At 62.5% G+C, this 56731-nt stretch carries 55 protein-coding genes (2 of these 55 only partly in view); 25 read left to right on the forward strand and 30 right to left on the reverse strand.

The window, feature by feature from the left end; genetic code table 11:
• Positions 1–376, forward strand: partial view of a sensor histidine kinase gene (locus A7X77_RS01910; protein ID WP_064681324.1) — the end only. The gene continues 701 nt to the left of window position 1, outside the view; 376 of the gene's 1077 nt are visible here — the last part of the coding sequence; its start codon lies beyond the left edge, outside the window; its stop codon occupies positions 374–376.
• A gap of 109 nt (positions 377–485) precedes the next feature.
• Here the strand turns inward: A7X77_RS01910 and A7X77_RS01915 are convergent, their stop codons facing one another.
• The 3 genes from A7X77_RS01915 to A7X77_RS01925 form a co-directional block, all read right to left on the reverse strand.
• Positions 486–1040: a fasciclin domain-containing protein gene (locus tag A7X77_RS01915; RefSeq protein WP_064681325.1), complete on the reverse strand. Its 555-nt coding sequence runs from the start codon at positions 1038–1040 to the stop codon at positions 486–488.
• 127 nt (positions 1041–1167) lie between these two features.
• Positions 1168–1887 carry an anti-sigma factor gene (locus A7X77_RS01920; protein WP_064681326.1) on the reverse strand — a complete coding sequence of 240 codons (720 nt, stop codon included), beginning with the start codon at positions 1885–1887 and terminating at the stop codon, positions 1168–1170.
• Entirely contained in the window at positions 1884–2423 is a 540-nt protein-coding gene (locus A7X77_RS01925; protein ID WP_064681327.1) for a sigma-70 family RNA polymerase sigma factor, read from the reverse strand. Before A7X77_RS01925 ends, A7X77_RS01920 begins: the two co-directional genes overlap by 4 nt.
• A 147-nt stretch (positions 2424–2570) precedes the next feature.
• Here A7X77_RS01925 and argB point away from each other — a divergent pair, with 147 nt between their 5' ends.
• Complete coding sequence (gene argB, locus A7X77_RS01930) at positions 2571–3458, forward strand: acetylglutamate kinase (protein ID WP_064681328.1); 888 nt, start codon at positions 2571–2573, stop codon at positions 3456–3458.
• A 56-nt stretch (positions 3459–3514) separates the two neighbouring features.
• On the opposite strand, the gene A7X77_RS01935 is transcribed toward argB, so the two are convergent.
• Positions 3515–3880 carry a metalloregulator ArsR/SmtB family transcription factor gene (locus A7X77_RS01935; RefSeq protein WP_064681329.1) on the reverse strand — a complete coding sequence of 122 codons (366 nt, stop codon included), beginning with the start codon at positions 3878–3880 and terminating at the stop codon, positions 3515–3517.
• Between the two features lie 164 nt (positions 3881–4044).
• On the opposite strand from A7X77_RS01935, the gene A7X77_RS01940 reads away from it, so the two are divergent.
• Complete coding sequence (locus A7X77_RS01940) at positions 4045–4983, forward strand: fatty acid desaturase (RefSeq protein WP_064681330.1); 939 nt, start codon at positions 4045–4047, stop codon at positions 4981–4983.
• Between the two features lie 376 nt (positions 4984–5359).
• Positions 5360–6508: an alpha-hydroxy acid oxidase gene (locus A7X77_RS01945; protein WP_038686558.1), complete on the forward strand. Its 1149-nt coding sequence runs from the start codon at positions 5360–5362 to the stop codon at positions 6506–6508.
• 59 nt (positions 6509–6567) lie between these two features.
• Here A7X77_RS01945 and A7X77_RS01950 read toward each other — a convergent pair whose 3' ends face one another.
• The 4 genes from A7X77_RS01950 to A7X77_RS33355 are packed head-to-tail and all read right to left on the reverse strand — an operon-like array spanning position 6568 to position 10171.
• Positions 6568–7338 (reverse strand): isocitrate lyase/PEP mutase family protein, encoded by a 771-nt coding sequence (locus tag A7X77_RS01950; protein ID WP_064681331.1) that lies wholly within the window; start codon positions 7336–7338, stop codon positions 6568–6570.
• A complete protein-coding gene (locus tag A7X77_RS01955; protein WP_064681332.1) occupies positions 7335–8408 on the reverse strand; it encodes a bifunctional transcriptional activator/DNA repair enzyme AdaA in 1074 nt (357 codons plus the stop codon). Before A7X77_RS01955 ends, A7X77_RS01950 begins: the two co-directional genes overlap by 4 nt.
• A 55-nt stretch (positions 8409–8463) precedes the next feature.
• The gene (gene bchE, locus A7X77_RS01960) at positions 8464–9993 is read right to left on the reverse strand and encodes a magnesium-protoporphyrin IX monomethyl ester anaerobic oxidative cyclase (RefSeq protein ID WP_064681333.1); all 1530 of its coding nucleotides are present in this window, start codon (positions 9991–9993) and stop codon (positions 8464–8466) included.
• A complete protein-coding gene (locus A7X77_RS33355; protein WP_197486773.1) occupies positions 9935–10171 on the reverse strand; it encodes a hypothetical protein in 237 nt (78 codons plus the stop codon). The genes bchE and A7X77_RS33355 overlap by 59 nt, the downstream gene beginning before the upstream one ends.
• A 9-nt stretch (positions 10172–10180) precedes the next feature.
• On the opposite strand from A7X77_RS33355, the gene A7X77_RS01965 reads away from it, so the two are divergent.
• Positions 10181–10897 carry a pyrimidine 5'-nucleotidase gene (locus A7X77_RS01965; RefSeq protein WP_064681334.1) on the forward strand — a complete coding sequence of 239 codons (717 nt, stop codon included), beginning with the start codon at positions 10181–10183 and terminating at the stop codon, positions 10895–10897.
• Positions 10898–11013: 116 nt separating this feature from the next.
• Positions 11014–11631, forward strand: coding sequence for an EF-hand domain-containing protein (locus tag A7X77_RS01970; protein WP_064681335.1), 618 nt, complete (start codon positions 11014–11016; stop codon positions 11629–11631).
• A 51-nt stretch (positions 11632–11682) separates the two neighbouring features.
• Here the strand turns inward: A7X77_RS01970 and A7X77_RS01975 are convergent, their stop codons facing one another.
• Entirely contained in the window at positions 11683–12543 is an 861-nt protein-coding gene (locus tag A7X77_RS01975) for an LOG family protein (protein ID WP_010031366.1), read from the reverse strand.
• A 193-nt stretch (positions 12544–12736) separates the two neighbouring features.
• On the opposite strand from A7X77_RS01975, the gene dapD reads away from it, so the two are divergent.
• The 3 genes from dapD to A7X77_RS01990 all read left to right on the forward strand — a co-directional run bounded on the left by dapD (position 12737) and on the right by A7X77_RS01990 (position 15474).
• A complete protein-coding gene (gene dapD, locus A7X77_RS01980; protein WP_064681336.1) occupies positions 12737–13597 on the forward strand; it encodes a 2,3,4,5-tetrahydropyridine-2,6-dicarboxylate N-succinyltransferase in 861 nt (286 codons plus the stop codon).
• A gap of 100 nt (positions 13598–13697) precedes the next feature.
• Positions 13698–14891, forward strand: a complete 1194-nt coding sequence (gene dapE / locus A7X77_RS01985; RefSeq protein WP_064681337.1) for a succinyl-diaminopimelate desuccinylase — start codon at positions 13698–13700, stop codon at positions 14889–14891.
• The gene (locus A7X77_RS01990; protein WP_064681338.1) at positions 14878–15474 is read left to right on the forward strand and encodes a hypothetical protein; all 597 of its coding nucleotides are present in this window, start codon (positions 14878–14880) and stop codon (positions 15472–15474) included. Before dapE ends, A7X77_RS01990 begins: the two co-directional genes overlap by 14 nt.
• Positions 15475–15492: 18 nt before the next feature.
• On the opposite strand, the gene truA is transcribed toward A7X77_RS01990, so the two are convergent.
• From truA to A7X77_RS02020, 6 genes are all read right to left on the reverse strand, one after another.
• Positions 15493–16299, reverse strand: coding sequence for a tRNA pseudouridine(38-40) synthase TruA (gene truA / locus A7X77_RS01995; protein WP_064681339.1), 807 nt, complete (start codon positions 16297–16299; stop codon positions 15493–15495).
• Positions 16299–17234 (reverse strand): methionyl-tRNA formyltransferase, encoded by a 936-nt coding sequence (gene fmt, locus A7X77_RS02000; protein WP_064681340.1) that lies wholly within the window; start codon positions 17232–17234, stop codon positions 16299–16301. The genes truA and fmt overlap by 1 nt, the downstream gene beginning before the upstream one ends.
• A 20-nt stretch (positions 17235–17254) precedes the next feature.
• The gene (locus tag A7X77_RS02005) at positions 17255–17674 is read right to left on the reverse strand and encodes a type II toxin-antitoxin system VapC family toxin (RefSeq protein WP_064681341.1); all 420 of its coding nucleotides are present in this window, start codon (positions 17672–17674) and stop codon (positions 17255–17257) included.
• Positions 17671–17931, reverse strand: a complete 261-nt coding sequence (locus A7X77_RS02010; protein ID WP_064681342.1) for a FitA-like ribbon-helix-helix domain-containing protein — start codon at positions 17929–17931, stop codon at positions 17671–17673. The genes A7X77_RS02005 and A7X77_RS02010 overlap by 4 nt, the downstream gene beginning before the upstream one ends.
• A 65-nt stretch (positions 17932–17996) precedes the next feature.
• Complete coding sequence (gene def / locus A7X77_RS02015) at positions 17997–18512, reverse strand: peptide deformylase (RefSeq protein WP_064681684.1); 516 nt, start codon at positions 18510–18512, stop codon at positions 17997–17999.
• A 98-nt stretch (positions 18513–18610) separates the two neighbouring features.
• Positions 18611–20107, reverse strand: coding sequence for a globin-coupled sensor protein (locus A7X77_RS02020; protein WP_064681685.1), 1497 nt, complete (start codon positions 20105–20107; stop codon positions 18611–18613).
• Positions 20108–20310: 203 nt separating this feature from the next.
• On the opposite strand from A7X77_RS02020, the gene A7X77_RS02025 reads away from it, so the two are divergent.
• Together A7X77_RS02025 and A7X77_RS02030 are read left to right on the forward strand one after the other, a co-directional pair.
• On the forward strand, positions 20311–21534 hold the full coding sequence (locus A7X77_RS02025; protein ID WP_064681343.1) for a DNA recombination protein RmuC: 1224 nt from the start codon (positions 20311–20313) through the stop codon (positions 21532–21534).
• A gap of 84 nt (positions 21535–21618) precedes the next feature.
• On the forward strand, positions 21619–22518 hold the full coding sequence (locus tag A7X77_RS02030; RefSeq protein ID WP_064681686.1) for a ribokinase: 900 nt from the start codon (positions 21619–21621) through the stop codon (positions 22516–22518).
• A gap of 165 nt (positions 22519–22683) precedes the next feature.
• On the opposite strand, the gene A7X77_RS02035 is transcribed toward A7X77_RS02030, so the two are convergent.
• Complete coding sequence (locus A7X77_RS02035; RefSeq protein ID WP_156668070.1) at positions 22684–23607, reverse strand: SMP-30/gluconolactonase/LRE family protein; 924 nt, start codon at positions 23605–23607, stop codon at positions 22684–22686.
• A 128-nt stretch (positions 23608–23735) separates the two neighbouring features.
• Here A7X77_RS02035 and A7X77_RS02040 point away from each other — a divergent pair, with 128 nt between their 5' ends.
• Entirely contained in the window at positions 23736–24629 is an 894-nt protein-coding gene (locus A7X77_RS02040) for a helix-turn-helix transcriptional regulator (protein WP_082928746.1), read from the forward strand.
• A gap of 414 nt (positions 24630–25043) precedes the next feature.
• The gene (locus A7X77_RS02045) at positions 25044–27383 is read left to right on the forward strand and encodes a methyl-accepting chemotaxis protein (RefSeq protein WP_064681345.1); all 2340 of its coding nucleotides are present in this window, start codon (positions 25044–25046) and stop codon (positions 27381–27383) included.
• A gap of 75 nt (positions 27384–27458) precedes the next feature.
• Here the strand turns inward: A7X77_RS02045 and ptsN are convergent, their stop codons facing one another.
• The 6 genes from ptsN to lptC form a co-directional block, all read right to left on the reverse strand.
• Positions 27459–27923, reverse strand: a complete 465-nt coding sequence (gene ptsN, locus A7X77_RS02050; RefSeq protein ID WP_003570770.1) for a PTS IIA-like nitrogen regulatory protein PtsN — start codon at positions 27921–27923, stop codon at positions 27459–27461.
• Between the two features lie 74 nt (positions 27924–27997).
• Positions 27998–28573: a ribosome hibernation-promoting factor, HPF/YfiA family gene (gene hpf, locus A7X77_RS02055; protein ID WP_003570772.1), complete on the reverse strand. Its 576-nt coding sequence runs from the start codon at positions 28571–28573 to the stop codon at positions 27998–28000.
• A gap of 598 nt (positions 28574–29171) precedes the next feature.
• Complete coding sequence (rpoN, locus tag A7X77_RS02065) at positions 29172–30731, reverse strand: RNA polymerase factor sigma-54 (protein ID WP_064681347.1); 1560 nt, start codon at positions 30729–30731, stop codon at positions 29172–29174.
• A 194-nt stretch (positions 30732–30925) separates the two neighbouring features.
• Positions 30926–31702 carry an LPS export ABC transporter ATP-binding protein gene (gene lptB, locus A7X77_RS02070; protein ID WP_064681348.1) on the reverse strand — a complete coding sequence of 259 codons (777 nt, stop codon included), beginning with the start codon at positions 31700–31702 and terminating at the stop codon, positions 30926–30928.
• Between the two features lie 40 nt (positions 31703–31742).
• Positions 31743–32378: an LptA/OstA family protein gene (locus A7X77_RS02075; protein ID WP_064681349.1), complete on the reverse strand. Its 636-nt coding sequence runs from the start codon at positions 32376–32378 to the stop codon at positions 31743–31745.
• Positions 32379–32393: 15 nt separating this feature from the next.
• Complete coding sequence (gene lptC / locus A7X77_RS02080; RefSeq protein ID WP_064681350.1) at positions 32394–33059, reverse strand: LPS export ABC transporter periplasmic protein LptC; 666 nt, start codon at positions 33057–33059, stop codon at positions 32394–32396.
• Between the two features lie 223 nt (positions 33060–33282).
• Between lptC and sppA the strand changes: the two genes are divergently transcribed.
• From sppA to A7X77_RS02095, 3 genes are all read left to right on the forward strand, one after another.
• On the forward strand, positions 33283–34233 hold the full coding sequence (gene sppA, locus A7X77_RS02085) for a signal peptide peptidase SppA (RefSeq protein ID WP_064681351.1): 951 nt from the start codon (positions 33283–33285) through the stop codon (positions 34231–34233).
• 29 nt (positions 34234–34262) lie between these two features.
• On the forward strand, positions 34263–34562 hold the full coding sequence (locus tag A7X77_RS02090) for an integration host factor subunit beta (RefSeq protein WP_003544934.1): 300 nt from the start codon (positions 34263–34265) through the stop codon (positions 34560–34562).
• 161 nt (positions 34563–34723) lie between these two features.
• On the forward strand, positions 34724–35056 hold the full coding sequence (locus A7X77_RS02095) for a lipopolysaccharide assembly protein LapA domain-containing protein (protein WP_064681352.1): 333 nt from the start codon (positions 34724–34726) through the stop codon (positions 35054–35056).
• Between the two features lie 16 nt (positions 35057–35072).
• On the opposite strand, the gene A7X77_RS02100 is transcribed toward A7X77_RS02095, so the two are convergent.
• Both A7X77_RS02100 and A7X77_RS02105 read right to left on the reverse strand, forming a co-directional pair.
• Entirely contained in the window at positions 35073–35507 is a 435-nt protein-coding gene (locus tag A7X77_RS02100) for a GNAT family N-acetyltransferase (protein WP_064681353.1), read from the reverse strand.
• A gap of 59 nt (positions 35508–35566) precedes the next feature.
• Positions 35567–36022, reverse strand: coding sequence for an SRPBCC family protein (locus A7X77_RS02105; protein WP_064681354.1), 456 nt, complete (start codon positions 36020–36022; stop codon positions 35567–35569).
• Positions 36023–36477: 455 nt separating this feature from the next.
• On the opposite strand from A7X77_RS02105, the gene A7X77_RS02110 reads away from it, so the two are divergent.
• From A7X77_RS02110 to A7X77_RS02130, 5 genes are all read left to right on the forward strand, one after another.
• Positions 36478–37575 carry a class I SAM-dependent rRNA methyltransferase gene (locus A7X77_RS02110; RefSeq protein ID WP_064681355.1) on the forward strand — a complete coding sequence of 366 codons (1098 nt, stop codon included), beginning with the start codon at positions 36478–36480 and terminating at the stop codon, positions 37573–37575.
• Positions 37572–38432, forward strand: coding sequence for a TrmH family RNA methyltransferase (locus A7X77_RS02115; RefSeq protein WP_064681356.1), 861 nt, complete (start codon positions 37572–37574; stop codon positions 38430–38432). Before A7X77_RS02110 ends, A7X77_RS02115 begins: the two co-directional genes overlap by 4 nt.
• Positions 38429–38932 carry a signal peptidase II gene (gene lspA / locus A7X77_RS02120; RefSeq protein WP_064681357.1) on the forward strand — a complete coding sequence of 168 codons (504 nt, stop codon included), beginning with the start codon at positions 38429–38431 and terminating at the stop codon, positions 38930–38932. Before A7X77_RS02115 ends, lspA begins: the two co-directional genes overlap by 4 nt.
• A 55-nt stretch (positions 38933–38987) precedes the next feature.
• Entirely contained in the window at positions 38988–41264 is a 2277-nt protein-coding gene (locus A7X77_RS02125; protein WP_064681358.1) for a PAS domain-containing hybrid sensor histidine kinase/response regulator, read from the forward strand.
• A gap of 108 nt (positions 41265–41372) precedes the next feature.
• Positions 41373–42251 (forward strand): GNAT family N-acetyltransferase, encoded by an 879-nt coding sequence (locus tag A7X77_RS02130; RefSeq protein ID WP_064681359.1) that lies wholly within the window; start codon positions 41373–41375, stop codon positions 42249–42251.
• A gap of 234 nt (positions 42252–42485) precedes the next feature.
• On the opposite strand, the gene A7X77_RS02135 is transcribed toward A7X77_RS02130, so the two are convergent.
• Positions 42486–44771: an NADP-dependent malic enzyme gene (locus A7X77_RS02135; protein ID WP_064681360.1), complete on the reverse strand. Its 2286-nt coding sequence runs from the start codon at positions 44769–44771 to the stop codon at positions 42486–42488.
• Positions 44772–44884: 113 nt separating this feature from the next.
• Between A7X77_RS02135 and mutS the strand changes: the two genes are divergently transcribed.
• From mutS to murJ, 4 genes are all read left to right on the forward strand, one after another.
• Positions 44885–47611, forward strand: a complete 2727-nt coding sequence (gene mutS, locus A7X77_RS02140) for a DNA mismatch repair protein MutS (RefSeq protein WP_064681361.1) — start codon at positions 44885–44887, stop codon at positions 47609–47611.
• Between the two features lie 11 nt (positions 47612–47622).
• Positions 47623–47898, forward strand: a complete 276-nt coding sequence (locus tag A7X77_RS02145) for a hypothetical protein (RefSeq protein WP_064681362.1) — start codon at positions 47623–47625, stop codon at positions 47896–47898.
• Positions 47899–48025: 127 nt separating this feature from the next.
• Complete coding sequence (locus A7X77_RS02150; RefSeq protein WP_064681363.1) at positions 48026–50932, forward strand: [protein-PII] uridylyltransferase; 2907 nt, start codon at positions 48026–48028, stop codon at positions 50930–50932.
• Positions 50929–52515, forward strand: a complete 1587-nt coding sequence (murJ, locus tag A7X77_RS02155; RefSeq protein WP_064681364.1) for a murein biosynthesis integral membrane protein MurJ — start codon at positions 50929–50931, stop codon at positions 52513–52515. Before A7X77_RS02150 ends, murJ begins: the two co-directional genes overlap by 4 nt.
• A 400-nt stretch (positions 52516–52915) precedes the next feature.
• Here the strand turns inward: murJ and A7X77_RS31870 are convergent, their stop codons facing one another.
• From A7X77_RS31870 to A7X77_RS02175, 5 genes are all read right to left on the reverse strand, one after another.
• Entirely contained in the window at positions 52916–53386 is a 471-nt protein-coding gene (locus A7X77_RS31870) for a hypothetical protein (protein ID WP_082928747.1), read from the reverse strand.
• A 316-nt stretch (positions 53387–53702) separates the two neighbouring features.
• On the reverse strand, positions 53703–53840 hold the full coding sequence (locus tag A7X77_RS32915; RefSeq protein ID WP_156668071.1) for a hypothetical protein: 138 nt from the start codon (positions 53838–53840) through the stop codon (positions 53703–53705).
• 316 nt (positions 53841–54156) lie between these two features.
• Positions 54157–55671, reverse strand: a complete 1515-nt coding sequence (locus tag A7X77_RS02165; protein ID WP_064681366.1) for an ATP-binding protein — start codon at positions 55669–55671, stop codon at positions 54157–54159.
• Entirely contained in the window at positions 55668–56387 is a 720-nt protein-coding gene (locus A7X77_RS02170; RefSeq protein WP_064681367.1) for a response regulator, read from the reverse strand. The genes A7X77_RS02165 and A7X77_RS02170 overlap by 4 nt, the downstream gene beginning before the upstream one ends.
• Before the next feature lie 285 nt (positions 56388–56672).
• A protein-coding gene (locus A7X77_RS02175; protein WP_064681368.1) for an efflux RND transporter permease subunit crosses the window boundary here: on the reverse strand, positions 56673–56731 show its final stretch. The gene runs 3085 nt beyond the window's last position; 59 of the gene's 3144 nt are visible here — the last part of the coding sequence; its start codon lies off the right edge, out of view; it ends in the stop codon at positions 56673–56675.

The raw sequence follows: 56731 nt of genomic DNA on the forward strand, positions 1-56731 counted from the left end.
GGCCGCCCACGCTGTGGAAGGCATCCGGCTCGACATGAAGGTGGACACCTGGCCGGTTTCTGTGAACGTGGCGATGCCTGCCGGTCTCGTTATCAACGAGTTGCTGACCAATACATTCAAGCATGCCTTCGTAGGGCGGGATGGCGGAGAGATCACGCTGCGCTGTGTCGTCAGTGACACCGGATGCAGGATCACCGTCGCCGATAATGGGGTCGGTCTTCCTCAGGATGCAGCCTGGCCGAACCCCGGAAAACTGAGCGCCATGATCATCCAGTCCCTGAAGCAGAACGCGCACGCCGAGGTCGAAGTCAGCTCTTCCCCCGGCACCGGCATGAGTGTCTCGCTCGTTTTCCCAAGGATCGAAGCGGCCCAATAACCGTGTCAGTGGCGCCGGCGCCCCATTCACGGAAACGCTAGACGCCGGGCACCGTTCGCAGTTGGTTTGGGGCGCGCCCGAAGAGCGCGCCCTCTGCCGATACACACAGTTACATCTTCGGCAGCAACACCTTGTCAACGACGTGGATGACGCCGTTCGACTGTTTAACGTCGGCGATCGTCACATGCGCGACATCGCCGTTTTCGTCGGTCAGGGTGATCTTGCCCATATCTTCCCGGGCTTTGATCACGCAGCCGCCGACTGTTTTGATGTCGTGTTCGCCGCCATCCGCCTTGATCATCTTTGCGACGGTCTTGGCCATCGCTTCGGCAGCCACGACATGGCAGGTCAGGACCTTGGTCAGCGTCCCCCTGTTCTCCGGCTTCAACAGCGTCTCGACCGTACCTTTCGGCAGCGCCGCGAAAGCTTCATTGGTCGGCGCAAAGACGGTGAAGGGGCCTTTGCCCTCGAGTGTGCCGACGAGGCCGGCGGCCTTGACGGCAGCAACCAGCGTCGTGTGATCCTCGGAATTCATGGCGTTTTCGATGATGTTCTTGCTGTCGAACATCGCCGCGCCGCCAACGATCGGGTTCTTGGCGGCGGCAAAGGCGGCAGCGGAAAGGACGGCGGCGATCGCGAAACCGCGCACTAGGGACTTGATCATGATTTTCTCCTCACCGGACACCATCCGCGGGGCTTTATGCCCGAGCGTCGTCCGGATATGTCGAACTACGGAGGTCCGCGCCGAAGAGTTTCAGACAGGAGAAAATGATTTTGCGGCCGGCGCCTGTTTATGGCCGGTGCACCGTGCCGCTTGCAACGATCGGGCCGGTTGCCTGTCCGGTCGGCGAGCCGCCGAAGGGTTCGAGGCTGACGGCAAGCGTTGCGCCATCCGTGACATGGTTGCGCAGTTCGGCGGGAATGACGAGCTCACCGCTTTCACCGGGCTGGAAGACGCCGAGCGACCTCGGTAGGCCGCTGCCCGGCACGAGCCAAAGCTCCAGCGATTTCTCCTCCGGCTTGCCGGCAGCAACCGGCACGATCTTCAGCCGACCGCTCTGGATCTCGTAGGAGGCGCGGAGATTGACCGCGTTGTTTTCACCCGAAAGCTCGGCCACCAGTGGTGCCGGCCCCTCGGGCTGCGGCACAACGCCGGAGGCGAAGATGACGGCGCTGACGGCGACGACGATGCAGGCGAAGGCAAGCGAGCGCCAAAAAACCGCAGAATTCCACAGTCCTTGCGAGAAGGATGCGGGCTTGCCAGAATCGCCGAACAGCCGAGACTCGATCTGCTTGAAGGTTTCGCGGTTCGGCGCAACGCCGTCATATTCGTCGTTGAAGGCGGAGAGATTGGCTTCCCAACGGCTGACGATCGCCGCAAATGGGCGATCGTGGCGCATGCGCTCTTCCACCACCCGGCGATCCTGCAGCGACAGGACGCCTAACACGTACTCGCCGGCGAGAACTTCGTCTCGGGAGCGGTCTCCCTTGCTTTTGTCGGGCGATGTCATCGTTCCATGCACTCTCTCAGTTTCAAGAGGCTTCGCCTGAGCCAGGTCCGCATCGTGTTCAGCGGAACTCCGAACTGATCGGACAGTTCCTGATAGCTCAGCCCTTCGACATAAGCCCGTTTCACCGCGACCGCACGATCAGCTTCCAACTCTTCCATGCAGGTGTCAATCCGCCTTCCTTCATCCTTCGTCACTGTCTGCCTTTCCGGGTCGGGGGCGGAATCGGCAAGATCGTAAGCGCTATCGAGTTCGTCGGTGATGGGCTTGCGCGCGCGCAGCAGATCGATCGACCGGTTGCGGGCAATTGCCGAAAGCCACGCCGAGGATGAGCCCGAGGTCGCCTGGAAGCTGCGGGCGCGTTGCCAGATGCTGATATAGACGTCCTGCAGCGCTTCCTCGGCTTCCCCGCGGTCCTTCAAGATACGCAGGCAGATTGCCAAAAGTTTCGGTGCGGTCTGGTTGTAGAGGGCAGCGAATGCCGTGCGGTCGCCGAGCGCGACGCGGCCGATCAGGTCCTTGATCTCATCGCCTTGCATGCCGTTCCTCATATCGTGCTTGGGCCGTACGGCCGGGCCGAACTCTCGACCTTGGTGCCACATACGAAAAACTATTGCGTTCTGGATTATTCCCTCTGTCGGAAAGTTACGATAAAAGGCCGCGATCAATTCCTGCGGGGGACCCCCATGAACGAGTCCGAAAGCGAAATCCAGGCACGTCTTCTCGCCCAGGCGCTGCCCTTCATGCAGCGTTATGAAAACAAGACGATCGTCGTGAAATATGGCGGTCACGCCATGGGCAATCCCGAACTCGGCAAGGCCTTTGCCAGTGATATCGCGCTTCTGAAGCAGTCGGGCGTCAACCCGATCGTCGTTCACGGCGGCGGTCCGCAGATCGGCGCCATGCTGAACAAGATGGGCATTGAATCGAAGTTCGAAGGCGGGCTGCGCGTCACCGACCAGAAGACGGTCGAGATCGTCGAGATGGTGCTCGCCGGCTCGATCAACAAGGAAATCGTCGCGCTCATCAACCAGACCGGCGAATGGGCGATCGGCCTTTGCGGCAAGGACGGCAACATGGTCTTCGCCGAAAAGGCGCGCAAGACCATCAAGGATCCGGATTCCAACATCGAGCGCGTGCTCGATCTCGGTTTCGTCGGCGAGGTGGTCGAGGTCGACCGCACCCTGCTCGATCTGCTTGCCCGCTCGGAAATGATCCCGGTCATCGCCCCGGTCGCCCCCGGCCGCGACGGCGCGACCTATAATATCAACGCCGACACGTTCGCCGGCGCCATTGCCGGGGCGCTGAACGCCACCCGCCTGCTGTTCCTGACCGACGTGCCCGGCGTTCTCGACAAGAATGGCCAGATGATCAAGGAGCTTTCCGTCGCCGAAGCGCATGCGCTGATCGCCGACGGCACGATTTCCGGCGGCATGATCCCGAAGGTCGAGACCTGCATCGACGCGATCAAGGCCGGCGTCCAGGGCGTCGTCATCCTGAACGGCAAGACCGCCCATTCCGTCCTGCTCGAGATCTTCACCGAGCACGGCATTGGAACGCTGATCGTTCCCTGATCGAGGCTGCGCTCTTCACCGCGATTTCCCGGTTTCCTCGGCCGGGAAATTCGTAGTCAGGGCAGTTCTTTCCGGCGCGCACGCGCCTGGCTTTCCTTCTTGATCGGCCGGCCGACCGGGCAGACCTCCTGCACGAAGCCGTTGAGCGTATTGACGAGATTGTTCTCGATCAGGGAATAGTGCACGAACTGGCCCTGTTTCTCCCGTCTGATCAGTCCTGCAGTTTCCAGGATGGAAAGATGCTGCGAAACCGCTGGCTTCGACATGCTGAAGCGGTCGGCGATCTCGCCTGCGGTCAGCCCCGATGCCGAGAGGTAAGCGAGGATCTTCCGCCGCGGCGCGCTGGAAAGTGCGTGGAACACCCGCTGGGCGGCGCCGACGGAGCTGCTTTCTGAAATGTCGTCGAAAGTCTCGTCTTCCAAGTTCCGTCTCCATGCCGCGCGCCAAACCGTCGCCTCGCCATAATTAAGCAATTAATGTATTGCTTAATTATTCTCCTTGGCGCAAAGTAATTAGGTAATTGCTTAATTAATGGATTGGCGGGCGCTGTTCAACTGGAGAATAGGCCCGATGGGAGGAGTTTTGCATGCGCAGCATTTCCACCGGACGCATGATCGACAACAGCAGTGATCCCGTGAAGGGCCGCGTGGTCTGGATGCCCGCAAAGTCGATCTGGATCACCATGATGACCATGATTGCCATCGTGGGCGGACCGCTGACCTTCAGCTGGAGCGCTATGACCGTCTTTGTTCTATCGACCGCCATCACGATCTGCCTTGGTCATTCGGTCGGCATGCACCGGCTGCTGATTCACCGTTCATTCAGCGCCCCGATCTGGCTCGACCATTTACTCGTCTATCTCGGCACGCTGGTCGGCATGGCCGGTCCCTTCGGCATGATCTATGCCCACGACATTCGCGACTGGGCACAGCGGCAACGAGACTGCCATGACCTCTATGCCCATCGGCGATCGTTCTTCGTCGACGCCTTCTGGCAGATGCATTGCGCCGTGGCGCTCGACCAGCCGCCGCGCTTCGTCCTTGAAGAGCGTGAGCGGGGCGACCGCTTCTATCGCCTCCTGGAGGCGACATGGATGGCGCAGCAAATTCCCTTGGGACTTCTGCTCTTCACTCTCGGGGGGCTGCCGTGGCTGGTCTGGGGTATTGCTGTGCGGATCTCGGTGTCGCTGACCGGGCACTGGCTGGTCGGCCATTTCGCCCATCGCAACGGCCATCAAGGCTGGAGCGTCGATGACGTCGCAGTGCAGGGATATAATTTGCCGCGTTTCGGGCTGGTGACCTTCGGCGAGAGCTTCCACGGCAACCATCATGCCTTTCCGGAATCGGCCCGGCTCGGCATCGAGCCGGGACAGTTGGACCTCGGCTGGCATTTCATCCGGCTGCTGGCAGGGCTCGGCCTTGCTTCGGCGATCAAGCTCCCGCACACGATCGTTCCGAGGGATGGGTTGAGACGTGTTGAAATCTCCGGAGACGCTGGTGGGGCTCATCCTGTCGCACAGCATTGAGCGGTACCGCAAAATATAGCGCGGCGTTCGAGAGAGCCTCACCCTGAGGCGCTCCGGAGGGGCCTCGAAGGGCGGGGCGGGTGCGCTGGCGGTTGATGCATGCAAGGAGCATCGCTGCGGCGTGTCCTTGGAGGCTTCGCCTCTGCGCGCTACGCACCTCAGGATCAGGGAGGTCGGAGAATGCCGCGCCGGGGTGAGACGGCACAACATCGGCATGAGACACGTCGGAGGCCGTCGCGGGTCATCGTCCGCCTGCAGACCCACCGAAGCAGCGATATCGTATCCAAGAGGTCGCAAATTGCACGATCAAGCCTTGGCAAGGTTTCGAATCGTGCTTTAGGTTGCAGCCCGAAAAATAACTGGGTCGAGAAAACAGATGCGCCTTACAGACTGCTATAATTTTCACGATTTCCGGCGCATGGCCAAACGACGGCTTCCCGGGCCGATCTTCGATTATATCGACGGTGCGGCCGATGACGAGGTGACCTATCGGCGCAATACCGCGGCCTTCGAGGCTTGCGATCTGGTGCCCAACGTTTTGCGCGGGGTGGCCGACATCGATATGTCGGTGACCGTCATGGGGCAGAAGCTGGCGATGCCGGTCTATTGCTCGCCGACGGCGCTGCAGCGGCTGTTTCACCATCAGGGGGAGCGGGCGGTCGCCGCGGCAGCGGCCAAACACGGCACGATGTTCGGCGTCTCCTCGCTCGGCACGATCAGCCTGGAGGAAGCCCGTCAGATCAGCGCGGGGCCGCAGGTCTACCAGTTCTATTTCCACAAGGACCGTGGTCTCAACCACGAGATGATGGCGCGGGCGAAAAATGCCGGCGTGCAGGCAATGATGCTGACGGTCGACAGCATTACCGGCGGCAACCGCGAGCGCGACAAGCGCACCGGTTTTGCCATTCCCTTCAAGCTCAATCTTGCCGGCATGACCCAGTTCGCCATCAAGCCCTCCTGGGCGATCGACTGGCTGACGCATGAGCGCTTCCGGCTGCCGCAGCTCGAAAACCACGTCAAGATGGATGGCGGCGCCCTGTCGATCAGCCGCTACTTCACCGAAATGCTGGATCCCTCGATGTCGTGGGACGACGTGGCGGAGATGGTGCGCGCCTGGGGCGGGCATTTCTGCCTGAAGGGCATCATGTCGGTCGAAGACGCCAAACGCGCGGTCGAAATCGGCTGCACCGGCATCGTGCTGTCCAATCATGGCGGACGCCAGCTCGACGGCTCGCGCAGCGCCTTCGATCAGCTCGCCGAGATCGTCGATGCCGTCGGCGACCGGATCGACGTGATGATGGATGGCGGCGTGCAGCGCGGCACGCATGTTCTCAAAGCCTTGTCGCTGGGGGCGAAGGCCGTCGGGCTCGGCCGCTACTATCTCTTCCCGCTTGCGGCGGCCGGACGGCCCGGCGTCGAACGGGCGCTGGAGACGATGCGCACCGAGATCGAACGCGGCATGAAGCTGATGGGCTGCACCTCGGTCGACCAGCTGACGCGGAGCAATCTGCGCTTCCGTTCCTGAGCGAACGGGATGTCGGTTTCGGGCCGCAGCCTTTCATGCGGATGCGGCCCGCAAAGATCTCAGAGCAGGCTGTAAATCGCCGCCGCCTCCTGTTTCAGCTTGTCCATCATCGACCGGTAAGGCCCTGGCCCATAGCTGATGCGGCCGACGCCGAGCCGTGCCAGCGTTTTCACATCGGGGGCGCCCGCCCGCATCATGACATTGACCGGCAGCGACGATGTCGCGCAGATCTTTTCGATCAGATCCGGATCGATCAGGCCGGGCACGAAGAAGCCGTTGCCGCCGGCGGCCGCATAGGCCCTGCCCCGCTCGATCGCCTCGTCCACCAGACCGGGATGTTTTGCAAGATCGCTCTCGGCCAGGAAGAGGTCGGTGCGGGCGTTGATGAAGAAGGGGATGTCCTTGCCGTCGGCCATGGCGCGAATGGCGCGGATGCGGGCCGCCTGGCTCTCGATGGGATAAAGCCCCTCGCCGGCGACCACCCGATCCTCGAAATTGATGCCGATGGCGCCGACATCCAGCAGCGTGGCGACATTGGCGGCCGCCCCCTGAGGCTCCGCCGAGTACGCCCCTTCGAAATCGACCGAAAGCGGCAGGTCGACAGCATTGGCGATGGATTTCGCCGTCTCGATCAGCACCGACATCGGCAGTTTCTCGCCGTCGGCAAAGCCGTGGGCGGCGGCGACCGACCAGCTTCCCGTCGCAAGCGCCTTGGCGCCGGCATCGGCAACCGCCTTCGCCGTTCCGGCATCCCAGATATTGTAAAGGACGATCGGATTGCCCTTCTGGTGAAGCGCACCGAATGCTCGGGCCTTTTCAGTCTGGTTCATGCTGTCTCCTCCATCTTTGCCTTTGTGTTGATCTTTTCTTCATGGCGCAGCAGCCATTGCTTGCGCCAGAGCCCGCCGCCGTAGCCGGTCAGCGACCCGTCCGAGCCGAGGACACGATGGCAGGGCACGATGATGGCCAGCTGGTTGGCGCCATTGGCGCGGCCGACGGCCCGCACCAACTCCGGCCCTTGTATCTCCTTGGCAAGATCGCCATAGGCGCGCGTCTGACCGATTGGAATCTCCATCAGCTTTGCCCAGACATGTTTTTCGAAGGGCGTGCCGCCGAGCGCTAACGGCGTCCCGAAGACGCTAAGCCGCCCCTCGAAATAATCCCGGATCTCCGCCTCGACCTGATCGATGACAGGGGTGCGGCCGATCGCGACCGAGGAGCGGACGCGTTTCTGCAGCGCTTCGAGCTCGGCCGGCAGCGCCTTGCGATCGTGAAATTCGAGAAGATGCAGATGCGTCTTGTCGGCAACCGCGATCATCGGTCCGAGCGGCGTGTCGAACCGATCGGCAAAGAGCAGTTCGCGGTTCTGCGAAAGTGCCGGCGCCTTGCCGACGAGGCGCTGGAAAGCCGAGCGAAAGCCGCTCGGAGAACCGTATCCGGCGTCGATCTGCGCATCGATGACGCGCGCCCCGGCGGCGAGCTGTCTGGCCGCCTCGCCGAGCCGGATGTAACGGACGATATCGTGGAAGGTCATGCCGAGCGCCCGCTTGAAGGCGCGGCGCACGGTCGAGGGATCAAAGCCGCGGCGAACCAGCTCGTCTTCGCTCCAGCGAACCTCCGGCTCGTCGTCGATCCGGGCCAGCAAGGCGTCGACGATCGGCTCCCGGCCCGGCTGCTCCAGCGGCCTGCAGCGCCGGCAGGGACGAAAGCCGGAATGCATGCAGGCGGCGATCGTCTCGAAGAATAGGGTGTTTTCCCGCTTCGGCTTGCGCGCCGGGCAGGTCAGACGGCAGAAGACACCTGTCGTCTTCACGCAGACATAGGCCTGACCCTCGTAATCGGCGCTGCGCGCGATCAAGGCGTCATAAAGCGTATCATCGTCGGGGCGTTCGAACAGCATGTCCGCTTTCTAGCATCCCGCGCCTGCCGCGTCCGCCGAAAATCGGGCGTCTATTTCATTCCGCCGCGTCGAGGCTTTTGATATGCCGCTGCGGGCGCAGCATCGACTCCTCCTCGGCATCCTGTGGCGCGCCCCAGAAATTCTCGAGTGTCGGGCCATTCTTCAGGTGGCGGCGGCGGAAAAGAAATTCGAGAACCTCATGAAACCAGACGCGGCGACCCATCTGCGTGTACCAGCGCATGGAATGGCGCTGCTCGCGGTCGCGATGGAAGAGGATGCGCATCAGCGCCTTCGGCCGCGCCTGGACCGCAACCTCGATGAGCTTGACGCAGGCGATCAGAACGAACGGGTGGAGGTACCGCATCTTCAAGACCTGATGTTTGTAATCCCATTTGCGGATATCGATCTCGATCACTTGTCGGTCACGGGCGATACGGAAGAAGGGTGTCCAGCGATGCGGGGTGACGTAGAGCGCCTGGATCTGGTCGGGATCGTAGGAGAGCAATTGCCGGAATCCGCGCCAGAGATCGCTCAGCTTTTCTTCTTCGAAACCGACGACCCAGGTCGCCATCGAGAGAATATCGTGCTGGCGCAGGAGCCGGATTGCCTCCTTGTCGGTTGTTTTGGCTCCGCCCTTCTTGATCAGCGCCAGGGTTGCCTCATCGGTGTTTTCCATACCGAGCAGCCAGCGCACTACGCCGGCCTTGCGATAGAGATGCAGGATATCGGCGTCACGGACGATATCATCCGCGCGCGTCGAGCCGACGATCTGCACCGGCACGTTCTCGGCGATCATCGCTTCGAGGAAGGCCAGCCAGGCCTTGCGCGAGGAGGTCGGGTTCTCGTCCGCGAGATTGATGAGTTCGACGCCCTGTTCGCGATAGAGCCTGGCGATCTCGCGGGCAAACAGCTCCGGCGAGCGGTGACGCCAGCGGGTCCAGAAGCCGCGCTGGCCGCAATAATTGCAAAGATGCGGACAGCCGCGGGAGAACTGCATGACGACCGCCCGCTTACCACCCCAATAGCTGTAGCTGGCATGGTCGATCAGCTCCCAGCCGATGCGATAGGCATCGAGATCGGCGATTGCCTGCGCCGGCTGGGTTGCCTGGATTTTGCCGTGACCGTCGCGATAGGCGATGCCGGCAACGCCATCAAGCGGACGGTTGGCTGCCAGGGCATCGGCGAGACGCCGCATCGTTTCCTCGCCCTCGCCGCGCACGAGAATGTCGAATGCCTGGGTCTCGGCCAGCACCTCTCGCCAATGGTAGGTGGGAAACACGCCGCCATAGACGATGCCGATCGCGGAATCGCGGCGCTTCACCGCTTCGGCGATCGCGCGGGCCGTGGGGTGGGCGGAAGTCGAGCCGGAATGGCCGATCAGCATCAGATCCGGGCTGCTCGCCGTGATCCGATCGATGATGTCCACCATCGTCATCGGTCCGAACTCCGCATCGATGAGGCTGACATCATGACCGTCATCGATCAGCGGGCCTGCGACCGAGAGAAGGCCGAGTGGTGGAAGGTGATCATCGGGAATACGGCTGCCGATCGCCGTATGCGGCGGATTTATCAGAACGATCTTCATGCGACTTTACCCTTGCGGGTCCCCCTGTCTGACGCAGGTAGATAGTCACCAGCGATCCATGGCGATATTCAGCCAGAATCTCTTTAAAGTTGTGAAAATCCAGCGACATTTTTAAGAAGGCGGCGGGAAAGCGGATGGTCGAGCAAAAGCCTTTGGTTTCCCAAGGCAGCCATGCCATAAGACCGCCATGACAAAGATCGACCGCACCCCCGACAAAGCCGATTTCGACCACGTTACCGACTGGGTTTTCGACCTCGACAACACGCTCTATCCGCATCATATCAATCTCTTCGCGCAGATCGACAGGAACATGACCGCCTATGTCGCCGCGCTCTTACAGTTGGAGCGGGAAGAGGCGCGCAAGCTGCAGAAGCAATATTATCTCGAGCACGGCACGACGCTGCAGGGTCTGATGATCCATCATGGCATCGATCCGAACGACTTTCTCGAAAAGGCGCATGCAATCGATTATTCGGCGCTAATGCCGCAGCCGGAACTCGGGCAGGCGATCAAGGCGCTGCCGGGACGTAAATTCATCTTCACCAACGGCAGCGTCAAGCACGCCGAGATGACGGCAGCAGCGCTCGGCATTCTCGAGCATTTCGACGACATCTTCGACATCGTCGCCGCCGATTACGTGCCGAAACCGGCGCAGGCGACCTATGACAAGTTTGCGGCGCTGAAACGGGTCGACACCGGCAAGGCGGCGATGTTCGAGGATCTGCCGCGCAATCTGACTGTGCCGAAGGCGCTCGGCATGCAGACCGTGCTGCTGGTGCCGCGCAATCTGGAAGAGACGGTCGTCGAGTGGTGGGAAAAGACCAGCGGTGAGGAGGATCACATCGATTTCGTCACCGACGACCTCGTTGCATTCCTCGGCAAGGTGACCCGATCCGGCGGCTAGAGCTTTTCCGGTCACCTTACGAAAGATTCATCCAGCTTACCGATGTTTAACTGGGTCTTTTTAGCCCGCTGCCATAGCCTCTTTCGTCAAGGGACACGTTACGAAAGGGAAACACGATGTACCGCAACAAGCTGATACTGGCAGCGCTCTCCTCCGTCCTCGTTTTCGGCGCAGCCGCCGGGACAAGCTTTGCCGCACCCGGCAACGGGCCGCGTCCGCATCATGCCGGTATGGGCGGTCCGGGCCGCGACGCCTTCCTTGAGGTCACCTATGTCCGCATGCTCAAGGAGTTCGACGCGAACAAGGATGGCAAGGTCTCCAAGGAGGAAGCGACCAGCGGCCTCGACAAGATCTTCGCCGCGATCGACACGAACCATGACGGCTCGCTGACTCCAGGGGAAATCCGTCAGTACCGGCAGACGCAGCTGCAGGCGATGAAGGATCAGCACAAGCAGGAGGCCGGCGGCGAAAAGGACGCGAACGCGGCGCCCGACATGCCGGATAACGAGGCCGGGCGGCCGCCCCGTGACGGGCATGACGGCCATCACTGGATGCGCCATGGCGGCACCTTCATGCGCGCCTCGATGATGATGCGCCGGGCCGACACCGACGAGAACGGCCAGGTTTCCAAACAGGAAGCGGTCGCCGCCTTCGACAAGCTGTTCACCCGAATGGACCGCAACAAGGACGGCGTCATCTCGATCGACGACATGCCGGACCGGCCGCTCCTGTAAGGCTGGACGAACCATTGCTCCGCTCTCGCGATCGGGGCCTGCGCTTAGACCCTAGTGCTCGTAGAAATCCTGGACGATCTTCCATGCGGCGTCGGCCGTGTCGACGAAGCTGATCAGCTTGACGTCATCAGGCGCGATCGTGCCGAATTCGGCCAATGCCTCGAAATTGATGATGCTTCGCCAGAAGGCCTCGCCGAACAGGATCAGCGGCAGCCGCTCCATGCGGCCGGTCTGGATCAGCGTCAGGCATTCGAAGAATTCGTCGAGCGTTCCGAACCCACCGGGGAAGACCGCGATCGCCTTGGCGCGCACCATGAAATGCATCTTGCGAATGGCGAAATAGTGGAAGTTGAAGCTGAGCTCCGGCGTCACATAGGCGTTCGGCGCCTGCTCATGCGGCAGCACGATGTTGAGGCCGATCGAGGGTGCGCCCTCGTCGGCCGCGCCGCGATTGCCCGCCTCCATGACGCCGGGGCCGCCGCCGGTGACAATGACATATTCCTGGAAATCGAAGCTGGCCGAATATTTCGAGCAGAGCCGGGCAAATTTGCGGGCCTCGTCATAATAGACGGACGCCGCCTCCAGATTGACGCGCTGGATGTCGTTGCGCGCCGCCCAGGCGCTCTGGCCGGGGGCGGGAATGCGGGCGCCGCCGAACATGACGACGGTCGAGCGGATGCCGCGTTCCGTCAGCATCATCTCGGTCTTCAACAGTTCCAGCTGCAGGCGGATCGGCCGCAACTCCTCGCGGCAAAGGAAATCCTCGTCGACATAGGCAAGGCGATAGGCAGGCGACATCGTCTGCGGCGTCTTCGGCACGGCTTGCGCCCGCTGCCTGTCGGTCGAACTGCTTTTCAGCGGGTCCCATACGCCATCCTTGCGCCTCGAACCGCCGTTTCGTCCCTTCGCCATGTCGAAATGCCTTTCAGTACTGCCGGCCTTAGTGCCGGATATGTCGCTATAACGCCTTGAAACCAGATTGATCCTGCCCGAAAAATAATTCCATTCTACGGGCGCATGCTGTAGAGCAGGACACAATCCCGCCAACCGCAATTCCGGAGACTGCGCCGTCTCCACGATAAAGATCGAAGTTTAAGGAATTCCCATGAGCGCCACCGACCTCGCATCCCTCGAAAAGACCATCGAAGCCGCCTTCGACAATCGTGACAATGTGAACATGTCGACGAAGGGCGAGGTGCGCGATGCGGTCGAAGCAGCACTCGAGCTATTGGATGCCGGCAAGGTCCGCGTGGCGACCCGCGGCGCCGACGGCACCTGGACGGTCAATCAGTGGCTGAAGAAGGCGGTGCTCCTGTCCTTCCGCCTCAACGACATGGAGGTGGTCAAGGGCGGCTCGGGCAATTCCACCTGGTGGGACAAGGTTCCCTCGAAATTCGAAAACTGGGGCGAGAACCAGTTCCGCGCCGCGGGCTTCCGGGCCGTTCCCAACTGCGTCGTGCGCCGCTCGGCCTATATCGCGCCGAACGCCATCCTGATGCCCTCCTTCGTCAATCTCGGCGCCTATGTCGGCGAGGGCACGATGGTCGATACCTGGGCGACGGTCGGCTCCTGCGCACAGATCGGCAAGCATGTGCATCTCTCCGGTGGCGTCGGCATCGGCGGCGTGCTGGAGCCGATGCAGGCCGGCCCGACGATCATCGAGGATAATTGCTTCATCGGCGCCCGCTCCGAAGTGGTCGAGGGCTGCATCATCCGTGAAGGCTCCGTGCTCGGCATGGGCGTTTACATCGGCAAGTCGACCAAGATCGTCGACCGCGCCACCGGTGAAGTGATGTACGGCGAAGTGCCGCCCTATTCCGTCGTCGTCGCCGGTTCGATAGCCTCGGCCAAGGCGACGATGGCAAACGGCCTGCCGGCGCCGCATCTCTACTGCGCCGTCATCGTCAAGCGCGTCGACGAACAGACCCGCTCCAAGACCGGCATCAACGAGCTGCTCAGAGATTGATGACACCGGCACTTTGATCCGTTAAACAGACGGCGTCTTTTTACGCGAGGCGGCTCCGCCTTGCCATGTCTTTGCCATTCCCGCCGGATAGTTCGACGCCATGACCGCTACCGACCCCGTCGCCAATCTCCAGACGTTGATTCGCTGCCCGTCCGTGACGCCCGCCGAAGGCGGCGCGCTCACGGCGCTCGACGCCATGCTCGCGCCGCTCGGCTTTACCGTCGACAAGGTGACGGCGCGCGAAGAGGGAACGCCCGATATCGAGAACCTCTATGCTCGCCTCGGCAGCGAAGGCCCGCATCTGATGTTTGCCGGCCATACCGATGTCGTGCCGGTCGGCGACGAAGCCGCCTGGACACATCCGCCGTTTGCCGCCGAGATTTCAAAGGGCGAGCTCTTCGGCCGCGGCGCCGTCGACATGAAGGGCGGCATTGCCTGTTTCGTCGCCGCCGTCGCCCGCCATATCGAGAAGAACGGCGCGCCGGCCGGCTCGATTTCCTTGCTGATCACCGGCGACGAAGAAGGCCCGGCAATCAACGGCACCGTCAAGCTGCTGCAATGGGCCTCGGAGCGCGGCGAGCGCTGGGACGCCTGCCTGGTCGGCGAACCGACAAATCCCGACAGGCTCGGCGACATGATCAAGATCGGCCGACGCGGCTCGCTATCGGGCAGGATCACCGTGCATGGCGTGCAGGGCCATGCCGCCTATCCGCATCTGGCCGACAATCCGGTGCGCGGCATCGTCCAGCTGACGCAGGCGCTGATGGATCCGCCGTTCGACGGCGGCACCGACGATTTCCAGCCGTCGAACCTCGAAGTGACGACCGTCGATGTCGGCAATCCCGCCACGAACGTCATTCCGGCAAAGGCATCGGCAAGCTTCAACATCCGCTTCAACGACAGCTGGACCGTCGATACGCTGCGTGCGGAAATCTTGCGGCGGCTCGATGCCGCCGCCGGCAACGGCCAGCTGCGTCCGGGCCGGGAGCCGGTGAAATACGATATCGTCTGGGCCGACCGGCCGAGCCACGTCTTCCTCACCCGCAACAATGCTTTGATCGCCTCACTGTCTTCGGCCGTCGAAAGCGTCACCGGCCGGTCGCCAACGCTTTCGACCACCGGCGGCACGTCGGATGCCCGCTTCATCAAGGACTTTTGCCCGGTCGTCGAGTTCGGCCTGGTCGGTCAGACGATGCACATGGTCGACGAACGTGTCGCCGTTGCCGATCTGGAGACGCTGACGGCGATCTACGAGACCTTCATCGACCGCTGGTTCGCCCATGCCGGGTCTTAAGGAAGTCCAGTATTATCTGGCCGGCCTGTGGCTGCTGATCCGGATGGATCCGCGCGGCTTCCGCTTCCTCGATCTGTCGGAGCGCGGCGTCAACCGCTCGTTCTGGGCGATGGCCTGGTGCCTGCCGCCGATGGGCATTTCCTGGCTCTGGTGGCGACAGGCCTTCCTGCGGTCGATGCCGCCGGAAGCCGATGTCAATTTTGCCTTTTTTGTCAGGCTCGGCCTCGTCGAGGTCGCCAACTGGTTCGTACCGCTGGTCTTTGCCGGGCTGCTGCTGCTGGCCTTCCGCATGGGCGAGCGCTTCGCCCCCGTCGTCGTCAGCGTCAACTGGCTCGGCGTGCCGCTCTCCTATATCAACGGCCTGCTACTGGCGCTGGTGTTCTTCCTGCCCGGCACCGTCGGCCTCGTCTCGCTGCTGCTGCTCGCCTTTATGCTGGCGCAGGTCTTCGCGCTGGCGCGCATCCTCAGGATGATCTGCCATGATCAAGCGCTGATGGTCGGCGCGCTGACGCTGGTGCTGCTGGTGCCGTCGATGATTCTCTCGGAATATCTGCAGCACTTCCTCGGCATCTATCCCGCATGAGCCGGGGCCGAGGAGGCTCTACGATAGATCATCACCGTCATCGGTGTCAGTGAGCGGCCTGCGACGGTCGGTGATCACCTCGGGATAATCCACCTGCAGGAAATAAAGCCCGTCGGGCGGCGCCACCGGGCCGCAGGCCTTGCGGTTGCGCGCTTCGAGCGCCGCCTCGACATCGTCGGGCGTCCACTTGCCTTCGCCGGCGAGCTTGAGCGTGCCGGCGAAGGAACGGATCTGGTTGTGGAGGAAGCTCTGCGCGGTGGCGCGGATCTCGATCAGCGCGCCGCTGCGCGTCACGTCGAGCCGATCGAGGGTGCGCACCGGGCTGTTTGCCTGGCAATGGGCGGAGCGGAAGGTGGAGAAATCGTGCCTGCCCACCAGCCGCTGGGCGGCGGCGTGCATGACCTCGTGGTCGAGTGTCTTCGGCACCCACCAGGCCTTGCCGGCGTCGAGCGCCAGCGGCGCCCGGCGGCTGACGATACGGTAGAGATAATGGCGACGCAGCGCCGAGAAGCGGGCATCGAAGAATTCGGGAACCGCCTCGACGTCGAGAATGGAGACGCGCTCGCCGGCAAGCCTCAGATGCGCGTTCAGCGCATTCTGCAGCTGATAGGGCGACCATTCCTTCGAAAGATCGGCATGGATTACCTGTCCCATGGCGTGGACGCCGGAATCGGTGCGGCCGGCGCCGCGGACGGATACGGTCTCGCCGGTCAGCGACAGCACCGCCGCTTCGATCGCGCCCTGCACCGAAGGACCGTTCTCCTGCCGCTGCCAGCCGACATAGGGGCCGCCGTCATATTCGACGGTCATGCGGAAACGCGGCATCAGGAAAGCCTCGTGCCGGCGGCAAGCGGCATACCGCGGAGGAAATCCGCCGCGGCAAGCGGCTTGCCACCCGCCTTCTGCAGCTTGGTCAGCCGCACCGCGCCGGAAGCACAAGCGACGACAAGGTCGTCGGTCAGCAACTGGCCCGCAGCGCCCTCTCCCTCACCCAGTTCCGAGCCGAGCACCTTCACCCGCTCCGGCCTGCCGCCGATCTCGACTTCGAACCAGGCGCCCGGAAACGGCGCCAGGCCGCGGATATGGTTGTGCACATCCGGCGCCGGCCTAGCGAAATCGATGCGCGACTCGGCCTTGTCGATCTTGGCGGCATAAAGCACGCCGTCTTGCCGCTGCGGCGTCAGCGGCAGGTCGTTCATCTCCAGCTTCACCATGGCTTCCGCCATCGCCTTGGCGCCGACCTGCATCAGCCGGTCGTGCAATTCGCCAGCGGTCATGTTCGGGCCGATCTCGACCTCGCGGGTCAGGGCGACGGCGCCGGTATCGAGACCCTTGTCCATCTTCATCACCATCATGCCGGTCTTTTCATCGCCGGCCATGATCGCGCGCTGGATCGGCGCAGCGCCCCGCCAGCGCGGCAGCAGCGAGGCATGACCGTTATAGCAGCCGTTGCGGGTGCCGTTCAAAACCGCCTCCGGCAGCAGTAGCCCGTAGGCGACGACGACGGCGACATCGGCCTTCAACGCGGCAAACCTCTCGCGCTCCTCCGCATCCCTAAAATTGACCGGCGTGAAGACCGGGAGACCGAGCAGCTCGGCCGCCTGATGCACCGGCGATTTCTGCAGATCGAGTCCGCGCCGGCCACCCGGCCGCGGCGGCTGCGTATAGACGGCGACGATCCTGTGGCCGGCATCGACGAGCAGGCGCAGGGTCGGAACCGAGAACTCCGGGGTTCCCATGAAGATAATGCTAAGAGACATTCTATCTCGCCAATTGAGGATCAATCGTCTTCAAACGGGTTTACGAGCTTGAGATCAAGCCCCTCGAAATCTCGGGCGTTGCGGGTGGCGAGCGTGGCGCCGTTTGCAAGACAGATGGCGGCGATCATCGCGTCCTTGGTCTCCATCGGCCGTCCCGCCTTCCTGCGCTGCGCCGCCAGGAGGCCGTAACGATTGGCCGCGCTCAGGGAAAAACCGAGCACGCGGCCGGCAAATTCCGACTCGATCCTGTTGAAGTCGGATATCAATGTTGCCTTCCGCCTGCCGTCATCAAGAAGTTCAAAACCACAGCGCATTTCAGCGACGGCGATCGTCGTCAGGAAAAGCATCTCGACGTCGTAACCATCAAGCCAGCTCAAGATCCGCTCGCTATGGGTCCTCCCCTGCAACTCGGAAATCACGTTCGTATCGAGGACGATCATGTGTCGAAGCGCGGCGGTTGGCGGTCGTGTTCGTGACGAGATGCGGCGATAGCTTCCACCTCCTTATCGCTCAACTTTTCATCGCTCATCAGCGAGCGCAGGCGCTGCCCGGCGGAAGCCCCCGAACGCCCGACCGCAATCTGCCGGCGGATGATTTCAATCGCCTCTTCCGAAAGGCTGCGGCCATTACGCTGCGCGCTTTCCTGAAGTTGCCGCTTCATTGCGTCTGGAACATCGCGAATAAGCAGGTCACCCATTCGGCACCTCCATTATGATATCAACGATATCATAATGCTTCGTCGAATCATTTTCAACGCAACGCTCAGAGCGCCTTGGATTTCGCCGCCTTGGTGAACTTCTTGATCACCATCTCCCGCTTCAGCCGCGAGATATAATCGATGAACAGCACGCCGTTCAGATGGTCGATCTCGTGCTGCAGGCAGGTGGCGAGCAGGCCGTCGGCTTCCACGATCTGTTCCTTGCCGTTGCGGTCGAGATATTTGACCGAGACGAGAGCCGGGCGCTCGACCTCGGCATAATAATCAGGAATCGACAGGCAGCCTTCCTCATAGACCGAGCGTTCGTCAGAGGATTTGACGATCTCGGGGTTGATGAAGACCTGCGGCTGCTTTTCCTCGCCCTCGCGCGACACATCGATGACGAGCATGCGGCGCGGCACGCCGATCTGGATGGCGGCAAGGCCGATGCCCGGCGCGTCATACATGGTTTCCAGCATGTCGTCGGCAAGGCGCTGCAGGTCGGCGTCCACCCGCTCGATCGGCTGGGACAGCTGGCGGAGAATGGGATCGGGAAGAATGATGAGTGGCTTGATGGTCATGGGCGTTCCCATAACCCATCTTTTCTCACTATGGAATTATCCGGCGGGCGGGGAAGACGCTTTTTTGCATCCCCGCCCGGAATTTTGCCATATTCGCGTCAAGCCGCACGGCGGGCAGCCGTGACGGCGCGGCCTCCCGGCCGGGCGCGGAAATGCTGCAGCAGCTCGATCAGCTTGCCCACCTCATCGGTGAGGCGGCGGGTTTCCGCCGAGGTGCGTTCGACCATGCCGGAATTCTGCTGGGTGATTTCGCCCATGCTGCGGATTGCCACGCTGACCTCGTTGACGCCGGTTGCCTGATCGCGGGCGGCAGCAGCAATATCGGCGACGAAGCGGTTGATGATATCGATGCGGCTGATCATGTCGTTCAGCGCCTCGCCGGTGCTGGAGACGATGCCCACACCCTCGTTGACCTGCGTCGAGCTCTGCGAGATCAGGTTCTTGATCTCCTTGGCGGCTTCAGCCGTGCGCTGGGCGAGCTGGCGGACTTCCTGGGCGACGACGGCAAAACCCTTGCCGGCATCACCGGCGCGCGCCGCTTCGACGCCGGCATTCAGCGCCAGCAGATTGGTCTGGAAGGCGATCTCGTCGATGACGCCGATGATCTTGGAAATTTCGGTCGAGGATTTTTCGATGCCGGCCATCGCCGAGACGGCGCTGGTGACGAGTTCACCCGAATTCTTCGCCTTTTGCTGTGTCTCACGCACGGCGCCGGAAGCCTTTTCGGCATTGGCGGCGGTCTGGCCGACGCTGACGGAAAGCTGCTGAAGGGCCGCCGAGCTTTCCTCGACGCCTGCAGCCTGCTGGGCGGTGCGCAGCGCCAGGTCGTTCGTCGCATTGGAAATGACGTCGGCGCCGCTCATGATCTGGCCCGACGTGTCTCGCACGGATGCGAAAGACTGGCGAAGAGCGCTGACGGCGCGGTTGTAATGCTCGGCCATCTGCCTGAAATCACCCGACAGGTCGGATGGCAAAGTGGCTTCGAGATCGCCGTTCGACAGTGCTTCCAGGCCGCGGCGCAGCTGCTCCAGCGCGATGGCCTGGTCGGATTGCGCCTTGGCGCGCTCCTCTTCCAACGCACGGCGCTTGGCTTCCAGCGTCTCGAGATAGATCGAGATGGAATAATCCATGTCGAGCATGCCTGATTTGATGACGGCGGACAGCTTCTCGGCCAGCTGCCTGCCCTGCTGGCGCGCGAAGATCGACGGCCACTGCTTCTCCATGATGCCCTTGACGAGCTCGGACATGACGATGGCATAACCGCCGATATACCAGCGCGGCTCCAGCCCGATGCGGGCATGCGTGCGGCCGACGGCAGTTACGCCTTCGACATAGCGCTCATCAAACGTACCGCTTGCAAGATTGGCCCAATGATCCTGCTGCCGCTTCTTGGCATGGCCGACATCGCTCTTGTCCTTGAAGAAGCTCGAGACAGCGGGAGTCCTGGCGATCTTGGCGTAGAATTTATCGAGGGCGCCGCCGATCAGCTCGGCAATGACAGGGCGCAGCTCCCGCATCGACTTGCGCGCCGCCTCGTCCAGTTCGATGAAATCGAGACGCTGCTTGAGCGCGCTGTCGGTCTGCTGGGATGTCATGGGTATCTCTGTATTTGGCGCGACGGCGCGGGAGGGAATTCTGCGCCACAGCTTTTGGCGAATATGGTTGAGCAATCGTTAAATCCGGCCGCGATTTTCCGCGTTGGCCAGCAAGGCGCGGCGGTCCTGGAAGATATTGAGGATCGCCGATTTCGTTCACGTTTTGATCTATATCTTGCCGCATCTTCTGTTATGGTTGCGCCATGACCGTCACTTCCGAATCGCTCGCAGCTTCCGTCGCCTCGATCAGCCCGGCCATGCTGGCGCTGGCCGGCGGCGTTGTTGCAGCCCTCATCCTGCTGGTGATCGTCCTTTCTCTGCGCGCCGCCGGCCTTCGCCGCGAACAGGCGGAGGAGGCGGATCTGCGCGCCAGGGAAAGTGCTATGCGCATGGCCGAGCTTTTGAAAATCCAGGCGGAGATGCAGGGCCGCATCACGGCCATGGCCGAGGTCTTCGGCGCGCGGCAAAGCGAACTCAATCAGTCGATCAACCAACGCCTCGACGGCATGTCGCAGCGCATGAGCTCGACGATCACCGAGCAGACCAAATCGACGCATGAAAACCTGCAGCGGCTGCAGGAGCGGCTGGCGGTCATCGATGCGGCTCAGAACAATATCCAGTCGCTCGCCAAGGACGTCGTCGGGCTGCAGGCGATCCTTTCCAACAAGCAGACGCGCGGCGCCTTCGGCCAGTCGCGGATGGAGACGATCGTTGCCGACGGCCTGCCGATGGGCGCCTACGCCTTCCAGCAGACACTGTCCAACGGCTCGCGGCCGGACTGCACGATCCGCATGCCGAACGGCGCGCCGCCGCTCGTCATCGACGCGAAATTCCCGCTCGAGGCCTGGAACGCCATCCGCGACGCCGGCAGCCCCGAGGCTGCCAAGCTCGCCGGCCAGCAGTTCCGCCGCGACATGGAGATCCACATCCGGGATATTGCCGAGAAGTATCTGATCCAGGGAGAAACCCAGGATACCGCCTTTCTCTTCGTGCCGTCCGAATCGATCTTTGCCGAGCTCCACGAAAATTTCGAGCCGGTGGTGCAGAAGGCGCACCGGGCGCGCATCGTCATCGTCTCGCCGTCGCTGCTGATGCTGTCGATCCAGGTTATCCAGGCCGTGCTGAAGGACCAGCGCATGCGGGCACAGGCGCATCTGATCCAGGGCGAGGTGGCGCTGCTGATGGACGATCTCGGCCGCCTCGACGAGCGGGTGCGCAAGCTTCAGGGTCATTTCGCCATGGCGCAGAAGGATATCGACATGGTCGTCACATCAGCCGACAAGCTCACCAGACGCGGCGCCAAGATCGAAGCGCTGGAATTCGAGGCGGGCGGCGATATCAGGCCGGCTCGCGACGACGAGGCCCCAGCCAAATCGGTGGAAAGCCGCACCGGTCTTCTCAAGCTTCGGGTGGTTGACGAAGAGTGACCGCTTCGGGCAGTGTCTGCCCCGCATTTCGGATAAGAGTTGGAACATGGCGTCGCCGCGTGTTCCAAAGGACGGGACATCCTCATGATCACAGTTTTCGGGTCCATCAACATGGATCTCATCGCCACGACCGCGCGCCTGCCGAAGCCCGGCGAGACGGTCGCCGGCAACGGATTTGCCACGGCCGCCGGCGGCAAGGGCGCCAATCAGGCGCTGGCAGCCCGCCGCGCCGGCCGCTATGTGCATATGGCCGGCGCCGTCGGCAAGGATGGTTTTGCCGCCGACGCGCTCGCCCTGCTCGATGACGCCGGAACCGACCTCTCCCTGGTCAAGCATGTCGACGGCCCCACAGGCACGGCGCTGATCCTCGTCGGCGGCGATGGCGAGAACATGATCGCCGTGGTCCCCGGCGCCAATGGCCTGGTAACAGCTGGCGATGCCGAGACGGCGGTCGGCTGGATGAACGAAGGCGATATCCTGATGCTGCAGCTCGAAGTACCGGTCGATGCCGTCGAACGTGCACTGTCGGCTGCCCGCGCCAAGGGCATCACCAGCATCCTCAACCTCGCGCCGCTGATCCCCGATGCGCCGCGTCTCGGGCGCCTGGCCGATATCGTCATCGCCAACGAAACCGAGTTCGAGCGGCTCGCCGGGCAGGACGGCATGGACGCCGAAGCACGCGAGGCAGCCCTTCACCGCCTGCACCAGGAGACCGGCCAGACGCTGATCGTCACACTCGGCGGCGATGGCGTCATCGCCATCCGCGACGGGGTCATTTCCAGGGCGCAAGGCCTGAAAATCGATCCTGTCGATACGGTGGGGGCGGGAGACACCTTCTGCGGTTATTTCGCCGCAAGCCTCGACGACGGCCTCGATTTTGCCTCGGCGCTGCGCCGCGCGGCCGTCGCCGGTTCGCTCGCATGCCTCAAAGCGGGTGCGCAGCCATCGATCCCGTCAAGCAAGGACGTCGCGGACAGAATATAGTTTCGGTATCTTTGCGAAGCCGCCGAGAAAACCATTAGTTTTGAGGGAGTTTCTGCGGTTTTCCTTGCCGACGTGCCCGCCGACCGGCGGCCGCCTCGGATCGAGGCTGACGTCCGTGCCGGCATTGCGCGTGTTCAGGCAGCAGAAGATCAGCGCGTGCCCGAGCTAGCCACCCGGGCGGACAATCACGATCTGATTGTCGCGCGTCGCCGGTATCCAGAGCGTGCCGGCCGCGCCGTCGACGGAGAAATCGGCAGGGCCATGAATGTCCCGCTCCAACCGGATTTCGCCGGTCGGAGCGCCATTGACCGAGAAGAGGATCAGCGCTCCAGGAACCGGGCGATCGACCGCCTTCCAATCCGAGACCGCCAGGCGCCCATCCGGCAGCGTCGCCAGTCCGTCGAACAGGCCATGCGGCGACTGTTCGAGGCGGCTTGCCTTGCCGCTCTCGTCAATGGCGAAAATATCGCCGCCGCCGAAATTCTTGCCGATTCCCGCCACGAGCGCGCGCCCGCTTTGCGGCTCGACGGTGATCCCGTTCGCGCCGGGAATGCCGCTGGCGAGCTCGGCGATGCTGCCGGCCTTCGGGTCGAGCCGATAAACGGCGTTGCGCAGGCTATCGGTCAGCAGCAATTGCCCGCCCGCGGTCGCGACGACATCGTTCGCGAGTGCTGGCTCTTCTCCCGGAAGGCGTTGCTCGAAGACGCGCGCCCCGCTCGTAAGGTCGAAACCGACGACGCGGTCGATATCGGCGACATAGAGCCGGCCGCCAATCGCAGCCATGCCCTTCGGCGCATCGAGCGTCTCGCCGGCGGGCGGGAAAGCTCGCAGCGTCACGATCTTGCCGTCGGCGGAAACCTCGGAGATGAAGCCGTCGCCGTCCTTCGCCATGGGATCGAGCGCCTTCCCGATATTCGAGACGAAGCGGCGATCGGCGACGGTCAGGACGCTCTCGGGTGACTGAAACCCATCGATAACAGTGACGACCTTCGCCGTCTCCTCGGCGGAGGCATTGGTCGGGGTGCTGGTCGCTACAAAGATCGCCGCCGCCGTGGCCTGCAGCACCTTCCTGGAAATCATCCGTCTCATAAGCTCACTCCTGTTGCGGAGTGGCTAGATTTGCGGGAAAGCAGCGCCTCATAGCACCCCCTTCGACCGGAGATGAACCCGTTTCGGTCAATCCATCATTTTCGCAGCCATGCCCATCGGATAAAGTCATGCGCATGGACATCGGGAAGGCATCACAACAAGCGCTCTCTTCCGCACTGCTGGAGGGATTGGCACGGTTTCGAGCGGCGGGCACCGGGGGCAGTCTCGCGCATGGCGAGAACCTGTTTTCCTATTGTGCCCTGGCCAAGGAACGTCTGATCGCCATCGAACTTCCGCATCCGATCCTGGGCGTTGTCGTCTCCGGGGCCAAGGAAGTCTGGCGCGGCATGAACGGCTCTGCGCTTTGCGCCGGCTCGCTGTTTGTCCTGCCAGCAAAGACGAAAATGGACATCCTCAATCTGCCGGACGAGAGCCACGGCTTCTATCAGTCGTTGATCCTCGAAGTGCCGGACGTTTCGACCCTGCTCGAGGCCAGCGTTCGGTCGACGATTGCCGACCGTCGCAGGGCTGTCGTCGAGCCCCTTCAAGTCGAGCTGACGCCACATCTGGTCGATGCCGTGATTCATGCCGCCTCGGCGATCGCCGATGGCCCCGCGCACTCCTCCGTGCGGCGCTCGCGGCTGACCGAACTTCTCGCGCTCCTCCATGGCGATCCGGCAGCGCGTCCCATGTTCGACGTGTCGATCACGGGGCGCGTGCTTGGGCTGATCACCAGCGACCTCTCCCGTGACTGGCGGGCGCCCGAGGTTGCGAGGATGATTGGCCTGTCGGAATCCACCATGCGCCGGCGACTAGCGGAGGAAGGTATCTCTTTCGCCAAACTGTTGCGGCGCGAAAGGATGTTGGCGGCGCGGCATTTGATGGCGCAGCGCGAGAGCGCGCAAACCGCCGCCATCGCGGTGGGCTATGCATCGAGGGCCCATTTCGCAAAGCACTTCAGGGCGGCATTCGGCTCCAACCCCAGCACGCTCCGTCATTCCGACCTGATGCTCAACGGGTAGCCGACAAGCTCGACGTGTAGATCGCGGGCGGAGACCGCGATCGCCGGTTCGCTTGCATGCCTCAAATCGGGAGCGCAGCCATCGATCCGGTCAAGCAAGGACGTCGCGGACAGAATATAGTTTCAGTCTCTTTGCGAAGCCGCCGAGAAAACCCATTGGTTTTGAGGGAATTTCTGCGGTTTTCCTTGCCTCGACCATTCGAGTTTCATTCAAATTTAAGGTATTTCCGGCGATCTTCCTCGTGGTCGCCGGCGCCCTTCGTTCTTGCAGCCGGCCGCCAGTTCAAAGTGCTGCAACGCCCCGTGGCGTCCTGAAAGACGCACGCCGTTGCAGGCGGCTGCTCCATGACGGGGCGATGCCTTCGCTCCTATCGCCGGAGAATGCCCGTTCGGCGTATCCTTGCCCGAGGACCCCATGTCTATTTTTCGCATGAAATCGCTTGCGGCGAAACTTCTCGTCATCACCGGCATCGCTATCGCGCTTGTTCTCATCGTCTCGAACCTTTTCCTCATCGGCCAGACACGGGATCGTGTCCAGACGCTGACGATGGATCAGGCCAGCCTCGAGGCAAAATCGATCGCCAACGAAATCGCCGCCAATGTCGGCGAACTCGCCAGTGCCGCGCGCACCATGTCGGGCGTGATCGGCCGCGGCCATGAGGGCAAGTCGCTCGACCGCAAGGGCATGATCAATGTGCTGAAAGCCAATCTCGAGCAGAACGCCTTCGCCTTCGGCAGCTGGTTCTGCGAGCAGCTCGGCGCGCTCGACGGCAAGACCACCGAGATCGCCAACAATAATGACGAAGGCACGAACAAGAACGGCGCCTTCACGCCCTACTGGTCGAAGACCAAGGATGGCGGTGTCCAATACTCAACCTTCGACAATGATTATACCGCCGAATGGTGGAAGCTCGCCGCCGACAGCGGCAAGGGCGCGATCACCACGCCTTACCTTGCCGAGGGAACGGATGTCCCGACGCTGCTGACCTCGATCGCCTATCCCGTTACGGCGGGCGGCAAGATGATCGGTCTCGCCGGTGTCGACATTTCGCTGAAGTCGCTCACCGACAAGCTGCAGGCGCTGCATCCTTTCGGCTCCGGCCGCGTGACGCTGCTGTCGCAGGCCGGCAATTGGATCGTCGCGCCGATCCCCGACCTGATGACCAAGCAATATGACGGCGAAGGCGCCGAGGTCGTCAAGGCGGCGCTGTCGAACAAAGAGCCCGGCCTCGTCAGGAACCTGACCTATGACGGCCTCGATCCCTTCGATCGCGTCGTCTATCCCTTCGCCGTTCCCGGCGTCAACGCCACCTGGGTCGTGCTCGTCGATGTCCCGCACACCGCGATCAACGCGCCGGTCAAAGACCAGACCTACATGATGATCATCAACGGGCTCATCGTGCTCGGCGCGGTCATGCTGGCGCTCTATTTCGCCGTCCGTTCGCTCGTGCAGCGGCCGCTCGGCGGGCTGGTCGCCAGCGTCAAGGCCCTGAGCGACGGCCATTACGAGCAGCCGCTCGCAGCCCAGGATCGGAGCGACGAGGTCGGTTCGGTCGCCAAGGCGCTCGAAGGCTTCCGCTTTGCGCTCGCCGATGCCAAGCGCCTCGAAGACGAGGCTGCCAGAGAGCGGCAGGCGGCGGAGGCCGAACGCGGCCGCTCGGAATCGGAACGCCAGGAATCGGTGTCGCAGCAGCGCCGTATCGTCTCGATCGTCGGCGCCGGCCTTTCCGAGCTGTCGCGCGGCAATCTCGGCCACCGCATCACCGACGACTTCCCCGGCGAATACGGCAAGTTGAAGCAGGATTTCAACGCGGCGCTTGCAAGCCTCGAAGAGACCATCAACACAATGACCCTCAGCGTCGCCAATATCGGTTCGGGCACCGGCGAGATCAGCAACAGCGCCTCCGACCTCGCCAAGCGCACCGAACAGCAGGCAGCCAGCCTGGAAGAGACGGCGGCCGCGCTCAACGAGCTCACCGCTCAGGTCGATTCCAGCGCCGAGAATGCGCGCACGGCGGCCGACAACGTCAGCCTCGCCTGCCAGGATGCCGAAAGATCCGGCGAGGTGGTGCAGAGGGCGATCGCCTCGATGCAGGGGATCGAACAGTCTTCGACCGAGGTCTCGCGGATCATCGGCGTCATCGACGAAATCGCCTTCCAGACCAATCTGCTGGCGCTGAATGCCGGCGTCGAGGCGGCGCGGGCCGGGGAAGCCGGCAAGGGTTTTGCCGTGGTCGCCCAGGAAGTGCGCGAACTCGCGCAGCGTTCGGCCAACGCCGCCAAGGAGATCAAGACGCTGATCAACACCTCCGCCGTCCAGGTCAAGGAGGGCGTCGATCTCGTCGGGCGTGCCGGCGGCGCGCTGCACAAGATCGCCGAACAGGTGATGGGCATCAACGACCTCATCCGGCAGATCTCGGCCTCGGCGAGCGAGCAGGCCGTCGGGCTGAAGGAAATCAACCAGGCCATGAACCAGATGGACCAGGTGACGCAGCAGAACGCGGCGATGGTCGAGGAAGCGACCGCCGCCAGCGTGGCGCTCAACGACGAGGCGCAGACGCTGAAGGCGCTCGCCACACGCTTCCGCGTCTCCGGTTCGGGCAACGCCGCTCAGCTCACCGCCGTCGCCCAGCAGATGCGGGCGCCGGCTGCCCCAGCCGCTTCGCCTCGGGCCGCCGCCCCGGCAGGCCGCCGACCGGCCACGCCGTCGCGCGGTTCCGCCGCCGTGGCGCAGGATAGCTGGGAAGAGTTCTGATCGTTCCGTTCCGTCCTATGATGAAAAAAGGCGCCTGCGAAATCAGGCGCCTTTTTTATCAGGAATAAAAGCGGTTCAGGCCGCGTTCGAGGTCTGCTCTTCGTTGAGGAAGGCGTAGATCGCCGAGGCGGAATCGGTGGCGCGCAGCTTTGCCACCAGATCGTGATCGCGCAGGACGCGGGCGATGCGCGACAGCGCCTTGAGATGATCGGCGCCCGCGCCTTCCGGCGCCAGCAGCAGGAAGACGAGATCGACCGGCTGGTCGTCCAGCGCTTCGAAATCGACCGGCTGCTCCAGCCGGGCGAAGATGCCGACGATCGAATGAATGTTCACCAGCTTGCCGTGGGGAATGGCGATACCGTTGCCGACGCCGGTCGAGCCCAGGCGTTCGCGCTGCAGGATGACGTCGAAAATCTCCCGTTCGGAGAGCCCGGTGATCCTTGCGGCTCGTGCCGCCAATTCCTGAAGCAACTGTTTCTTGGAATTTACTCTGAGGGCGGGAATGATCGCATCCTGATGGAGCAAATCTGCCAATGCCATTTCTTTTTCCTTCTGTCGCCGGGATCAGATGATGCGGGGAAGCGGCGGCGATACCGCCGCTCACCGCCCTGATCTCAGCCTTTGATATTGGCCGAATCGATCCAGCCAATATTCCCGTCGTGGCGACGGTAAACAATGTTCAGGTGTTCCTTGCCGGGGCTGCGGAACAGGAGAAGCGGCTCGTCGGTCATGTCGAGCGCCATCACGGCGGTGGCGACCGACATGGTCTTCAGCTGCTTCGTGCTTTCAGCGACGATCGCCGGGGCGAAATCGTCGGGAATTTCATCCTCGTGATCAGGAACGGAGTCCATGACCGTGTAGGAGACTTCTGCAAAACCATTCAGGTGGTTTCCGGCATGATGGTCCTTCAGCTTGCGTTTGTAGCGGCGCAGACGCTTCTCGATGCGCTCGGAAGCGGCGTCGAAGGCAAGCTGGGGATCGGTTGCTTCGCCGGCGGCATGCAGCACCACTCCGCTGTCGAGATGAAGCTTGCAATCTGCCGAGAAACGAGAACTCGCCTTTTCGACGGTCACCTGGCCGGAATACCCCCCGTCGAAGTATTTCGTGATGGCCATACCAATTTGGTCCTCGATCTTTTGACGGAAGGATTCACCAATTTCCATATGTTTCCCGGATACACGCACACTCATGGAGTTTCCCTTCTTATGGTCGTTTGCGGGTATCAGTTTACGCCAAGCCTCAGGTTCATCCAAGCACTTCGCGCAATCTCAAGCAAGATCGGCGTAGGCCTGCGGGTCCTCGGTGCCCTTGGGATGATGGGGATAACTTCAAAAGGCGCTCACGGCGTCGATTGCGGCGGGCTTCTAGCCAGAGCTTACCAAAAAGTCAATAGGGCCGAAAATGGCCTGCGGCGATGCGCGGAAAACGTGCGGAAGATTCCTTGCCGACAAGCGCTCCCGACGATCACCGCTTCGACGGCTTTCGACGCTTCGCGCTTAAGCTGTGCCGCCCTTACGGTTCTCATTATTGCGATGCCACAACTGTTGTCCGGTTGGCGCCGACGGCTGCCCCTCACCCCCAGCGGAGTCGAGGTCGGCGGCTCAACCCGGCTGGTGGCGGGCGGGGATCTCTTAGAACGACAATTGACTTGTCTAAAGCGCTGAGAAACGTCTGAAACGCAGTAGAATCAGCACCGTGCAGGAAGTCCACCAATTTAGCCGGACAGCCTGTGGTGACACCTGATATGGCTGCCGATGCGGTCGAAACCGGCGCCTGGATGAGACCCGCTCAGAAGCCCGCGACCTTGGCGAGCGCCCGCTTCTCGCGGCGGCGCTGGACCGAGGAGGCGATGTTCATCGCTTCCCGGTATTTCGCCACCGTGCGCCGGGCGAGATCGATGCCGCCCTTCTTCAGCATATCGACGATATCGTCATCGGAGAGCACCGCGTCCGGGCTCTCCTGCATGATGAGGGCGCGGATCTTGTGACGCACGGCCTCGGCCGAATGGCTGTCGCCGCCTTCGACGGCGCTGATCGACACGGTGAAGAAATATTTGAGCTCGAAGAGGCCGCGCGGGGTCAGCATATATTTGTTCGAGGTGACGCGGCTGACGGTGGATTCGTGCATCTTGATCGCCTCGGCCACCGTCTTCAGGTTCAGCGGCCGCAGGTGGTCGACGCCGTTGAGCAGGAAGGCATCCTGCTGGCGGACGATCTCACTTGCCACCTTCATGATGGTCTTTGCCCGCTGGTCCAAGCTGCGCGTCAGCCAGTTGGCGCTCTGCAGGCACTCGGACAGAAAGGCGTGATCCTCACCGTTCCTGGTCACGCGCGAAAAATACGATTGGTTGACCAGCACGCGCGGCAGCGTATCCGGATTGAGCTCGACCAGCCAGCCGCCGTCTGCCGACGGCCTGACGACGACATCGGGCATGATCGCTTCGGAAACACCTGCCTCGAAACCGCTGCCGGGTTTCGGATTGAGCTGGCGGATCTCGGCGAGCATGTCGAGAAGGTCTTCCTCGTCGACGCCGCAGAGCCGCTTCAACGTGGCGAAATCGCGCCGCGCCAGCAGTTCGAGATTGTCGACCAGCGCCTGCATGGCAGGGTCGTAGCGGTCCTTCTGCCTGAGCTGGATCGCCAGGCATTCGGCGAGGCTGCGGGCGAAAACACCCGGAGGATCGAGCGTCTGGAGGGCAGCAAGGACGTGTTCAACCTGCGGCAGGCTCGTGCCGAGCCGCTCGCCGGTCTCGACGAGATCGGCTTGCAGATAACCGGCATCGTCGAGCTGATCGACGAAATTTTGCGCGATCAGCCGGTCGGTCATGTCGGGCAGGATGAAGGGAATCTGCTGGGCGAGATGGTCGCGCAGCGACAGCTGGCCGGCGACGAAATCGTCGAGATCGTAATCGGCGCCCTCGGCGCTGCCCGGCATCGACTTCCACTGGCCGACAAGCTCCGGTGCATCGAGGCGCTGCGGGCCACCGTCATCGGGAAAGACATTGGTATAATTGGCGTCGAGCTCGTCGTTCAGCCGGCCGGTGCTTTCGCTGCCGCCATTGTCGTACCAGTCGCTGGAGAGCGCCTCGGCGTGATTGTCGGCGCCGTCGTCCGAGCCGGCATCCTCCGGCGGCTGGCCAAACTGCGCGTCCTCACCGGCACCACGTTCGTCGCCCGCCTCGCCGTCGTTTGACGGGAATTCGAGCAGCGGGTTCTTTTCCACTTCCTGCGCGATGAACTGGCTGAGCTCGAAATGCGTCATCTGCAGCAACTGGATGGATTGCATCAGTTGCGGTGTCATCACCAGGGACTGGCTCTGGCGCAGGAAAAGATTGGCGGACAGTGCCATGACGGACGCGAAACTCCCCTCAATTCCTCCGGGAAACCGCGTCCAGTTAACGCCTCAGGCCACGGAAACCAAGTTGGCCCAAAAATTGCTTTTTTATCTCATTTGGTCAAGCGGAACTAAGCGGCAAGGTGAATTTCCGCGCCGACGGGAGCATGACGGATTCCGATTTGGTCGAAAATCAGCCTAATCCGGCGTCAGAGGCTGAATTTGTCGCCGAGATAGAGCCGGCGCACTTCCGGATTGTTGACGATGTCGTTCGCCCGGCCATGGGTCAGCACTTCTCCGGCATGAATGATATAGGCGCGGTCGATGAGACCGAGCGTCTCGCGCACATTATGGTCGGTGATGAGAACACCGATGCCGCGCGCCGTCAGGTGATGGACGAGGTTCTGGATGTCGGCGACCGAGATTGGGTCGACACCGGCAAAGGGCTCGTCGAGCAGCATGAAGGTCGGGTCGGTCGCCAGCGCACGGGCGATCTCGAGACGGCGGCGCTCGCCGCCGGAAAGAGCGACGGCGGCACTCTTTCTGAGCTTCTGGATATGAAATTCCTCCAGCAGCTCGTTCAGCTTCTGCTCGCGCTCGACCTTGTCCTTGACATGCACTTCGAGGACGGCGCGGATATTTTCTTCCACCGTCAGCCCACGAAAGATCGAGGCTTCCTGCGGCAGGTAACCGACGCCGAGGCGGGAGCGGCGGTACATCGGCATGGTCGTGACGTCGTTGCCGTCGATTTCGATCGTGCCTTCATCCACCGGCACAAGGCCGGTGATCATGTAAAAACAGGTCGTCTTGCCCGCACCGTTCGGACCAAGCAGGCCGACGGCCTCGCCGCGGCGCACCACCAGCGAAACGCCGTTGACGACGCGACGCGTCGCATAGGTCTTCGTCAGACCACGGGCGATCAGCGTTCCCTGATAGCGACTCTTGTCGGCGGCACCGGCAGCTTGTGGCTCGGGCTGGCCGAACATGGTGGATAGCGATGATAATTTCACGTGGGAGGCCGACTTCTCAGTTCTGCTTCTGCTGCGCATTCGGCTGCGATTTCGGATCGAGCTGAATCTGGACACGCCCGCCGCAGCTTTCAAGCTCCGCCCGGCCGGTTTGCATGTGAACGGTCAGTTTGCACCCGGTAAAGACGTTCGGCCCGTCCGACAGAATAACCTTATTGCCCTGATCCGCCGTCAGGATGAATGTCTGCGAGGCCATGTCGAAATTGCCGTCATCGGCGGTCGCCGTCTGCGTGCCCGAGGTCAGCAGGACCTTGTCGGTCACCAGGATCTTGTCGATATCGGCACTTCCCGATGCGAGCGAGGCAGACTTTTCCGGCTGGGCGGGCTGAGCCCCATCTGCGCCAGGCTTTGCCGCCTTGTCCTTATAATAGACTGTCATCTTGCCGGACTGCATCGTCGTCGTTCCCTGGACGACCTTGACGTTGCCGGTGAAGAGGGCGGTGTGCTCCTGGTCATGGATCTCAAGCTTGTCGCTTTCGATCTGGATCGGCTGGTCGTTGGAAAGCTTCATCCCCGACATCGAGGCGGTCGCCTGCTGCGCGCCGGCGCCCGAGGCCATCAGGATAAGGGCAAACGCGCCGGCAATGAATGCTACGCCCGTCTTGCAAGCTGAAATGCGACAATCTTTTGTCATGGATGACCCGGCTGGTTAGGTGCCCTGTTTATGGATGGTAGATGGATCGACATTCATGCGAACATTCCCCTCGAATGTGATCACCCGCCCCTTATCTGTTATCTCAAGCGTCTTCGCAACAATGGAAGCATTGTCCTTGGTGATGGTGACGGGGTCGTCGCTGCGCATGTTGCCGCCCTTGATGTCGAGCCGGGCGGACTGGAATTTCGCGTTGAGGCCACTGCTCAGCACCAGGGTGAAGGGGGCCGTCATATGCAGATTGTCGGTGGCTCGGTTGTAATCGGCGGTCGAGGCGACGACGCGGGCGATTAGGCCGTCATTCATCGGCACGGCCGCCTTGATGGTCTCTAGCGTGATGAGATCGGGATTGCGGATATCCTGCAAAGCCCGTTCGGCGAGCATCGAATAATTGATGCCGTCGGAATTGCGGCCCGCGATCGCGGGCTTTTCCATCACGACCTTGCCGTTCTCGATCTTGGCCCCTTCGAACTTGACGTTTTCGGGCAGGTAGATGCTGACCAGGGCCACCGCCGCGAGGCCAGCGGCGACGATGAGGGCGGCCACCGGCAGCAGGATCTTCAGCCGCCGAACGCGGGCGGAATGGAACAACGCATCGCCATAGGCGCTCCTGCCGGAGCCCACATAAGCGGCATTTCCGTTGTTCTTCAGGGTATCGAGCATAGGTCTCGTTCCATCTGCGGTGATTGCCGCGCCTTATAACAAAGCCGGCCGCCAATCACAGTTCGTTTCGCATTATTACATTGGCTTGCCAATATGGAATTTTTTCTGCAACAAGCAACAAAACGGAAAAACATCAAAAAGTGCATTCGTACGCGCCGCTGCCACCTAATTTCACCGGATCGATCGGCGCCGTGCCGACGCCGGCCAGCGCTGGAGGTATCTCATGGACAGTTCGATCATTGCCGATCGCCGGCGGCTGCGCCGCAAGCTCGGCTTCTGGCGCATCGTCGCGGTGGCCCTCGTCGTGGCGCTTGGCCTGGCCTTCTACGGCTTCGCCTTCGGCGGTGCCGGAACCGAGCGCCCGCATATTGCCCATGTGACGATATCCGGACTGATCGTCGACGACGACGAGCTCCTGGAGCGGCTGAAGAAGGTCGAGACCAGCGATCAGGTGAAGGCAGCGGTGATTTCGATCTCTTCGCCCGGCGGTACGACCTATGGCGGCGAAAAAATCTTCAAGGCGATCCGTGCCATATCGGCCAAGAAGCCCGTCGTCTCGGACGTGCGCACGCTTGCCGCCTCGGCAGGCTACATGGTCGCCACTGCCGGCGATACGATCATTGCCGGCGACAGCTCGATCACCGGCTCGATCGGCGTGATCTTTCAGTATCCGCAGATCCAGCCGCTGCTCGACAAGATCGGCGTTTCGCTGCAGGAGATCAAATCCTCGCCGCTGAAGGCCGAGCCCTCGCCCTTCCACGAGGCGAGCGAGGAGGCCAAGGCGATGATCCGCAATATGGTGCTCGACAGCTACAACTGGTTCGTCGACCTCGTGGCCGACCGGCGCAAGCTTCCGCGCGAGGAGGTGCTGAAGCTCGCCGACGGCACGATCTATACCGGCCGGCAAGCGCTCCAGGCGAAACTCGTCGATACGATCGGCGGCGAGCCCGAAATCCGTGCCTATCTTAAATCGCGCGGGGTCGACGCCGATCTGCCGTTGGTGGACTGGGACAAGAAGAGCAACACGCCGTTTCTGCTCGCTGGGGCTGTTTCGCGGCTGATTACGATCCTCGGTTATGATGATCTCGTCAAAGGCCAAGATATCAATGGAATCCTGCCCCCAAAGTTGCTTCTTGACGGGCTGCTTTCAGTTTGGCAGGTTGGCCGGGATTGATAAGAAATCAATAATTTAAGGGGGCGACTGTGATCAAGTCCGAATTGGTGCAGATTGTTGCGGCACGCAACCCGCATCTCTATCATCGCGACGTCGAAAATATCGTCAACGCGGTTCTCGACGAGATCACCGATGCACTGGCTGCGGGCAACCGCGTCGAATTGCGCGGCTTCGGCGCGTTTTCGGTCAAGAACCGCCCTTCCCGCTCCGGCCGCAACCCGCGCACCGGCGATACCGTCTTCGTCGAGGAGAAGTGGGTTCCCTTCTTCAAGACCGGCAAGGAACTGCGCGAGCGGCTCAATCCCGGCCAGGCCGACGAAGAGGATTGAGCGGCGCAACCGGCCTGCGGCGAAACCGCACTTGAACTTGAACTCGGTTTTCCTATTCTGCTAGCCCATCGGCCCGAAAATCGGAATCGATTTTCAGGCCGATGCGTAGATACAACGCGCCATTCGAAGAGAGCGGCGCCGTCCGACGGATGGAGACCCCAATGGCCAAGAAGATCGTCAACCTCTTGATTCTGCTGCCGCTCGGCGTCATTCTCATCGTCTTCTGCGTTGCCAACCGGCAGAGCGTCACCCTCGCCTTCAATCCGTTCCGGCCTGACGATCAGGTGCTTGCGGTCTCCGCGCCCTTCTTCGTCTTCCTGGTCATCGCGCTGATTTCAGGCATGCTGATCGGCTCGGCCGCCACCTGGTTCAGCCAGGGCAAACACCGCAGGCGGGCACGCACCGAGGCCAGGGAAGCCATTCGCTGGCAGGGTGAGGCCGACCGCCACAGGACGCACGCCGAGGATATCGCCGGCCAGCTGCCGTCGCGGTAAAAGCGTTGCCGGTGCGTCAAACCGGAGAGAAGCTCAGCTCCTCATAGTCGCCTTCCGGCGACGCGCCGTTGCCGGTTACTGCGAAACCATGGGAAAGGTAGAAGGCCTTCGCCCGCCGGTTGTTCACCAGGCATTTCAGCCGGTATTTATGTTGCGGCCAATCCGGCAGCGCCTGCAGCAGCGCCGTGCCGGCGCCAAGGCCCTGGAATTCCGGTCTGATGTAAAGCATGTGAATGAAATCGTCCTCCGGCCAGAGCGACAGGAAGCCGGCAAGCGCGCCATCGGCATGCTCGCAGACGAGGATCGTTTCGCCATTGGTATGGGTGGCAAAATCCTCGTGATGGAATTTGCCGGGATCGACCCAGACGAATGTCTGGCGGCGCACGGAAAGATAGATTTCCGCAAGCATGTCTTGGTCTTCCGCCCGCGGCGGCCTGATGGTCCATGTCATGATGAGGGCTTAAACCAAGCTCCTGCCCGCGCCAAGTCCACAGCCGACGCCTCCGGCGCTCAATCGGCGGTCATTTTTGCGACGACGGCAGCGTTGAAATCCGAAAAGAAGCCTTCGGCCAGCCTCTGCGAGGTCGAATCGAGCAGGCGGGCGCCGAGCCGGGCGAGCTTGCCGCCGAGTTCGGCCCTCGCCCGGTAATGCAGGATCGTCTCGCCGCCCCGCTCTTCGAGCACGACATCGGCGGCTCCCCTGGCAAAGCCGGCAAGGCCGCCCTTGCCTTCGGCCGACAGCGTATAGCTTTTCGGCGCATCGACATTGGCAAGTGTCAGCAGCCCATGAAAGGTGGCCGACAGCAGACTGAACTTGACCCTGATCGTGGCCTCGAAGGTGTCGGGCGACAGCCGCTCGATGCTCTGGCAGCCGGGAATGCAGCCGCGCATGATGTCCGTGTCGTTGAGCGCCGCCCAGACCAAGTCCCGCGGCGCCGCGATGCGTTCTTCGCCGGTGAAATCCATTCGATAGCCCCATCTCCGATTCGCTCACCTTATCCCAACGGGGAAGCCTTTTGCCAAGGCGGGGAGCGAATGTTATCCGGCGATCCCGGGCAAGCAGTTGGCGGCGCGGCATTCTCCAACGCAACGCCCCTCATCCTGAGGCGCGCAGCCCATAGGGCGGAGCCTCGAAGGACGCGCTCCAACGCTGCTCCTTGCCTTCATCCAATGTCAGCGCACCCGCCTCGTCCTTCGAGGCCCCTTGCGAGGCACCTCAGGATGAGGCTCTCTCTTGAGTCGCCAGCTTCGGCCATGTCGCGATAATTGGCTGCACAGGCAGCCGTCCTATGATTTGAAACAAATGCCGCGTCGGCGCGCAGTTGATCCGGCACGCTTTTCTGGGCTAGTGCATAGGCAAAGGCCGCTGTTGCGGACGCAGACCCTCTTTAGACACCCCGATAGAGACGCGGAATAGCACGTTGAAACAGAAAGAACGCCGGCCGGCCCAGAAGAAGACGTCAGGTCCCTCCGGTGAAACCCGCAGGGACGATCGGGCCGGCCGGCCGGCGAAGCCGGTTGCGCAGTCTGTGGTGGCCCGCGAGGCGGCGCGACAGAGCGCAGTGCCGGCCGCAGCCGCGCGTCCGCTGACGACGCGCAGCGGCGAGCGGCCAACGGAACGCGTGCCTGTCATTCTCGAATCGCTTGGTGCCGGCGATTTCCACCTGATCGACAGCGGCGACGGCCAAAAGCTGGAGCAATACGGCCCCTATCGCATCATCCGCCCGGAGGCCCAAGCGCTGTGGCGGCCTTCGCTGGCGCCGCAAATCTGGGAGAAGGTCGACGCCGTCTTCACCGGCGATACCGATGAAGAAGGCACCGGCCGCTGGCGCTTCCCGAAGGCTGCACTCGGCGAGACCTGGCCGCTCAATCTGCTCGGCGTCGATTTCCTCGGCCGCTTCACCTCGTTCCGCCATGTCGGCGTCTTCCCCGAGCAGATCGTCCACTGGAGCTGGATGAAAGATCAGGTCGAAAGGGCCGGCCGGCCGCTAAAAGTCTTGAACCTCTTCGGCTATACCGGTATCGCCTCGCTGGTCGCCGCAGCAGCCGGCGCCGAGGTCACGCATGTCGACGCGTCGAAGAAGGCGATCGGCTGGGCGCGCGAAAACCAGGCGCTCGGGCGCATGGAGAAGCTGCCCATCCGCTGGATCTGCGAGGATGCGATGAAATTCATCCTGCGCGAGGAACGGCGCGGCAGCCAGTACGACATCATCCTCACCGATCCGCCGAAATTCGGCCGCGGCCCCAATGGCGAAGTCTGGCATCTCTTCGAGCACCTGCCGTTGATGCTGGATGTCTGCCGCGAGATCCTCTCGCCGCAGGCGGCGGGCCTGGTGCTGACGGCCTATTCGATCCGCGCCAGCTTCTATTCGATCCATGAGCTGATGCGCGAGACGATGCGGGGTGCCGGCGGGGCGGTCGAATCCGGCGAGCTGGTGATCCGCGAGGCGGGCCTCGACGGCAATACGCCCGGCCGAGCCCTTTCCACCTCCCTCTTTTCCCGCTGGGTGCCGAAATGAGCAAGGACTTTCACGATCAGGGACCGCGCAGGGTGGGCCAGGTGAAGGAAGTCACCTCGCTCGCCAATCCCATCATCAAGGACATCAAGGCGCTGACAAACAAGAAGTCGCGGGAGGAAAGCGGGACTTTCCTCGCCGAAGGGCTGAAGCTCGTCATCGATGCGATCGAACTCGGCTGGACGATCCGCACACTGGTCTACGCCAAGGCCGCCAAGGGCAAGCCGCTCGTCGAGCAGATGGCGGCCAAGACCGTCGCCTCCGGCGGGCTGGTGCTTGAAGTCAGCGAAAAGGTGATCGGCTCGATCACCCGCCGCGATAACCCGCAGATGGTCGTCGGCATCTTCGACCAGCGCTGGAAACCGCTCAAAGACATCCGGCCCAAGGAGGGCGAGACATGGGTGGCGCTCGACCGCGTGCGCGACCCCGGCAATCTCGGCACCATCATCCGCACAGCAGATGCGGCCGGGGCCTCCGGCGTCATTCTGGTCGGCGAGGCAACCGATCCCTTCTCGCTCGAGACCGTGCGCGCCACCATGGGCTCGGTCTTTGCCGTGCCGGTCGCACGCGCAACGCCGGAGGAATTCCTCGCCTGGCGGAAATCGGCCGGCGTTTCCATTGTCGCCACCCATCTTGCCGGCGCGGTCGATTACCGCACGATCGACTACCGGAAGAAGCCCATCGTGCTCTTGATGGGCAACGAGCAATCCGGCCTGCCCGAGCAACTCGCCGAAGAGGCCGATGCGCTTGCCCGCATTCCGCAGCAGGGCCGCGCCGATTCCTTGAACCTCGCCGTCGCCACCGCCGTCATGCTTTTCGAGGCGCGCCGCCATCTCCTCTCACTTGCTGAGGGCAAATGACCGAACAGACGCATGCACGTCCCGCGCTCTTTGCGCGCCCAGCGCCGATCCTCTTCTTCATCGTCGCCGCCGTTCTCATCGACCAGGTCGTCAAGATCGCCGTCGACCATTACCTGCCGCTGCAAGAAGCCGTGCCTGTTCTTCCGATGCTGGCGCTCTACCGCACCTATAATCTCGGCGTCGCCTTTTCGATGCTGTCGGGCATGGACGGCTGGTTCATCGTCGGCATGCGGCTCATCATCGTCGCCTTCGTCATCTGGCTGTGGTACCGCACCGCCAAGGATCGCTGGCTCGCCCATCTCGGTTACGCGCTGATCATCGCCGGCGCGATCGGCAATCTTGTCGACCGCTTCGCCTATGGGCATGTGATCGACTACATCCTCTTTTACACCGAAAGCTGGTCCTTCGCGGTCTTCAATCTCGCCGACAGTTTCATCACCATCGGCGCGGCCTGCGTCATTCTCGACGAGCTGTTGCTGCCGAAAAAGGCCGGCCGCTAAAATCTTATCGAATTCCTGAAGGCATTCGGAAGGGGCCTCATGTTAGCCATATAGCATGCACAACCTGGGACAGTTGCAGGAAAGATTGTCCGCCGCCTTCGGCGGACCCGCCGCCAAGCCGCATCAGGAGCGGATGGGGCAGCCCTCGCCGCGACCACATGCGGGGCTACCGGCGCAAGCCAATCACCGCCGGGCGCCCGCGCCGACACGGCGCCTGCTGTTCTACTGGCTGAGTGGCGCCGGCCTTCTCGCCGCAACGATCCTCATGCTGCTTGCCCATGCCGGCCATCCGCTGCTGCTGCCAGGCGGGCTTGTCGTTCTCGGCCTGGCGGTGCTTGCCGGTTACCTTGTCCTGACAATCCGCCGGTGGGGGGCAAACAAGCCCCGCCAATCCCTGCCGGAGCGCAACGACGGCGCAAAGCTGTTCGCCGACGTGCACGACGTGCTCGGCGACATCACTGTCGGCCGCACCATGGACCGGCGCATCATCTCCGCCAACGATACGTTTCGACGTCTGACCGGACGGCTGCATCCGGAAGGACGCAGCTGCGAGGAGATCGGCCTTGCCTTCCGCCCCGGTCCGATCCCGCATTGCTACGATGTCGAAATCTCGACACCGGAAGGCCAGCGCATTTTCGTCTGGCGCGACGTCGTCACCCGCGATCCTGCGAACGGCCGGCTGCTGCTGCAGAGCGTTGCCCGCGACGTCACCGAAGAGCGGCTGATCGCGCAGAGCCGCGAGGAGGCCCGCCAGAAGGCCGAATATAACAGCGCCGCCAAATCCAGGCTGCTTGCCACCGTCAGCCACGAAGTGCGCACGCCGCTTTCCGGCATCCTCGGCATGACGCATCTGCTCGCCGAGACGCGGCTGACGCAGGAACAGCAGAATTATCTGGCGAATATCCGCCAATCCGGCCACGCGCTGACGCAGCTCGTCGAAGATCTGCTCGATTTCTCCACGATCGAGGTCGGCCGCTTCGAGCTGCACCCGCGCTCAGAATCGCTGCGCAAGCTGCTCGAAAGCGTCGTCGAGATGCTGGCCCACCGAGCGCATGAAAAGGGTATCGAGATCGGCGCCACCGTGTCATCCGACGTACCGGAGCAGATGAGCTTCGATCCGGCGCGGCTGCGCCAGGTTCTGTTCAATGTCATCGGCAACGCCGTGAAGTTCACCCAGGTCGGAGGCGTCTTCATCCGCGTCTCGCTTGACGCCGGCAACCTGTTGATCACCGTGGCCGATAGCGGCCCCGGCATGACGGCGGAGGAGCAGGCGCGCATCTTCGGCGAGTTCGAGCAGGGCGGCACCGTCGCCGACAAGAGCAGCGGCACCGGGCTCGGCCTTGCGATTTCGGCGCGCATCATGCGCGAATTCGGCGGCGCATTGACGGTTGCCAGCGAAAAGGGCCTCGGCAGCGAATTCACCATCCGCTTTCCCGTCGATTTCGGCAGCGAGCGGCCCGACCGGCGAGACACGCTGCTGGCCGGCAACAGCGTCGTGCTCTTGGCTCCGGCAGGGGCGGCGCGCACCGCCATCGCCGAGACCATCACCGCGCTCGGCGGCATCTGCCATCTCGTCGGTGACGGCGAAACGGCGCGGGAAAAGCTGCTCGGCATGGCCAATAGCGGCGGCCGGCCGACCGATATCATCGTCGACCACCGCATGTCGGCGGAATTTTCCGCTCACCTTGCCGATCGCGCCGAAATCGCCGCGCTCGGCCTGCGCAAGGTTCTGCTCGTCAACCCGGAAGAGCGCAGCGCCCATCCGCTCGACCTGTTCGATGCCTGGCTCATCCGGCCGCTGCGCGAACAGTCGCTGATCGATGTGCTGCGCGGGCGCATGCGCGGCATGGAAAAGCGCGACGCGCTGAACGACAACCAGCCGGGCTTCGGGCTATCGGTGGCGGAGGCGAGGGTGGCGGCGAGCGGGCTCAGCATCTTGCTCGGTGAGGACGATCCGATCAACGCCATGCTGGTGCGCGTCGTCCTGGAAAAAGGCGGCCACAAGGTGCGTCATGTCGAAGATTTCGAGACGCTGCTCGATTGCGCCCTCGGCGAGGCCGATGCCCGCCCCGACATCATCATCAGCGATTTGTCGATGCCAGGCGGCAATGGCATCGACATGCTGGGACGGCTGCGCGGCCACGAACGGCGGCTCGATCTTGCGCCCGTGCCGGTGATCGTGCTGACCGCCGACAAGAGCGACGAAGCACGCCGCCAGGTCTTGCTCAATGGCGCCAACCGGGTCATGGTGAAGCCGGTCGACCCGCTGCGGCTGCTGACCGAAGTTCAGGCGGTGGCCGCACTTTCTGCCCGCCGGGCAGAGGCGCGATAGATCCTGTGAGGACCGGCATGCGTCTTGCCCCGGGAAATGCAATATGTCACTTTCCTGTCGTACAGAAGTGTTTTATGGCGTCGATAAGCCGGCAACCGGAGAATCGCCATGTCCTCCACCGACATTCTCAATCGTGACGTCATAGCCGAGGCTGCACGGCCGTCGACGGCTGCTGCCCAGAAGGATGGCGATATCCTTGGCCGCATCGGCAATCTGGAAACCCGCCTTGCCCGCACGGCGCGCGAGATCGACGCCGCCCAGGCGGTGCGCTACCGCGTCTTCGTCGACGAAATGAAAGCGCAGCTGCCGCTGGACGCCATGCGCCGCCAGCGTGATGTCGACGCCTATGATTCCTTCTGCGATCATCTTCTTGTTCTCGACCGTGCGATCGAGGGCGATTCTGAAGACCAGATCGTCGGCACCTATCGGCTGCTGCGCCAGGATGTCGCCATGGCCAATGGCGGTTTTTATTCAGCTTCCGAATTCGAGATCGAGGGGCTTCTCGCCAAGCATCCGGACAAGCGCTTCATGGAGCTCGGCCGTTCCTGCGTGCTGCCGGAATACCGCACCAAGCGCACCGTCGAGCTTCTATGGCAGGGCAACTGGGCCTATGCGCTGAAGCACGGCATGAGCGCCATGTTCGGCTGCGCCTCATTCCCCGGCGTCTATCTCGAAAGTCATGCGCTGGCCCTGTCCTTCCTCTACCATAATGTGCTGGCGAAGGACGAATGGGCCGTCGGCGCGCTGCCGCATCTCGCCCGCAACATGGACCTGATGCCGGTCGAGGCGGTCAACCCGAAGCGGGCGCTGATGGCCCTGCCGCCGCTCATCAAGGGCTATCTGCGCCTCGGCGCGATGGTCGGATCCAGCGCCGTCATCGATCATGCTTTCAACACGACCGACGTACTGATCGTGCTGCCGATCTCCAGCATTTCCGACCGCTACCTGAACTATTACGGCGCCGACGCCGGCCGCTTCGCGAGCTGATCGTTTGAGCTACAACGGCGGCTTTGCCGGATCGTCGCTTCATGATGCCGATGATCCTCGCTTCGGCGCGCTGTGACGCCGGGATCGGCGATACGAACCACTCGTAAGGCTTGCGCCGCGGTTACCCCTCACCCTAACCCGTGCCGGGGTCGAGCCGCTGGTCTCGACCCCGATTGGTGGCGGCAGCCGGTTGAGGCGCTGGTCCGTCGACTCTCGGCCGAATGCGGATAAGCCTTAGGAACCAGCCCCGTAGGCGGCGATCGCCGCCATGTTGACGATGTCGCTGTCCTTGGCGCCCATCGAGGTGATCTGCACTGCCTTGTCGAGGCCGACGAGGATCGGGCCGATCACCGTCGAACCGCCGAGTTCCTGCAGCATCTTGGTCGAGATCGAAGCCGAGTGGAAGGCCGGCATGACCAGCACATTGGCGGGGCCGGAGAGCCGGCAGAACGGATATTGCTCCATCACCTTGCGGTTCAGCGCGACATCGGCGGCCATCTCGCCGTCATATTCGAAATCGACGCGGCGCTTGTCGAGGATCTTTACCGCTTCGCGCACCCGCTCGGAGCGTTCGCCGGAGGGATGGCCGAAGGTGGAATAGGCGAGCAACGCGACACGCGGCGGATAGCCCATGCGCCGTGCGAGGCCGGCGGCCTCCTCGGCGATATCGGCAAGCTCTTCGGCGCTCGGCATGTCGTGCACCGCGGTATCGGCAACGAAGACGGTGCGGCCGCGGCAGAGCGCCAGCGACACACCGATGACGCGGTGGCCGGGCTTCTCGTCGATGCAGCGGCGCACATCCTCGAGGGCGGTCGAATAGTTGCGGGTGATGCCCGTCACCATGCCGTCGGCGTCGCCGAGCGCCACCATGGAGGCGGCAAAATGGTTGCGGTCGTTGTGAATCAGACGCTGGGCATCCCGGTGAAGATAACCCTTCCGCTGCAGCCTGGCATAGAGGTAATCGATATAGGCCTCGACGCGGGTGGAGATACGGGCATTGACGATCTCGAGGCCGGGGCGGTTGAGATCGATGCCGGCGCGCTCCGCCGTCGCCCGGATCAGGTCCTCGCGGCCGAGCAGCAGCGCTGTACCGAGCTGCTGGTTGGCATAGGACAGTGCGGCGCGCAGGACCTGCTCTTCCTCGGCTTCGGCAAAGACGATGCGCTTCGGCCGGCGGCGCACACGCTCATAGAGGCTGGCGAGCGTCGAGGCGATCGGATCGCGGCGGGCCGAAAGCTCGCGGGCATAACCGGCCATGTCGGTGATGACCTTGCGGGCGACGCCGGTCTCCATCGCGGCCTGCGCAACCGCGACCGGGATGGCCGAGATCAGCCGCGGATCGAACGGAACCGGGATGATGTATTGCGCGCCGAAACGCGGCCGGTTGCCCTGATAGGCGGCGACCACGTCATCGGGCACGTCCTCGCGGGCCAGATTGGCCAGCGCCCTGACGGCGGCGATCTTCATCGCGTCGTTGATGGTGGAGGCGCGCACGTCGAGGGCGCCGCGGAAGATATAGGGAAAGCCGAGAACATTGTTGACCTGGTTCGGATAGTCCGAACGGCCGGTCGCCATGATGGCGTCGTCGCGGATGCGGGCGACCTCTTCCGGGGTGATTTCGGGATCGGGATTGGCCATGGCGAAGATGATCGGCCGATCCGCCATCGAGCGGATCATCTCGGCCGAGAAGGCGCCCTTCTGCGACAGGCCGAAGACGACATCTGCGCCATCCATCGCCTCTTTCAGCGTGCGCGCGTCGGTCTTTGCCGCATGCGCCGATTTCCACTGGTTCATGCCCTCGGTGCGGCCCTGGTAGATGACGCCCTTGGTGTCGCAGAGGATGATGTTCTCAGGCGCAAAGCCCATCGCCTTGACCAGTTCGACGCAGGCGATCGCCGCAGCGCCGGCGCCGTTGCAGACGAGCTTGGTCGTCTTCAGGTCGCGGCCGGTCAGCTCCAGCGCGTTGATCAGGCCGGCAGCGGCGATGATCGCCGTTCCATGCTGGTCATCATGGAAGACCGGAATATCCATCAGCTCGCGCAGCCGGCTTTCGATGACGAAGCAATCAGGCGCCTTGATGTCCTCGAGGTTGATGCCGCCGAAAGAGGGACCGAGGAAGCGCACGCAGTTGATGAACTCGTCGACATTTTCCGTGTCGATCTCGAGGTCGATGGAATCGACGTCGGCGAAGCGCTTGAACAGCACCGACTTGCCTTCCATGACGGGCTTGGAGGCGAGCGCGCCGAGATTGCCGAGACCGAGGATCGCCGTGCCGTTGGAAATGACCGCAACCATGTTGCCGCGCGCCGTGTAGTCATAGGCCGTCTGCGGATCGGCGGCGATCGCCTTGACGGGGACGGCGACACCGGGCGAATAGGCGAGCGACAGGTCGCGCTGCGTTGCCATTGGCTTGGTCGGGTTGATCTCCAGCTTGCCGGGCCGGCCCATGGCATGAAAATCGAGCGCCTCCTGGTCGGTCACTGATGTCGCCGGCCGGTCCTTCTTATCGATATCGGGCATAAATCCTCCAACGTCCTGTGGGCGACGCTTTGCTCTTCCTCAAATGCTGTTGTCATCTATAGCGGCGCGCGGATAGGGTTGGCACCTGTTTTTTTGGGAAAAACTGCACCTCCGTGAACGCACGAATAGACACAGGAAATGAAGCCTTTTCGGCTGCCGAGCTTGCCACGGCGGAAAGCCGTGCCTCGGCGACGCCGATGATGGAGCAATATATCGAAATCAAGGCGAACAATCCGGGTTCGCTGCTCTTCTATCGCATGGGCGACTTCTACGAGCTGTTCTTCGAGGATGCGCTGGAGGCTTCGCGCGCGCTCGGCATCACGCTGACGAAGCGTGGCCAGCATATGGGCCAGGATATCCCGATGTGCGGCGTTCCCGTGCATGCCGCCGACGATTACCTGCAGAAGCTGATTTCGCTCGGCTTCCGCGTCGCCGTCTGCGAGCAGGTCGAGGATCCGGCCGAAGCAAAGAAGCGCGGCGGCAAATCCGTCGTCAAGCGCGATGTCGTGCGTTTGGTCACGCCGGGCACGATCACCGAGGAAAAGCTGCTATCGCCCTCGGAATCCAACTATCTGATGGCGCTCGCCCGCATTCGCGGCGGGGCTGAACCGGCGCTGGCGCTTGCCTGGATCGATATTTCCACCGGCGTCTTCCGGCTGGCGGAGACGGAGAGTTCGCGGCTGCTCGCCGACATCCTGCGCATCGATCCGCGCGAGCTCATCCTGCCCGATACGATCTTCCACGATGCCGAATTGAAACCCGTCTTTGACGTGCTCGGCCGAACGGCGGTGCCGCAGCCGGCGGTTCTGTTCGACAGCGCCAGCGCCGAAGGCCGGATCGCCCGCTATTTCGGGGTTTCGACGCTGGACGGCTTTGGCAGCTTCACGCGCGCCGAGCTTGCGGCGGCCGCAGCCGCCGTCGCCTATGTCGAGAAGACGCAGATCGCCGAGCGTCCGCCGCTTGGGCAGCCCGAGCGGGAAAGTGCCGCCTCGACGCTTTTCATCGACCCGGCCACCCGCGCCAATCTCGAACTTGCCCGCACGCTGTCGGGCGATCGCAACGGTTCGCTGCTGAAGGCGATCGACCGTACCGTCACCGGCGGCGGCGCGCGGCTTCTGGCCGAGCGGCTGATGTCGCCGCTCACTGATGCCGCCCGCATCAATGCCCGGCTCGATTCGATCGGCTTTCTGATCGATGAGCCGTCGCTCTGCGGCAAGCTGCGCGATACGCTGAAACATGTGCCCGACATGCCGCGGGCGCTCTCCCGCCTGGCGCTCGACCGCGGCGGCCCGCGTGACCTTGCCGCCATCCGCCAGGGCCTTCAGGCGGCGGGCGGCGTTGCGGCCATGCTCGCAGACGCCATGCTGCCGGAAGAACTCGGCGAGGCGCTGTCCGGGCTGAAAGCGCTTCCCGCGAGCCTGGAAATGCTGCTTGCCGAGACGCTTGCCGACGAACTGCCACTGCTGAAGCGCGACGGCGGTTTCCTGCGCGACGGCGCCAGCACCGAGCTCGACGAGGTCCGGGCGCTGCGCGACCAGTCGCGCCGCGTCATCGCCGGGCTGCAGCTGCAATATGCCGAAGAAACCGGCATCCGGTCGCTGAAGATCAAGCACAACAATATTCTCGGCTATTTCATCGAGGTCACCGCTGGCAATGCCGCCCCGATGACGGAGACGGCCGAGGCAAAGGCCCGCTTCATCCACCGCCAGACGATGGCGAGCGCCATGCGCTTCACCACCACCGAACTTGCCGACCTTGAAAGCCGCATCGCCAATGCCGCCGATCGGGCGTTGACGATCGAACTCGACGCCTTCGACAGGATGACGGCGGCCGTGGTCGCGGAAGCCGAAGCGATCAAATCCGGTGCGCGGGCGCTGGCGGTGATCGACATCGCCGCCGGCCTGGCGCTGCTCGCCGAAGAGCAGGCCTATTGCCGGCCGCAGGTCGACGGCTCGAAGATGTTTGCGATCGAAGGCGGGCGCCACCCGGTCGTCGAGCAGGCGCTGCGGCGGCAGGCGGGCGGCCCCTTCGTCGCCAACCATTGCGATCTTTCGCCGAAGGACGGCGCCAAGGACGGCGCCATCTGGCTGCTGACCGGCCCGAACATGGGCGGCAAATCGACCTTCCTGCGCCAGAACGCGCTGATCGCGATCCTGGCGCAGATGGGCTCCTTCGTACCGGCGACATCGGCCCATATCGGCATCGTCGACCGACTGTTCTCCCGCGTCGGCGCCTCCGACGACCTGGCACGCGGGCGCTCCACCTTCATGGTCGAGATGGTGGAAACGGCTGCCATCCTCAATCAGGCGAGCGACCGTTCGCTCGTCATCCTCGACGAAATCGGCCGTGGCACCGCGACATTCGACGGCCTGTCGATCGCCTGGGCGGCCGTCGAGCACCTGCACGAGGCCAATCGCTGTCGCGGCCTCTTCGCCACGCATTTCCACGAGCTGACCGTGCTGTCGGAGAAACTTGGCCGGCTATCGAACGCCACGATGCGTGTCAAGGAATGGGACGGCGACGTCATCTTCCTGCATGAGGTCGGGCCCGGTGCGGCCGACCGCTCCTACGGGATTCAGGTCGCCCGCCTCGCCGGGCTTCCGGCCTCGGTCGTGGCGCGCGCCCGCGACGTGCTCACCCGCCTCGAGGATGCCGACCGCAAAAATCCGGCAAGCCAGTTGATCGACGACCTGCCGCTCTTCCAGGTGGCGGTGCGCCGCGATGACGCGGCTCGCGGGCCGTCCAAGGTCGAGGAGGCGTTGAAGGCGATGAGCCTCGACGACATGACGCCGCGCGAGGCGATGGATGCGCTTTACGACCTCAAGAAAAAGCTGAAATAGGAGCGCGGCCGATGTTCATGGAAAAGCTGGTTCGCGAAACCGAGCGCCTCTCACTGATCTGCTCCATGCTCGACACGATGCGGCGCGCCGACCGGGACCGCAATGCGCGCGGCTGGACCTCGCCGATCGGCCTGCTGAAAATCACCCGCAGTTGCGCTATGATCTCGGAGCTCGCAACCGCGATCGCCAAGGCGGGTTATCGCGAATGCGACAGGCAGACGCTCGAAGAGATCCTGGGCGAGACACGGCAGGTGCTCTACGCGCTGAAAGCGCAGGCGGCCGACTGAGTTGACGAAAGCCGCTGCTGGCTTCAAAGCGTCCCGACCCTGCCGCCGGCCAACACCATTTCGCCAAATTTAAAGGGTCTTGCAGTATGAGGACCTGTGTCAATCGCCGGTAAAGAGGCTATAGCGCATGCAGACGAAACCAGCGGCAGGCCGCGAACCGGCAGCCCGGCATGAACAGGACGCCACTCCGGCGAAAGCAATGCGCGACCTCGATTTCTCCAGGATCCTTGACACCGAGCTGCTGCAGAACCAGTGCGACGCCGTTGCCGAAGCCAACCGGAACCGGCCCGATATCATGCGCACCGATCTCCTCGCCGTGCTGAAAAAGGCGAGCATCGAGGGCCGGCAGAAGGCGCGCGCGGCGCTAGCCGCCGACGGCAGCGGGCTCAACTGCGCCTACCGGATTTCCTGGCTGCAGGACCAGATCATCACCGTCCTCTACAATTTCGCCACCGCCTATATCTTTCCGCAGCAGAAGGACAAGTTCGCTGTCACCGCCGTCGGCGGCTATGGCCGCGACACGCTGGCGCCCGGCTCCGATATCGACCTGCTCTTCCTCTTCCTGCCGCGACCGGCGGAAGAGACGCACAAGGCAGTCGAATTCATGCTCTATGTGCTCTGGGACATGGGCTTCAAGGTCGGCCACGCCACCCGCACGGTGGAGGAATGCATCGCGCTTTCCAAGTCAGACATGACGATCCGCACCGCCATTCTGGAGATGCGCTTTATCTGCGGGTTGCAGCGGCTGGAAACGGAGCTCGAGACCCGCTTCGACAAAGAAATCGTCACCGGCACCGGCCCTGAGTTCATCGCCGCCAAGCTTGCCGAGCGCGACGAACGCCACCGCAAGGCCGGCGACACGCGTTATCTCGTCGAACCGAACGTCAAGGAAGGCAAGGGCGGGCTTCGCGACCTGCACACGCTGTTCTGGATCTCGAAATATTATTATCACGTGCGCGACCAGGCGGAGCTGGTCAAGCTCGGCGTCCTGTCAAAGCACGAATACCGCCTGCTTGAGAAGGCCGACGATTTCCTCTGGGCGGTGCGCTGCCACATGCACTTCCTGACCGGCAAGGCCGAAGAACGGCTGTCCTTCGACATCCAGCGCGAGATCGCCGAAGCCTTCGGCTATCACACCCGTCCCGGCCTTTCGGCGGTCGAGCGCTTCATGAAACATTATTTCCTCGTCGCCAAGGATGTCGGGGATTTGACCCGCATTCTGTGCGCCGCACTCGAAGACCAGCAGGCCAAATCGATTCCCGGCCTCACCGGCGTCATCAGCCGTTTCACCCATCGCACCCGCAAGATCGCCGGCAGCGTCGAATTCGTCGAAGACCGCGGCCGCATCGCACTCGCCGACGCGGAGGTGTTCAAGCGCGATCCGGTCAGCATCCTGCGGCTCTTCCATGTCGCCGACATCAATGGGCTCGAATTTCATCCCGATGCGCTGAAACGCGTCACCCGTTCGCTTGCCCTGATCGACAACAGCTTACGGGAAAACGACGAGGCGAACCGCCTGTTCATGTCGATCCTGACATCGAAGCGCGACCCGGCGCTGATCCTGCGCCGGATGAACGAGGCCGGCGTGCTCGGCCGTTTCATTCCCGATTTCGGCAAGATCGTCGCGATGATGCAGTTCAACATGTATCACCACTATACAGTCGACGAACATCTGATCCGCACCGTCGAGGTGCTCTCCGAGATCGACAAGGGGCGCGCCGAGGATCTGCATCCGCTTGCCAACAAGCTGATCTCGAACATTGAAGACCGCGAGGCCCTCTACGTCGCCGTTCTCCTCCACGACATTGCCAAGGGCCGCCAGGAGGACCATTCGATCGCCGGCGCTCGCGTCGCCCGCAAGCTCTGCGCCCGCTTCGGTCTCTCGCAGAAGCAGACGGAAATTGTCGTCTGGCTAATCGAGGAACATCTGACAATGTCGATGGTGGCGCAGACCCGCGACCTCACCGATCGCAAGACCATTATCGACTTCGCCGACCGCGTGCAGTCGCTCGACCGGCTGAAAATGCTGTTGATCCTGACGATCTGCGATATTCGCGCCGTCGGGCCTGGCGTCTGGAACGGCTGGAAGGGCCAGCTTCTGCGCACGCTCTATTACGAGACCGAGCTGCTGCTGGCCGGCGGCTTCTCCGAGGTTTCGCGCAAGGAGCGGGCCAATGCCGCCGCCGAGGCGCTGCGCGGCGCGCTCACCGAATGGAGCCAGAAGGACCGCAACACCTATACCAAGCTACATTACCAGCCCTATCTGCTCTCCGTGCCGCTGGAAGACCAGCTCCGTCATGCCCATTTCATCCGCCAGGCCGACAAGGCGGGCCAGGCGCTCGCCACTATGGTGCGGACCGACAGTTTCCACGCCATCACCGAGATCACCGTGCTGTCGCCCGACCATCCGCGCCTGCTCGCCGTCATCGCCGGGGCGTGTGCAGCGGCCGGCGCCAACATCGTCGACGCGCAGATCTTCACGACCTCGGACGGACGAGCGCTCGATACGATCCATGTCAGCCGCGAGTTTGCCGACGATGCCGACGAGCTGCGCCGCGCCGGCACGATCGGACGGATGATCGAGGACGTGCTGTCCGGGCGCAAGCGCCTGCCCGAAGTCATCGCCACGCGCGCGCGCAACCGCAAGAAAAGCAAAGCCTTCGTCATTCCGCCATCGGTCAACATCACCAACAGCCTGTCGAACAAGTTCACCGTCATCGAGGTCGAATGCCTCGACCGGCCCGGCCTCCTCTCGGAGATCACCGCCGTGCTCTCCGATCTGTCGCTCGACATCCAGTCGGCCCGCATCACCACTTTCGGCGAGAAGGTGATCGACACTTTCTACGTCACCGATCTGGTCGGCCAGAAAATATCGGGCGACAGCAAGCGCGCCAACATCACTGCCCGGATGAAGGCGGTGATGGCCGAGGAGGAGGACGAACTGCGCGAACGCATGCCTTCCGGCATCATCGCGCCGGCCGCCACCGCCCGGACATCGCCCCCAGCCGAAAAGAAAGCCGATTCCCCAGCATGAGCCTCGTCAAGAAATTCGCGACCGTCGGCGGCGCCACCCTCGGCAGCCGGATCTTCGGCTTCGCCCGCGAAACGCTGATGGCGGCCGCACTCGGCACCGGCCCGATGGCCGACGTCTTCTACGCCGCCTTCCGCTTTCCGAACCTGTTTCGCCGGCTGTTTGCCGAAGGCGCCTTCAACGCCGCCTTCGTGCCGCTCTTTGCCAAGGAGATCGAGGCGAACGGCACGGATGGCGCCAAGCGCTTTTCCGAGGAAGTCTTCGGCGTGCTGTTTTCGGTGCTGCTCCTCATCACCATCGTGATGGAGCTCTCCATGCCGCTGCTGGTGCGTTTTATCATCGCGCCGGGTTTCGCCGACGATCCTGAGAAATTCTCGATCACGATCCGCATGGCGGCCGTGATGTTTCCCTATCTCATGTGCATGTCGCTAACGGCAATGATGAGCGGCATGCTGAATTCGCTGCATCATTTCTTCGCCGCCGCGATCGCTCCGGTCTTCTTGAACGTGGTGATGATCGGGGCGCTGGTCTATGCGCTCTATATCGGTGCCGATCCGCTGGCGACCGCCTGGTATCTTTCCTGGGGCGTTCTTGCCGCCGGCGTGCTGCAGCTTGCCGTCGTCTATGTCGGCGTGCTTGCGGCCGGCATGAGCATCGGCCTGCGCTTCCCGAAGATGACGCCGAACGTCAAGCGGCTGCTGATTCTGGCCGTGCCGGCCGCTGTCACCGGCGGCATCACCCAGATCAACCAGCTGATCGGCCAGGCGATCGCCTCCTCCCGCGACGGCGCAATCGCGGCGCTGCAATATGCCGACCGCATCTACCAGCTGCCGCTTGGCGTCGTCGGCGTCGCCGTCGGCGTGGTGCTGCTGCCGGAGCTGGCGCGCGCATTGAAGGCTGGCCACCAACGCGAGGCCGGCAACCTGCAGAACCGCTCGATCGAATTCGTGCTGTTCCTGACCATTCCCGCCGCCTTCGCGCTGTGGATCCTGTCCGACGAGATCATCCGCGTGCTCTACGAACGCGGCGCCTTCCATCAGGAAAACACCCTCGTCGTCGGCTCGATCCTGGCCATCTACGGCATCGGCCTGCCGGCCTTCGTACTGATCAAGGCGCTACAGCCGGGTTTCTATGCCCGCGAAGACACCAAGACGCCGATGCGTTTCTCGGCGATCGCCGTTGCGACCAACTGCGCCACGGCGCTGACACTCTTCCCCTATATGGGCGCGCCCGGCATCGCCGTCGCCGAAGCCACCGCCGGCTGGATCAGCACCGTGCTGCTGTTCACCACGCTGCTGCGCCGCGGCCACCTGACATGGGAATGGGCGCTGGCAAAACGCGCCGCCCTTCTGATCGTCGCTGCTGCCGTCATGGGCGCGGCGATCGTCTTCCTCAAACATTATTTCGCGCCCTGGCTTGCGTCGGGCGCGCCGCTTCTCACCAAGATCGGCACGCTGGGGCTGCTGATCGCGATTTCCATGATGGTCTATTTCGCCGCCGCCTTCCTGATCGGCGGAGCCGATCTCGGCATGATCCGCCGTAATCTGAACCGCAAGCCGGTGGCGGCAGAAGACGCACAAGGCTAGGTGATTGCCGGGGCCAGCCCCTTGCATCTGCACGTTAGTGATTTTGTGCGATGGAAGCGATTGAGCCTCTGGCCGGGTGGCCCACCCGGCCAGAGGCGTGACGAAGTCGCCCGCTTTCCCCTCCGGGTACAACCGTGGATGAGCCTGGGATCTTCGTCATCGTCACGTACGACCGAATAGTCGCCTGGCTTCGCTGTCGGCGCTGATGACGCGGCTTTCCCAGATCACTCGTGAGGAAGAGCAAAGCCGGTGCCCACTCAGGCGAAAGGAAAAAGCGGCTGACCCGTTGCATTTAAAATCGCCGCCTTATTTGCCTCCGCCCGATGCGGCGTAGTCAATAAAGGGCAGGTGCTTCAGCGCAAGACTGCAGGGAAGGCTTCAATCCACTGGAAGATAGCGGCTAACTGCATCCGTTTACTCCCCGCGCCCAGTCGCCTTCGTAAGAAATGACCTCGCCATTGGAGAGACGCAGCCATGTGCTCCGTAGTTGATGTGTCGGAAAGCAGTTGCGGAGTGCCACGATCGTGACGCGATCTCCGACCTTCAGTCTATCTTCCAAATCATAGAACATGCGCACCGGCGAAAACTCAACAACACGTTCTGCCCCCACATCCTCTTGCCGTACCACCGGCGGTCCGAAATACTCATTTTTCCGGCCGAGCTCCCCGTCAGGAAGATCGCCGGAGTCGACGCGTACCGTTACAACCGGATGAGGTGGACTGAATGCCGTCGCCGTCACCTCCCCCACCAAGACGATCGGAACCGACGCGTCGTACTTACCTGTTACCCCATGATGAGCCAGCGCGCCGCCGCTCAACGCGAGAATGACCGCGACTGCTCGCGACAGAATTCGGCCCGATCGCTTCAGCATTTAAAGATCCTTTCTCGGATGATCTACAATATTTCTTCGATGCGGATGGGCGAGCGGCGAACCCGGATGCCAGTTGCGTGATAGAGAGCATTGGCAACGGCCGCTCAATGATAGATGTCAGACACTCCCGGGCATAAAGGCCGGCAAGTTTCAAGACTTGCCCGCCGATGTACAAAGCTTGTTCAATTCTGCGGATCTTCCCGACCGCAGTTGGTCGGGCGGCCGGAACCTGTTCTGGCTATTCGGCCATCGTCAAGTTCTCTCCGCCTGCGTATGTGCGAACGTACAGGCCAATGAATCGCGTTTTGGCGGCCGCTCAGGCCGTCGTGGAAATCATTGCCAAACCGACTCCGGCGATCAAGACGAAGAGCAGGATGTCGGCCAGCAAGCCCCGGCCCACGCCGTACGCAGTGAAATGCAACCGGCTAATGTATTCCTCGCTGTGATTTTCCATGGCGGCTTCCTCTAATCTCCAGTGGATTTTTAACGAAGCGTCGGCCGGGCGTACCCTTTCGTTATCGGCTCCGATTTCGACTGGAGGAAGCCTAACGCGACTGTGTCGCAGGAATGTCCCGGCAGAAGCTCGAACTGTAATGAAATGTATCGAGATGTCGCGGCTGCCGCGGAGTTGAACGCCGGAGACCGAGTGTGCGCCTTTGCGCGACTTGAGCCAAGCTTGGGCGCCAACTCAAGCGCGAGATACTTTCATCGTCTTCTGCCCGCAAAGGCATAGGAAAATGCGGCTACGGTTCCTTGGGAGCGATTCGCGATCAAGGAGAGACCGGATCCACTCGTCGCCCACGGCGCGATCGCGCGACCGCCGCTCTCAAGCTCCATCGTTTTGCTCTGCGTGTTCGCTCTGCCTCACCTTCAGCATAGAGCGGAAGCGAGATAACAGTTCGCAATCCATTGTCTCTTGAGACGAAGACGATGTCGCCGCCGTGCTGCCGGGCGACTGCTCTGGCAATTGCAAGGCCAAGCCCGATACCACCAGTCTGCTTATTTCGGGATGCTTCTAATCGGAAGAATGGCGCGAAGACCTTCTCTCTCATATCGTTGGGGATTCCTGGCCCGCGATCGTCGATGACAATATCCACGGTAGCTCCCGTTTGAAGAATGAATACCTTGGCTTCGCCGCCGTATCGGACTGCATTTTCGACGATGTTTCGAACCGCCCGTCTAAGTCCGTCCGGCCGACACCGATAAGTTATCTTGTCGGTGCGGACGAACGTCACCGGATGGCCCAGATCCTCCTGATCATCGCATATGCTGCCGACCAGTGCTTCCAGCTGAATCGGACGGGTTTCTTCCGCCGTGGACTCGCCCCGGGCGAACGAGATTGCGGCCTCAGTCATGTTCTGAAGCTCTTCGATGGTCGTCAACATTTTTCGCTGGATCTCTTCGTCTTTGACAAACTCTGCTCTCAAGCGCAGAGAGGTCAGCGGGGTGCGCAGGTCGTGACCGATCGCGGCCAGCATTTTTGTTCTGTCATCGATGAACCGATGCAGACGCGCCTGCATCTGGTTGAACGCGGAGGCCGTGCGCCGGACCTCTTCCGGGCCCTTTTCCTCCAAAGGGGGTAGGTTTTCGCCGCGACCGAGTGCCTCCGCAGCCCTGGCAAGGCTCTTAAGCGGGCGGGCGATGCGGTTTCCTATCAAAACCCCGATGATAGCAAGGACGACAGCGGTCAGAACAAGAGAACGCAATGACGTCGACGTCCACCAACTACCTTGCTTCATGTAGAAGGCCGAGTTGAGATATCTGCCGTCATCCAGTCTGACCACCATGCCGTATCCGCGAGCTCCGTCAAAATAGACGTATTTTACCGGCTGGGGCAGCGCCCATAGCTCTTGATCAGGAGTCTTCCAATCTTCGCCCTGATTGGAAGATGCAACCTTCTTGGCGTTGGGAATCCGTGCGACTGCTGTGCCACCTTCGAAAACCCGAACCAGATCAACATAGTTCTCAAGCGGTCGACCAAATTGCCGCACGGCCTCCAATCGCCACGCGGGCGCCTCTGCCGCCTCACCATCGCTGATCCAAAATCTTGAATCTCCGGTTTCGCTGGCCGTCAGCACCTGCTGTCGGAACTGTGGAGCAGCCGCATTGACAAGAAGGGTCATCGTGCGAGCACGACTGAAAAACTCGCTTTTCGCGGCGGCATCCAATGCCTTAGAATGCTCTTTCCACGATATTACAAACGTTATCGCCTGCGCGATCAGCAAAGCCGCAAGCGTAAAGCCGATGAACTGCGCAGCGAGGCTTCTCGTACAATTTCTTATCATTCCAAAGATACCTCTGCCGACAGGCTGTATCCGCCGCCCCAGTGCGTCTTGATGATCGTCGGATTTTTAGGATTGTCTTCGATTTTTTTCCTCAATCGGCTGACCTGGTTATCGATGCTGCGATCAAAGATGTCGGCAGTCCGACCGACGGTCAGGTCGAGAAGCTGTTCTCGGCTCAAGACAAGTCCAGGCCGCTCGATGAAGACTTTCAACAGGCGGAATTCCGCTGAACTGAGGGAAATTCCGACGCCGTCCTGACCGGAAATCTCTTGCCGCCCGAGATTGACGCGCCACGGTCCGACACGGACGTTCTTCGAGCTGGCAACGCTGACCTGCAAAGCGGGATTGCCGGATCTGCGCAACACCGCCCGAATGCGAGCCAGCAGCTCCCTGGGGTTGAAAGGCTTCACGATGTAATCGTCGGCGCCAAGTTCCAATCCGATGATCCTGTCCGTATCGTCCGCCATGGCCGTCAGGAAAATGATGGGAATGCCCGTCGATGCACGTAGTTGGCGGCATACCGAAAGCCCATCGTCACCAGGCATCATCACATCGAGGACGACCAGGTCAGCGGCCTGCTTCTCGAGCAGGCGTCGTAGTGCCGCGCCGCTTTCCACGGCACTGACTTTGTAGCCCTGCTGTTCAAGATATTGGCGAACGAGATCCCGTATATCGCCGTGATCATCAACAACCACTATGTGCGCGGTATCCTCCATCCTGGTATCCTCATTTCATCATGGACGATACATCAAAATAGCGGCCACTCGCAGCCGAAAAAGTGTATCAAAGTTTCACAGCTCGACGCCCGTCAAGAATGTGATCCGTACGGACATCGTTACGAAAGACGGCTTCACGGCACTTGCCGCCGAGGTCTTCGCCATGCTCAAGAAAGTTGGCCAGGACGCTGGTGCATGGGACCCACCTGCAAGTGAGGAAGACAGGCGGCCAGGATGACCGCCACGGTTAAAAAGCGCATGTCACAATAGGCTTGGATATTGATCCTATTCTGCCGGGACGTCCGCCGCCAACTGAGAATGGGGTGATCTCGGCGTTCTGATTC

Source organism: Rhizobium bangladeshense, from assembly GCF_001662075.1.
Taxonomy (GTDB): Bacteria; Pseudomonadota; Alphaproteobacteria; order Rhizobiales; family Rhizobiaceae; genus Rhizobium; species Rhizobium bangladeshense_B.

Coding starts and splice junctions, on each gene's coding strand:
- A7X77_RS02125 (WP_064681358.1), top strand. CDS start 38,988: ATGCACAACCTGGGACAGTTGCAGGAAAGATTGTCCGCCGCCTTCGGC.
- A7X77_RS02075 (WP_064681349.1), bottom strand. CDS start 32,378: ATGACAAAAGATTGTCGCATTTCAGCTTGCAAGACGGGCGTAGCATTC.
- A7X77_RS01990 (WP_064681338.1), top strand. CDS start 14,878: ATGCCGGGTCTTAAGGAAGTCCAGTATTATCTGGCCGGCCTGTGGCTG.
- A7X77_RS02010 (WP_064681342.1), bottom strand. CDS start 17,931: ATGGGTGACCTGCTTATTCGCGATGTTCCAGACGCAATGAAGCGGCAA.
- murJ (WP_064681364.1), top strand. CDS start 50,929: ATGAGCCTCGTCAAGAAATTCGCGACCGTCGGCGGCGCCACCCTCGGC.
- A7X77_RS01975 (WP_010031366.1), bottom strand. CDS start 12,543: ATGGCGAAGGGACGAAACGGCGGTTCGAGGCGCAAGGATGGCGTATGG.
- A7X77_RS01915 (WP_064681325.1), bottom strand. CDS start 1,040: ATGATCAAGTCCCTAGTGCGCGGTTTCGCGATCGCCGCCGTCCTTTCC.
- A7X77_RS02150 (WP_064681363.1), top strand. CDS start 48,026: ATGCAGACGAAACCAGCGGCAGGCCGCGAACCGGCAGCCCGGCATGAA.
- A7X77_RS02135 (WP_064681360.1), bottom strand. CDS start 44,771: ATGCCCGATATCGATAAGAAGGACCGGCCGGCGACATCAGTGACCGAC.
- A7X77_RS02005 (WP_064681341.1), bottom strand. CDS start 17,674: ATGATCGTCCTCGATACGAACGTGATTTCCGAGTTGCAGGGGAGGACC.
- dapE (WP_064681337.1), top strand. CDS start 13,698: ATGACCGCTACCGACCCCGTCGCCAATCTCCAGACGTTGATTCGCTGC.
- rpoN (WP_064681347.1), bottom strand. CDS start 30,731: ATGGCACTGTCCGCCAATCTTTTCCTGCGCCAGAGCCAGTCCCTGGTG.
- def (WP_064681684.1), bottom strand. CDS start 18,512: ATGACCATCAAGCCACTCATCATTCTTCCCGATCCCATTCTCCGCCAG.
- lptB (WP_064681348.1), bottom strand. CDS start 31,702: ATGTTCGGCCAGCCCGAGCCACAAGCTGCCGGTGCCGCCGACAAGAGT.
- A7X77_RS02100 (WP_064681353.1), bottom strand. CDS start 35,507: ATGACATGGACCATCAGGCCGCCGCGGGCGGAAGACCAAGACATGCTT.
- hpf (WP_003570772.1), bottom strand. CDS start 28,573: ATGAGTGTGCGTGTATCCGGGAAACATATGGAAATTGGTGAATCCTTC.
- A7X77_RS02170 (WP_064681367.1), bottom strand. CDS start 56,387: ATGGAGGATACCGCGCACATAGTGGTTGTTGATGATCACGGCGATATA.
- A7X77_RS32915 (WP_156668071.1), bottom strand. CDS start 53,840: ATGGAAAATCACAGCGAGGAATACATTAGCCGGTTGCATTTCACTGCG.
- lspA (WP_064681357.1), top strand. CDS start 38,429: ATGACCGAACAGACGCATGCACGTCCCGCGCTCTTTGCGCGCCCAGCG.
- A7X77_RS01945 (WP_038686558.1), top strand. CDS start 5,360: ATGCGCCTTACAGACTGCTATAATTTTCACGATTTCCGGCGCATGGCC.
- A7X77_RS02035 (WP_156668070.1), bottom strand. CDS start 23,607: ATGAGACGGATGATTTCCAGGAAGGTGCTGCAGGCCACGGCGGCGGCG.
- A7X77_RS01940 (WP_064681330.1), top strand. CDS start 4,045: ATGCGCAGCATTTCCACCGGACGCATGATCGACAACAGCAGTGATCCC.
- A7X77_RS02020 (WP_064681685.1), bottom strand. CDS start 20,107: ATGACATCCCAGCAGACCGACAGCGCGCTCAAGCAGCGTCTCGATTTC.
- A7X77_RS02115 (WP_064681356.1), top strand. CDS start 37,572: ATGAGCAAGGACTTTCACGATCAGGGACCGCGCAGGGTGGGCCAGGTG.
- argB (WP_064681328.1), top strand. CDS start 2,571: ATGAACGAGTCCGAAAGCGAAATCCAGGCACGTCTTCTCGCCCAGGCG.
- bchE (WP_064681333.1), bottom strand. CDS start 9,993: ATGAAGATCGTTCTGATAAATCCGCCGCATACGGCGATCGGCAGCCGT.
- ptsN (WP_003570770.1), bottom strand. CDS start 27,923: ATGGCATTGGCAGATTTGCTCCATCAGGATGCGATCATTCCCGCCCTC.
- A7X77_RS02105 (WP_064681354.1), bottom strand. CDS start 36,022: ATGGATTTCACCGGCGAAGAACGCATCGCGGCGCCGCGGGACTTGGTC.
- A7X77_RS02040 (WP_082928746.1), top strand. CDS start 23,736: ATGCGCATGGACATCGGGAAGGCATCACAACAAGCGCTCTCTTCCGCA.
- A7X77_RS02025 (WP_064681343.1), top strand. CDS start 20,311: ATGACCGTCACTTCCGAATCGCTCGCAGCTTCCGTCGCCTCGATCAGC.
- lptC (WP_064681350.1), bottom strand. CDS start 33,059: ATGCTCGATACCCTGAAGAACAACGGAAATGCCGCTTATGTGGGCTCC.
- A7X77_RS01970 (WP_064681335.1), top strand. CDS start 11,014: ATGTACCGCAACAAGCTGATACTGGCAGCGCTCTCCTCCGTCCTCGTT.
- truA (WP_064681339.1), bottom strand. CDS start 16,299: ATGCCGCGTTTCCGCATGACCGTCGAATATGACGGCGGCCCCTATGTC.
- A7X77_RS02045 (WP_064681345.1), top strand. CDS start 25,044: ATGTCTATTTTTCGCATGAAATCGCTTGCGGCGAAACTTCTCGTCATC.
- A7X77_RS02130 (WP_064681359.1), top strand. CDS start 41,373: ATGTCCTCCACCGACATTCTCAATCGTGACGTCATAGCCGAGGCTGCA.
- A7X77_RS02095 (WP_064681352.1), top strand. CDS start 34,724: ATGGCCAAGAAGATCGTCAACCTCTTGATTCTGCTGCCGCTCGGCGTC.
- A7X77_RS02145 (WP_064681362.1), top strand. CDS start 47,623: ATGTTCATGGAAAAGCTGGTTCGCGAAACCGAGCGCCTCTCACTGATC.
- A7X77_RS01925 (WP_064681327.1), bottom strand. CDS start 2,423: ATGCAAGGCGATGAGATCAAGGACCTGATCGGCCGCGTCGCGCTCGGC.
- fmt (WP_064681340.1), bottom strand. CDS start 17,234: ATGTCTCTTAGCATTATCTTCATGGGAACCCCGGAGTTCTCGGTTCCG.
- dapD (WP_064681336.1), top strand. CDS start 12,737: ATGAGCGCCACCGACCTCGCATCCCTCGAAAAGACCATCGAAGCCGCC.
- A7X77_RS01965 (WP_064681334.1), top strand. CDS start 10,181: ATGACAAAGATCGACCGCACCCCCGACAAAGCCGATTTCGACCACGTT.
- A7X77_RS01920 (WP_064681326.1), bottom strand. CDS start 1,887: ATGACATCGCCCGACAAAAGCAAGGGAGACCGCTCCCGAGACGAAGTT.
- A7X77_RS02165 (WP_064681366.1), bottom strand. CDS start 55,671: ATGATAAGAAATTGTACGAGAAGCCTCGCTGCGCAGTTCATCGGCTTT.
- A7X77_RS01950 (WP_064681331.1), bottom strand. CDS start 7,338: ATGAACCAGACTGAAAAGGCCCGAGCATTCGGTGCGCTTCACCAGAAG.
- sppA (WP_064681351.1), top strand. CDS start 33,283: ATGGACAGTTCGATCATTGCCGATCGCCGGCGGCTGCGCCGCAAGCTC.
- A7X77_RS01955 (WP_064681332.1), bottom strand. CDS start 8,408: ATGCTGTTCGAACGCCCCGACGATGATACGCTTTATGACGCCTTGATC.
- A7X77_RS02030 (WP_064681686.1), top strand. CDS start 21,619: ATGATCACAGTTTTCGGGTCCATCAACATGGATCTCATCGCCACGACC.
- A7X77_RS33355 (WP_197486773.1), bottom strand. CDS start 10,171: ATGGCATGGCTGCCTTGGGAAACCAAAGGCTTTTGCTCGACCATCCGC.
- A7X77_RS31870 (WP_082928747.1), bottom strand. CDS start 53,386: ATGCTGAAGCGATCGGGCCGAATTCTGTCGCGAGCAGTCGCGGTCATT.